The sequence below is a fragment of the Luedemannella helvata genome, from assembly GCF_039528415.1.
Lineage (GTDB): Bacteria > Actinomycetota > Actinomycetes > Mycobacteriales > Micromonosporaceae > Luedemannella > Luedemannella helvata.
In genome coordinates, this window is the sequence record NZ_BAAALS010000022.1 from 5,001 (window position 1) to 60,147 (window position 55,147).

Consider the following 55,147-nt stretch of genomic DNA (forward strand, 5'->3'; position numbering starts at 1 on the left):
CGCTATCCAGGGATGGACTCCACCCCGGCGATCGTCCGCCGGCCACGCCGCAGGACGAGGTAGCGCCCGTGCATCAACTGGGCCGGGTCGACCACGGCCTCGATGTCCGTGACGCGCTCATTGTTGACGTAGGCGCCACCCTCCGTGATGGTCCGGCGCGCCTCGTTCATGCTCGCCGCGAGGCCTGACTCCTTGAGCAGCGCCGCGACCGGCGGCAGCGGCCCGCGTACCTCGGTGAGACCAGCCTCGACCAGCGCGGAGCGCAAGGTGGCCGCGGACAGTTCCGTCAGCGCGCCACGGCCGAAGAGGGCCTGGCTCGCGGCGACCGCCTGGGCGGTCTCGGCTGCGCCGTGCACGATGGTCGTCACCTCGGCCGCCAGCCGGCGCTGGCCGGCCCGTGCCGCCGGCTTGTCGGCGGTCTCCTTCTCCAGCGCGGTGATCTCCTCCCGGTCGAGGAACGTCAGGGCACGCAGCAGCGTGCCGACGAGGGAGTCCTCGACGTTGATGAAGTACTGGTAGAAGGCGTACGGGCTGGTCATCTCCGGATCGAGCCAGACGCTGCCGCCGCCCGTGGACTTGCCGATCTTCTCGCCCGAGGCGTCCGTGATGAGCGGGGTGGCGAGCAGGTGCACGGACTCGCCGGTCACCTTGTGGATCAGGTCCGTGCCGGCGGTCAGGTTGCCCCACTGGTCGGACCCGCCGGTCTGCAGCCGGCAGCCGTACCGCTTGAACAGCTCCAGGTAGTCCATGCCCTGCAGGATCTGGTAGCTGAACTCGGTGTAGCTGATGCCGGCGTCGGAGTTCATCCGGGCCGAGACCGCATCCTTCTTGATCATGGTGTTGACCCGGAAGTGCTTGCCGATGTCGCGCAGGAAGTCCAGCGCGGACAGCTCCTGGGTCCAGTCCAGGTTGTTGACCATCCGGGCCGCGTACTCGCCGGAGAAGTCCAACAGCGGCGCGATCTGGACGCGGATGCGCTCCACCCACTCGGCCGTCTGTTCCTTGGTCTTGAGCACGCGCTCGGCCGTGGGGCGCGGGTCGCCGATGAGGCCCGTCGCGCCGCCGACGAGGGCGAGCGGCCTGTGACCGGCCAGCTGCAGGCGCCGCAGCGTGAGCACCTGGAGCAGGTTGCCGAAGTGCAGGCTGGGCGCCGTCGGGTCGAACCCGCAGTAGTACGTGAGCGGCTCACGGGCCATGGTCGCGCGCAGGGCGTCCAGGTCGGTGGAGAGCGCGATGAGCCCGCGCCACTGCAGTTCGTCGATGATGTCGGTCACGGTCGAGATTGTCCCTCATCCTGGCGGGGCCGAAAGGAGCGCACCCGGCAGCTCCATGTGGATCTCCTGGATGCTGGGGTCCGGCGGATAGGGGACGGTCGCACCGGTGGGCACGAAGCCGTACCGGCGGTAGAAGGCGGCCGCGCGCTCGTTGCCCTCCGTGACGTAGAGCTGGACGCGGCGGGTGCCGCCCTGCGCGCGGACCCAGCCGATCGCGGTGTCGAACAGGGCGGAGGTGACCCCGCGCTCCCGGCCGCGCCACGGCGGGCTGACATAGACGCCGACGAGATTGGCGACCCGGTCGTCATCGGCTTCGAGCATGGCGACCGTCATGCCGACGAACCGGCCGTCGACGACGGCCACGAAGGTCGCCAGGGCGGCGTCGGTGGCGCCGCGCGCGGCGCGCCCGATCCAGAAGTCATCCGGCTGGCGGACGGACTGGTCGTAGGCCTCGATGAACGCGGTCGGCGTGTCCTTGAGGGCCGCCAGGCGCAGCTCGCGCAGCTGGGGCCATTCGTCGGACCGGATGCGCCTGATCTCCGCGGTCGTGGTCATGGGCCCATCGTGGCAACCCCGGCGGCGGCCCGCCACCGCTTTCCGCGACGCCGGGGCGGGCGGCCCGGGCCGCGGCCCGGGCCACGGCCATAATGGCGCCTGACAGACCTTTTTCTCCGACGACAGATACGTGAGAGCCGATGAGTGAGACGCACGCGAGCGGCCAGCTCGCGCAGATCGGGGTCACCGGGCTGGCGGTCATGGGCCGCAACCTCGCCCGCAACCTGGCCCGCCACGGGTACGTCGTTGCCCTGCACAACCGTTCGGTCGAGCGCACCCGCAGCCTCGTGGCCGACCACGGTGACGAGGGCACGTTCATCCCGAGCGAATCGATGGCGGACTTCGTGGCCTCGCTGGAGCGGCCGCGCGCGGTGATCATCATGGTGAAGGCGGGCGGCCCGACCGACGCGGTCATCAACGAGCTCGTGCCGCTGCTCGAACCCGACGACATCATCATCGACGCCGGTAACGCGCACTTCGCCGACACCCGCCGGCGCGAGGCCGCGCTGCGCGAGCAGGGCCTGCACTTCGTCGGTACGGGTGTGTCCGGCGGCGAGGAGGGTGCCCTGCTCGGGCCGAGCATCATGCCGGGCGGCTCGGCGCAGTCGTACGAGAAGCTGGGGCCCATCTTCCGCTCGATCGCCGCGCAGGTGGACGGCGAGCCGTGCTGCGTGCACGTGGGCCCGGACGGCGCCGGTCACTTCGTCAAGATGGTGCACAACGGCATCGAGTACGCGGACATGCAGCTCATCGCCGAGGCGTACGACCTGCTGCGCGAGGGCCTGGGAGCCTCCCCGGCCGAGATCGCCGACATCTTCCGCACCTGGAACTCCGGCGACCTGGAGTCGTTCCTCATCGAGATCACCGCCGACGTGCTCGCGCACACGGACGCGAAGACCGGCAAGGCGTTCGTCGACGTGGTGCTCGACCAGGCCGAGCAGAAGGGCACCGGCCGCTGGACGGTGCAGAGCGCCCTGGACCTGGGCATCCCGATCACGGGCATCGCGGAGGCCACCTTCGCCCGGGCCCTGTCCGGCCACGCCGACCAGCGCGCCGCCGCGCGGCGGGCCTTCGCCGACGCGGGCGGGACCCCGCTCGCGGTGGCCGACCGGGACGCGTTCATCGAGGACGTGCGGGCGGCGCTGTACGCGTCGAAGGTGGTCGCGTACGCCCAGGGCTTCGACCACATCCAGGCCGGCTCGGAGGAGTTCGGCTGGAACATCGACCGGGGGGCGACCGCCATGATCTGGCGGGGCGGCTGCATCATCCGGGCCCGCTTCCTCAACCGCATCCGCGAGGCGTACGACAACGACCCGAAGCTGCCCTCGCTGCTGGTCGACCCGTACTTCGCCAAGGCCGTCGCCGACGGCGTGCCGAGCTGGCGGCGGGTGGTGGCCAGCGCGGCCGCGGCCGGTATCCCGACGCCGGCGTTCTCGTCGTCGCTGGCGTACTACGACGGGCTGCGCCGAGACCGCCTGCCCGCCGCGCTCATCCAGGGCCTGCGCGACAACTTCGGCGCCCACACGTACCGCCGCGTGGACGCCGAGGGCACGTTCCACACGCAGTGGGCCGGCGACAGGTCCGAGTCACCCGCCTAACTGGGCGACGCGATGGGGCCCGGGCACCGCCCGGGCCCCATCGCGATTCGCACAGGCCGCGGCGAGGGCGGGCAGGACGGTGCCGAGGGGGGCGTCGACGCGCACGTGGGCGCGGTCGTCGGAGCGCGTCGGCCCCTGGTTGACGATCGCGACCGGGATACCGCGGCGGGCCGCGTGGGTGACGAACCGCCGCCCGGAGTGCACCGCGAGCGAGGACCCCAGCACGAGCAGCGCCCGGGCCGCGTCCACACAGTCAAACGCGGCGAGTACGCGCTCGCGCGGCACCGTCTCGCCGAAGAACACGACGTCGGGCTTGAGGGTGCCGCCACAGCCGGCGCAGTCGACCATCCGGAACCGGTTGACGATCTCGTCGGCGAGTTCGACGTCACCGTCCGGGTTCACGGCCAGGGCCCGGGCGTGCAGGTCCGGGTTCGCGGCCCACAGCCGGCCGTCGAGGACCTCCCGGGAGGTCGTCGAGCGGCAGTCCAGGCAGACCACCCGGTCGAGGTTGCCGTGCAGCTCGTTGACGTCGTGCGCGCCGCCGGCCTGGTGCAGCCCGTCCACGTTCTGGGTGACGATGCCGGCCACCAGCCCGTACTCCTGAAGGCGCGCGACGGCGCGGTGTCCCGCGTTGGGCGCGGCCCGCGCGATCGTGCGCCAGCCGACGTGGCTGCGCGCCCAGTACCGCCGGCGCGCCGCCGCGTCGCCGGTGAAGACCTGGTACGTCATGGGCGTGTGTCGACGCGCGACGCCGCTGGGGCCGCGATAGTCCGGAATGCCCGATTCTGTGGAGATGCCCGCGCCGGTGAGCACCACGACACCACCGCCGCTGACGAGGTCGGCGAGCGCGGCGATCGACGTGTTCACCCCACCATGGTGCCTCGCGGTCAGCGCCACCCGTAGGTGTGGCGCAGCTGCGCGGCGATGGCGTCGAAACGCTTGCGGTCGAGGATCGCGCCCTCGCGGCGGATGCCGTCCTCGCGCATGCGCAGGACCCGGTCGAGGCGGACCCAGCTCGGGCGGTCGTCGGCGTCCCAGGCGCCCGCGCCCAGGGCGAACCAGCCGCGCTGCCCGTCGCGGGTGTCCTTGCTGGAGAGCATGAGGCCGAGCAGCGTCTTCGTGCCCTCCCGGCCGACGACGAGCACCGGGCGGTCCTTGCCCTGCCGGGGGTCGTCCTCGTAGGCCACCCAGGTCCACACGATCTCGCCCGGGTCGGCCTGCCCGTCGAGCTCCGGTGCGTAGGCGAGGTGCCGGCCGCGCGGGGGGCGCGGGTACGGCACCGGGGAGGCGGGCGGGCGGCGGACCAGGCCGGCCAGCGGCGTGCGGCTCAGGCGGGCGGCGATTCCTGTGGTCAAGCGAGTCACAGCGCTGGACAGTAGCGGATCACAGAACCACGTACCGCGACCGGGCGGCGGCCCGCCGGGTGGCGGGCATCCGGGAGTGGAACAGCCACGAGCCGGCGTTGCAGCGCCGGCACGCGCGCACGGCGCCGACGACGTTGCGTCCGACGCGCTCGTTGAGGCGTACGACCTGGTGTATCTCCAACCGCTCACCGCAGCGACGGCACCACGCCAGCTCGATGTGGACGGTGGTGTAGCTGATCTGGTATTCGGTGTAGCGGATGACCGCGTACGACTTGCCGGTGCGGCGCAGCTGCGGGTTGCGGGGCGCGCCCGCGAACGGCCCCAGCTCGGCGTGCGAGACGGCCTCGCCGAGCAGCCCGAAACGCGCCAGCCGGCGGCGCATCCGGCCGAAGGTGTCCGAGGAGTGCCGCGCGAGCCACGCGTCGTCGGCCTCGACGCGCCATACCTCGCGCTTGCCCGCCATACGTTGAGAGTGCCATGGCCCGCCTTCTCCGGCGAGGGTCACGACGAGCGTCGCGCCGGATTGGTAGTCATAGATACCGATCCGGCGCGACGCTTTCGCCTCAGGCGTAATAGGCGGCCTTCATGAGTTCCTGCATGTCGGCCAGCATCGGCATGCGGGGGTTGGCGGGAGCGCACTGGTCGGCGTACGCGTTGAGCGCCTGCTGGGGCAGCGCGGCGAGGAACGCCTTCTCATCCACGCCGAGTTGGGCGAAGCCGCGCTCGATGCCGACCGCGTCGCGCAGCTTCTCCACGGCCGTCGCGAGCGACTCGACGCCCTCGGCGGGGGTGCCGGCCGGCAGGCCCAGCGTCTGCGCGATCTGCTGGAAGCGCTGCGGGGCCTGGTAGTTCTCGTACTTGGGCCAGCCGGTCAGCTTCGTGGGCGGGGTGCCGTTGTACCGGATGACGTGCGGCAGCAGCAGCGCGTTCGTGCGGCCGTGGGCGACGTGGAACGTGGCGCCCAGGGTGTGCGACATCGCGTGCACGATGCCGAGGAACGCGTTGCCGAACGCCATGCCGGCGATCGTGCCGGCGTTGTGCATCTTCTCCCGCGCCACCGCGTCGTCGCCGTGCTTCACCGCCCGCTCCAGGTGGCCGAAGATCAGCCGGATGGCGTGCAGGGCGAGGCCGTCGGTGAAGTCGTTGGCGTAGACCGACACGTACGACTCGATGGCGTGGGTGAGCGCGTCGAAGCCGCTGTCGGCCGTCACCACGGGCGGCAGCTTCGCCGTCAGGGTCGGGTCGACGATCGCCACGCTCGGGGTGAGCGCGTAGTCGGCCAGCGGGTACTTGTGGCCGGTCGCCGTGTCGGTGATGACGGCGAACGGGGTGACCTCGGCGCCCGTGCCCGACGTGGTGGGCACGCAGACCAGCTGCGCCTTGTCCCCCAGCGTCGGGAAGGCGAACGCCCGCTTGCGGATGTCGAAGAACTTCTCGCGCATGTCGGCGAAGACGACCTCCGGGTGCTCGTAGCGCAGCCACATCACCTTCGCGGCGTCCATCGCGGACCCGCCGCCCAGCGCGATGATCGTGTCCGGCTGGAAGCCGCGCATCAGCTCGGCGCCCCGGTCGACCGTGGCGACGCTCGGCTCGGGTTCCACGTCGTCGATGATCTGCAGCGACACCCGCTCCGAGCGGGTCTGCAGCACCGTGATGAGCTGGTCGACGTAGCCGAGCCGGGTCATCGTCGGGTCGGTGACGACCGTGACGCGGTGCACGTCGGGCATGTCCGCGAGGTACCGGATGGCGTGCGGCTCGAAGTAGATCTTCGGCGGCACCTTGAACCACTGCAGGTTGTTGGTGCGGCGGGCGACGCGCTTGACGTTGATGAGATTCACCGCCGAGACGTTGTTGGACACCGAGTTGCGGCCATAGCTGCCGCAGCCCAGCGTGAGCGACGGGATGAGCGCGTTGTACATGTTGCCGATGGCGCCCTGCGAGGCGGGCGAGTTCCACAGCACCCGCACGGCCTTGACGCGCTTGCCGTACTCCTCGACCAGGTCGGCGTCCTCGGTGTGGATGACCGCGCTGTGGCCCAGGCCGTGGAACTCCACCATCCGGGCGGCGTAGTCCAGGCCCTGCGCGCGGCTCGACGCGCGCAGCACGGCCAGCACCGGGCAGAGCTTCTCGCGGGTCAGCGGCTCGATCGGGCCGACCTCGTCGACCTCGACCAGCAGCACCGACGTCTCCGGCGGCACCTCGAAGCCGGCCTGCGCGGCGATCCAGGGCGCGCCCCGGCCGACCACGTCGGCGTTGAGGGCGGCCTCGTCGCAACCGGCGCCGCGGGCCGTGACGCCGAAGATGAGCTTCTCCAGCTGCTTCTTCTCGGCGGCGTTGACCCGGTACGCGCGCAGGCCCGCGAACGCCTCCATCGCCACGTCGTAGATGTCGGCGTCGAGGATGACGGCCTGCTCGGAGGCGCAGATCATGCCGTTGTCGAACGACTTGGACAGCACCAGGTCGTTGATCGCGCGGGCGACGTTCGCGGTGCGCTCCACATAGGCCGGCACGTTGCCCGCACCGACGCCCAGCGCCGGCTTGCCCGCCGAGTACGCCGCCCGCACCATCGCGTTGCCGCCGGTCGCGAGGATGGTGGCCACCCCGGGGTGCTGCATGAGCGCGGTCGTGGCGGCCAGCGACGGCCGCTCGATCCACTGGATGCAGTGCGCCGGGGCGCCCGCGTCGATCGCGGCGTCGCGCACGATCCGCGCGGCCCGCGCCGAGCACCGCTGCGCGGCCGGGTGGAAGGCGAACACGATCGGGTTGCGGGTCTTCAGCGCGATCAGGGCCTTGAAGATGGTCGTGGAGGTCGGGTTGGTCACCGGCGTGACCCCGCAGACCACGCCCACCGGCTCGGCGATCTCGACGATGCCGTTGATGTCGTCGCGGGCGATGACCCCGACGGTCTTCATCCCGGCCATGTGGTGCGTGACGTGCTCGCACGCGAAGATGTTCTTGACGGCCTTGTCCTCGAACACCCCACGCCCGGTCTCCGCGACCGCCTCCTGGGCCAGCGACACGTGCTCGTGCAGGGCGGCCACGGAGGCCTTCTTCACGATGTGGTCGATCTGTTCCTGGGTGAGGCTCTCGAAGTCGGCCAGCGCCCGCAGCGCGTTCTCGACCAGGCCGTCCACCTCGGCGGCGGGTTCGCGATCGGCGTCCGGGGCCGTCCCGACCCGGTCTGGCTTCACGGCGGGCCGCTCCAGCACGGTCGCGGTCGCGGGCTTGGACATGGCGGTTCCTCCCGGTCGGTGCCACGCCGGCGACAGCCCGGTCGGGCTCCGCGCGGCGCTGGCGTTCTCACCGCCAATTCTTTTGCTTCGTGGGGCCGTGCGGTGGAGCGTTACGGCCCTACCTGGTGAGGGCCGAAGGTCCCGTTCGCGTGGTGTGGACCCGGGAGTCCGACTCGGGTACGCCCGGGCGTGGCGGGCTAGGCCTAGCGTCCCGGCCGGGCCGGGCCCTGGGGCGCTGCCCGCCGCTGCCGGTCACGTGGGGCGTGCGGGCGGTACGGGCTCACCGTCGGGTCGTCGACGAGCCAGAATCGCCAGGCGACGTCCGCGGCGGCCGACACTCCCACGCGCGGGCCGCGCGCGATGGCCGTGGGTGGCACCGGCCGCGCGGGCGGCGCGAGGCTCGCGACCGTCCCCGGACCCAGGAGGTACGTGCCGTAGGCCGAGCGGTCGAGGCCGAGCGCCTGCGCCAGGCGGGCCGGGCCGCGCGCCAGGTCGGCGTCGCGGCGTACGGTCGGTCGCCGCGTGCGTGCCGTGTCGACGCCCGCGACCACCTCGCCGGCGCGCAGCAGCACGGCGGCGGCGGTCCCGTCCGGCCCGCACACGACGTTGAGACACCAGTGCATGCCGTAGCTGAAGTACACGTACAGGTGCCCGGGCGGGCCGAACATGACCTCGTTGCGTGGGGTGCGGCCCCGGTAGGCGTGCGAGGCCGGGTCGACGGGGCCGGCGTACGCCTCGACCTCGGTGAGGCGGACGGTGACCGCGTCGGCGGTGCCCGCGCCGGTCGTGAGCCGGCACCCGAGCAGCGACCGGGCCGCCACCGTCACATCGTCGCCGGCCAGCGCCGCCCACTCGGATCCCATGACACCGCCGAGCCTACCGTCAGCAACCTAACACTCCTTATGCTTCCCTATCCTTCCTTAACTCAGAGGTGTTAAGGTCGTTTTATGGAACAACAGTTGTACTCCGTCGACCAGGTCGCCGACCTGCTCGGCCTGCACGTGCGCACCGTCCGCGGCTACGTGCGCGACGGCCGGATCAAGGCCGTCCGCATCGGCAAGCAGTACCGGATCGCGCGGGAGGACCTCGAGGCGTTCACCGGGCGCCCGGCGCCAGCGGAGCAGACCGTGCGCCGGCAGCGCCACGTCGAGGTGTCGAGCATCGTCGAGATCGACGCGGTCAGCCCGGACACGGCCGACCGGGTGGGCACCCTGCTGATGGGCGCCACCGCGACCCGCCGCGCCGGCGACGCGCCGCTGCGCGTGGAGACCGTCTACGACGCGGCGCGGGGCCGGCTGAAGGTCATCGTCCTGGGCGGGCTGCGCGACAGCGCCCGCCTGCTGGAGTTCATCGACACGGTGGTGACGCCATGACGACCATCTACCGGACCGAGGCCGGCGGACGGCGGGTCCGCGAGCGCTACGCCGAGACGCTGCGCGCCTGGCCGGTGCCCTACGAGCACCGGCGGGTGCCGACGCGCGAGGGTGAGACGTTCGTCGTCGTGTCCGGCCGCGAGCAGGCGCCGCCGCTGGTGCTGCTGCACGGCTCGGGCACCAACGCGGCCATGTGGATGGGCGACGTCGGCACCTGGGCGGAGCACTTCCGGGTGTACGCCGTCGACGTGATCGGCGAGCCCGGCCTGAGCGCGCCGGCCCGCCCGGCATTGGACACCCAGGCGCACGCCCTCTGGCTCGACGACGTGCTGGCCGGGCTCGGCGTCACCACGACCGCCGTGGTCGGCGCCTCCCTGGGCGGCTGGCTGGCCATCGACTACGCCACCCGCCGGCCGGGCCGCGTGACCAACCTGGCGCTGCTGTGCCCGGGCGGCATCGGCCGGCAGACGTGGGGATGGGTGCTCCCCGCGCTCCTGCTCAAGCCGTTCGGGCGCTGGGGGGTACGCCGGACGCTGCGGGCGGTCGCCGGGCTCGACCTGGCCGGCGCCGAAGAGTTCCTCGACGGCATGACCCTGACCCACCAGCATTTCCTGCCGCGCCGGGACCGCCTGCCGGTCTTCAGCGACGACGCGCTGCGGAGCCTGACGATGCCCATGCTGGTCATCGCCGGCGAGCGCGACGCCATGCTCGACTCGCGGGACACCGCCCGGCGGCTGGCCGGCACCGTCCCCCACGCGGACGTGCGCGTGCTGCCGGGCGTGGGGCACTCGATCGTGGGCCAGCGCGACGCCGTCCTGGCCCACCTGGGCGTCAGTCGCGCTGGACCACGTCCCTGAGTCGGTCGAGCATCGCCTGCCAGAACGCGCCCGTGTGCGCGACCTCGTCCGTACTCGCGTTGTTGTCCTGGGTGAGCACGACGCGCGTGCCACCGTCGACGGCGTCGAGCACGTACGTGAGGGTGTGGTAGCTCTCCGGCTCGTCGGGCTGCCCGGACAGCGGGCTGTAGTGGGAGACCTGCAGCAGCCGGCCGGGGTCGGCGACCAGGACCTCGCCCTTGTCGGCGTAGGGCCGGCCGTCGAACTCCCCCTCCCAGGTGATGGGGCTGCCCGGCGTCCAGTCCGAGGTGACCCGGGAGCCCATCAGGTACCTCTCGATGGTCGCGGGGTCGGTCAGCGCGTCCCAGACGCGCTCCGGAGGGGCATCGACGGTGACCATGGCGGTCGAGACCAGTCCAGTCATGTGCGCCCCTTACCCGTTTCGGGTGGCATTACCCGCTCGGCGGCCCACCCGCGTCGCCCGACTGCGACGTACTGCCCGTCAGCCGAGCCGGTCGAGGAGGTCTGTCACGGCCCCGGTGATCCGCGGTCCGTGGAACAGCTCCGCGTCGTTGTGGTCGGCCCCGTCGATGACGACGACGGTCACCGGGCCGGCGGCGCGGTCCGCCACGGCGCGGCTCTGGTCGGGCGGCACCGTGGCGTCGGCGCCGCCGTAGATCACCACCGTGGGGACGCGTACCCGCGCGATGGTCTCCGCGACCGCGAACCTGTCCCGCAGGAGCAGCCGTACCGGCAGGAACGGGTAGTGGACCTGGCCCGCCGCCGCCAGGTCCACGAACGGCGAGCGCAGCACCAGGCCGGCCGGCGGATGCTCGGCCGCCAGGCCGGTGGCGACCGCCGCGCCGAGGCTCTCACCGAAGTAGACGACCCGCCCGGGCGCGAACCCCGCGGCGGAAAGGTGGGCCAGGCCCGCCCGGGCGTCCAGGGCCAGGCCCTCCTCGGTGGGGCTGCCCGGATTGCCGCCGTAGCCGCGGTAGTCGACCACCAGGACGGTGAGCCCGGCGTCGGCCAACGAACGGGCCAGCACGATCCGCCCGGCCCGGTTTCCGGCGTTGCCCGGCGTCATGAGCACGGCGTACCCGCGGTCGGCGCCGGTCGGCGGCAGCAGCCAGGCGGACAGCCGCAGACCGTCGGCGGTCTCCAGCGCCACCTCGCGCACGTCCGGCGGCGCGGCCGGCGCGGCCGGGTCGGGAAAGTAGATCAGGCGCCGTTGGGCGAGCCACAGGACCGCGACCACGGCCACGACCGTGACCAGGACTACCAGGAGTACCCGCCAGGTGCGCACGAACGCATCCTAGAAACGCCACCCGGGGCGCGCCGGTGCCGGTCGGCGCCGCACGGCAGACTGGGCGGGTGACCGAGGCCCCGCTCCTGGACGCGTTGGGGGGCGTCGGCCGCCGCTACGCGGGGCCGGACGCCGACGTGGTGCCCCTGCCGCGGGCGGACCAGCGGCCTGCCGCCGGCGCGGTGCTGGTGCGGTGCGGCGCGGTGGTGGTCAAGGCGCACGCCCCCGGCACTGACCGGGCGGCCCTGCGGGTCCGGCTCGCGGCCGCGGCGGGAACGCCGCTCGCCGAGGTGCTGCTGGCGCCGTTGGAAACGGAGCCGATCGCGGTGGGCGGGCGCCTGGTGTCGGTGTGGCCCTACGGCCGGCCGGTCGCCGTCGACCCGGCCCGCGTGCCCTGGGTCGAGGCGGCGACGCTGCTCGCGCGGCTGCACACCCTGACCCCGCCCGCCGGCGGGTTGCCCGCCTGCGGCGCTGCGCGGCGGTCGGCCGACAACGTGGGCGCGCTGCGCGACGGTGGACGGGCTCAGGCCGTCGTGGCGGCTGCCTGGCGCACCGTGCCCGACTGGGCGCGCGGGGACGCGGCGCCGCCCGGCCCGCTCACCGTCGTCCACGGCGACTGGCACCTCGGCCAGCTCGTCGCCCGCGACGGCGGGTGGCGCCTGATCGACGTCGACGACCTCGGCGTCGGGCCGCCGGTGTGGGACTTCGCCCGGCTCGCGGCCCTGCGCGCGCTCGGCGTGGTCCTCGAGGACGAGTTCCGGGGCTTCCTTGACGCGTACTGGGCGGCCGGCGGGCCGGCGCTGCGACCCGGCGGCGGGACCGCCGAGGACCCGGCCGGGTGGACGGCACTCGACGCCGTGACCCGGGCCGCCGTCGTCTCGATGGCGGCGAAGCGGGCCGGCGCCCCGGCCGGCGGGTATCCCGACGCGTTGGAAGGTCACCTGTTGCGGGCGTGCGCGCAGATCGCGGCATGTCCGACGTGACCCGGGTTGCGTGGCCGACGGACAATGGCGCAATGACAGGACCAACCAATGTTCTGCGCTGTCCCAAGTGCCAGGCCAACATGCGCACGTACGAGCGCAACGGCGTGCACCTGGAGCAGTGCGAAAGCTGCCGCGGCATCTTCCTCGACTTCGGTGAGCTGGAGGCGCTGACCCGGCTGGAGGCGCAGCTCAGCGCGCCCCCGCCACCTCAGCAGCACGCCTATCCCCAGCAGCCGCCACCCGCGCCCTACCCGCCGCAGCCGGGCTACGGCTACGGCGGTTACGGGCACGGGCACCGCAAGCGCGGCTTCGGCGGCCTGTTCTTCTCCTCCTGAGCGCCCCCGCGCCGCCGGTCACCTGACGTGACCGGCGGCGCGGTCCGCATGGCCCTACCTCCGCGCCGGGTCGCCTTAGCGGGGCACGACACGCTCCGCGGCCCAGTCGCGCCAGTTCTCCAGCTGGTGGCCCACGGCGGCCAGCTGGTCGGCGACCGGGCCGGGACCAGTGGAGCCGAAGGTCGTCCGGGCCTGCAGGGCGCCGCGCACGTCGAGGACGGAGCGCACCTGCGGGGTCAGGTGCGGGCTGATGCCGGCCAGGTCGTCGTCGGAGACCTCGTCGAGGCCGCAGTCACGCGACACGCACAGGGCCACGAGCGAGCCGGTGATCTCGTGCGCCTCCCGGAACGGTACGCCCTGGCGGACCAGCCACTCGGCGACCTCGGTGGCCAGGGTGTAGCCGCGCGGGGCGGCCTCGACCAGGCGGTCCACCCGGACCGTCATGGTGGAGATCATGCCGGCGAGGGCGGGCAGGACCAGTTCGAGGGTGTCGACCGCGTCGAAGGCGGGCTCCTTGTCCTCCTGCATGTCCCGGTCGTACGTCAGGGGCAGGCCCTTGAGCATCGTCAGCACGGTCACCAGGCCGCCGATGAGCCGGCCCGACTTGCCGCGGGCCAGTTCGGCGATGTCGGCGTTCTTCTTCTGCGGCATGATCGACGACCCGGTGGCGAAGGCGTCGTCCAGCTCGACCCAGCCGAACTCCTGCGACGTCCACAGCACCACCTCCTCGCCCAGCCGCGACAGGTGCACGCCGACGAGCGCGGCGACGAACAGGAACTCGGCGACGAAGTCGCGGTCGGCGACGGCGTCCATCGAGTTGGGCGCGGCCGTGGCGAACCCCAGCTCCTTCGCGACCCGGGTCGGGTCCAGCGGCAGCGACGAGCCGGCCAGCGCGCCGGCGCCGAGCGGGCTCACGGCGGCGCGCTTGTCCCAGTCGCGCAGCCGGTCGAGGTCGCGCAGCAGCGGTTGGGCGTGCGCGAGCAGCTGGTGGGCGAAGCTGACCGGCTGGGCGTGCTGCAGGTGGGTCATGCCGGGCGCGGGCGTATCCAGGTGGCGGGAAGCCTGCTCCAGCAGCGCCTCGGCCAGCTCCACCACGCGGCCGGCCACGCCCCGGGCGTGGTCGCGCAGGTACAGGCGCAGGTCGGTGGCGACCTGGTCGTTGCGGGAGCGGCCGGCGCGCAGCTTGCCGCCCAGGGTGCCGAGGCGCTCGATGAGGCCCCGCTCCAGGGCGGTGTGCACGTCCTCGTCCTCGACCGTGGGCCGGAACTCCCCCGACGCGCAGGCGGCCTCCAGGTCGTCGAGGGCGGCCAGCATGCGGCCGAGTTCCTCGGCGTCGAGCAGGCCGGCGTCGGACAGCACGCGGGCGTGGGCGCGGGAGGCGGCCAGGTCGTAGGGGGCCAGGCGCCAGTCGAACTGCACGCTCACGGACAGCCGCGCCAGCGCCTCCGCGGGGCCGCCGGCAAACCGCCCGCCCCACAGCCGCAGGGCCGAAGTGTTGCTCGTCACGCCGTACATCCTCTCAGGGGACGGCGCCCCGGTCCTGCGGGGACCGGGGCGCCGTGGGGAACGGGAAGCTCAGCCCAGCCGCGCGTCGCGCGCCGAGGCCAGGCGGCTGGGCAGGCCCCACAGCTGCACGAAGCCCTTGGCCAGCGACTGGTCGAACATGTCGCCCGAGTCGTAGGTGGCCAGGCTGAAGTCGTACAGGGAGGCGGCCGAGCGCCGGCCGGTGACCACGGCGCGGCCGCCGTGCAGGGTCAGCCGGATGTCGCCGGAGACGTGCTTCTGGGTGTCGTCGATGAACGCGTCGAGGGCGTGCTTGAGCGGGCTGAACCACAGGCCGTCGTAGACGAGCTCGCCCCAGCGCTGGTCGACGCCCTTCTTGAAGCGGGCCAGGTCGCGCTCGACGGTGACGTTCTCCAGCTCCTGGTGGGCGGTGATGAGCGCGATCGCGCCCGGCGCCTCGTACACCTCGCGGCTCTTGATGCCGACGAGCCGGTCCTCGACCATGTCGAGGCGGCCCACGCCCTGGGCGCCCGCGCGCTTGTTCAGCTCGACGATCGCCTCGTACGGGGAGACCGACCTGCCGTCGATCGCGACCGGCACGCCCGCCTCGAAGGTGATCACGACCTCGTCGGGCTCGCGGGCCACGGCCGGGTCGGCGGTGTAGTCGTAGATGTCCTCGATGGGCCCGTTCCAGATGTCCTCGAGGAAGCCGGTCTCGACCGCGCGGCCCCACAGGTTCTGGTCGATCGAGTACGGCGACTTGCTGGACACCTCGATCGGCAGCTGCTTCTCCTCGGCGAACGCGATCGCCTTGTCGCGGGTCCACGCGTAGTCGCGGGCCGGCGCGATGACCTTCAGCTCGGGCGCGAGCGCGCCGATGCCGACCTCGAAGCGGACCTGGTCGTTGCCCTTGCCGGTGCAGCCGTGCGACACGATCGTGCCGCCGTACTTCTTGGCCGCGGCCACCAGGTGTTTGACGATCAGCGGCCGGGACAGGGCCGACACCAGCGGGTAGCGGTCCATGTAGAGGGCGTTGGCGCGCAACGCCGGCAGGCAGAAGTCCGTGGCGAACTCCTCGCGGGCGTCGACCACCTCGGACTCCACCGCGCCGCAGTCGAGCGCGCGCTGCCGGATGGCGTCCATGTTCTCGCCGCCCTGGCCCACGTCGACGGCCACGGCGATGACCTCGGCGCCGGTCTTGTCGGCGAGATACGGAATGGCGACGGACGTGTCCAGCCCGCCGGAGAAGGCGAGTACGACCCGCTCAGTCATCAGAGTGCTCCTTCTGTTCATTAGAGGCGGGCCTGCCGGCCCAGTTGAGAAGCTTGTCGGCGAGGGCGCGCCCGGCGGATGTCACGCCGGTGGGCTCCTCCCGGGCGACGACGAGGATGGTGTCGTCGCCGGCGATCGTGCCGACCACGTCGGGCAGGCCCGAGCGGTCGAAAGCGCTGGCCAGGAACTGCGCGGCACCCGGCGGGGTGCGCAGGACGACGAGGTTGCCGCTCGCGTCGGCGCCCGTGAGCAGCTCGCGCAGCAGCCGCTGCAACCGGGCGGGGGCCTGCTCGGCGGTGCGCAGCGGGCCGCGCCCCTCCTCCGGGATCACGTACACGGGGGCGCTGCCGTCCGTGCCGCGCACCTTCACGGCGCCCAGCTCTTCCAGGTCGCGCGACAGGGTGGCCTGGGTGACGTGCAGGCCGTCGGCGGCGAGCAGGTCGACCAGCTCGGTCTGCGACCGCACGCCCTGCGCGCGGATCAGCTCGACGATCCGCGCGTGCCGGGCGGGCTTGGAGGTCGGCACCACGGCGGTCATGCCGTCACCAGCCAGGTCAACAGCGCCTTCTGGGCGTGCAGGCGGTTCTCGGCCTCGTCGAACACCGCGCTCGCGGGCCCGTCCATCACCGCGTCGGTGATCTCCTCACCCCGATGGGCCGGCAGGCAGTGCAGCACGATCGCGTCGCCGGCGGCTCCGCGCATGAGATCTTCATTCACCTGGTACGGACGGAAGGGCGTGAGCCGGTCCTTGCCGTCGCCCTCCTGTCCCATGGAGGTCCACGCGTCGGCGGCCACCACGTCGGCGCCGGCGACCGCCTCGGCCGGGTCACGCAGCGTCGCCACGGACCCGCCGGTGGCCCTCGCGATCTCGGCCGCCCGGGCCACGACGGCCGGGTCCGGGTCGAATCCCTCGGGGCTGCCGATGCGTACGTGCATGCCGGCCGTCGCCCCGCCCACCAGGTACGAGTGGGCCATGTTGTTCGCGCCGTCGCCGACGAAGGTCAGCGTCCGGCCGGCCGTGCCGCCGAGGCGCTCGCGCACGGTGAGCAGGTCGGCCAGGATCTGGCACGGGTGGAACCCGTCGGTGAGCGCGTTGACCACGGGCACGCTGGAGGCGGCCGCCAGCTCGGCCACGCGCGCGTCGGCGTGCGAGCGGATCACGACCGCCCGCACGTACCGCGACAGCACCCGGGCGGCGTCGGCGATGGACTCGCCGCGGCCGAAGTGGGTGGTCTGCGCGTCGATGATGACCGGGTGCCCGCCCAGCTCGGCGATGCCGGCCTCGAACGAGATCCGGGTGCGCAGCGACGGCTTCTCGAAGATCACCGCGACCGACTGCGGGCCCTCGAACGGCCGCTTCGCGAACCGGTCCTTCTTGAGTTCGGCGGCGAGGTCGAGAACCTCGGACTGCTCGGTCGGGGTCAGGTCGTCGTCGCGGAGGAAGTGCCGGATCATGCCGTCTCCAGAGCTGCGGGCAGGGCGGCGATCAGGGCGTCGGCCTGCTCGGCCGTGATGATGAGCGGCGGGGCGAGCCGGATGACGTCCGGCTGGGCGGCGTTGGCGAGGAACCCGGCGTCGGCCAGGGCAGTCACGGCGGCTCCGGCGACCGGCTCGCGCAGCACGATGCCGAGCAGCAGCCCGGCGCCGCGCACGCCCTCGATCAACGGGTGGCCGAGCGCCTCAATATCGCGGCGCAGCCGCTCCCCGATCTGCTTGACGTGGTCGAGCAGATGCTCGGACTCGATCGTGTCGAGCACGGCGAGACCGGCGGCGCAGCAGACCGGGTTGCCGCCGAACGTCGTGCCGTGCATGCCCGGGCCGAGCAGCGCGGTGGCGTCGCCGAAGGCGGTGTCCGAGAACGCGATCATCGCGGACAGCGGCAGGCCGCCGCCGATGCCCTTGGCGAGGGTGATGACGTCCGGCGCGACCCCCTCGGCCTGGTGGGCGAACCAGTGCCCGGTGCGGCCGATGCCGGTCTGCACCTCGTCGAGGACGAGCAGGGCGCCGTGCCGCTCGGTGATCTCCCGCGCCGCCGTGAGGTAGCCGGGGGGCGGGACCACCACGCCGCCCTCGCCCATGATGGGTTCGAGGATGACCATGGCGGTCCCGTCGGTCACGGCCGCGGCCAGCTCGTCGACGTCGCCGTACGTCACGTGGGTCACCTGGCCCGGCAGCGGCCGGAACGGGTCGGCCTTCGCGGGCTGGCCGGTCAGCGCGAGCGCGCCCATCGTGCGCCCGTGGAACGCGCCGGCCGCCGCGACGACGTGCTCGCGGCCGGTGCGCCGCGACAGCTTGAACGCGGCCTCGTTGGCCTCGGCGCCCGAGTTGGCGAAGAAAACCTTGCCGGGCCGGCCGGCCAGCGACAGCAGCTTCTCGGCGAGCGTGACCGCGGGGGGCGAGGCGTAGAGGTTGGACACGTGCCCCAGCGTGGCCAGCTGCCGGGTCACCGCCTCGATGATCGCCGGGTGGGCGTGGCCGAGCACGTTGACGGCGATGCCGCCGAGGAAGTCCACGTAGGACGTGCCGTCCTCGCCGGTGAGCGTGGCACCGTCGCCGCGCACGAGGGCGACGTTGGGCACCCCGTAGTTCGGCATGACGGCGGCTTCCCACCGTTGGGTCAGGGAGGTCATGAGGGCACCACCATCGTTCCGAATCCTTCGTCGGTGAAAACTTCCAGCAGCGCCGAGTGGGGCACGCGGCCGTCGACCACGTGGGCGGCGGGCACCCCGCCGCGCACCGCGCGCAGGCAGGCCTCCATCTTCGGCACCATGCCCGACTCAAGCGTGGGCAGGAGCACCTCCAGGCCGTCCGCGTCGATCTGCGACAGCATCACGGACTTGTCGGGCCAGTGCGGGTAGAGACCCTCGACGTCGGTCAGGACGATCAGCTTGCGGGCGCCGAGCGCCACCGCCAGCGCGCCGGCCGCCGTGTCGGCGTTGAGGTTGTGCACGACCCCGTCGGCGTCGGGCGCGACCGTGGAGATGACCGGGATGCGCCCGGCGTCGATGAGGTCGGTGACCGCCTCTGCGTTGACCTCGGCGACGTCACCGACGAGGCCGACGTCCACGGGCTCACCGTCCACGAACGCGGGCCGGCGTACGGCCGTGAACAGCCCCGCGTCCTCCCCCGACATGCCCACCGCGATCGGCCCGTACCCGTTGAGCAGCCCGACGAGTTGGCGGCCGACCTGGCCGACGAGCACCATGCGCACCACGTCGATCGCCTCGGGCGTGGTGACCCGCAGGCCGCCCCGGAACTCGCTGTCGATGCCGAGCTTGCCGAGCATCGACGAGATCTGCGGGCCGCCGCCGTGCACCACGACGGGCTTGAGGCCCACGTACCGCAGGAACACCAGGTCGGCGGCGAACGCCTTCTGCACCTCGGCGTCGAGCATGGCGTGGCCGCCGTACTTGACGACGATGATGCTGCCGTGGAAGCGGATCAGCCAGGGCAGGGCCTCGATGAGGGTGCTGGCCTTGCCCAGGGCGATGCCGAGGTCGCGGGTGCGGGTCGCGGACCGGCTCATGTCGAGTACGCCGAGTTTTCGTGCACGTATCCGTGGGACAGGTCGTTCGTCCATATGGTGGCGGTCTCCTCGCCTGCGCCAAGGTCGATGAGCACGTGCACGTCGCGGCCGGACAGGTCCACCTTCGAGCGGTCGTCGGCGGCCTGGCCACCCTTGCAGATCCACACGTCGTTGACGGCCACGTCGACGTTGTCGGCGACGAAGTCGGCGTCGGCCGTGCCGGCGGCGGACAGGATGCGGCCCCAGTTGGGGTCGTTGCCGAACATCGCGGTCTTGAACAGGTTGGACCGGGCGACCGCGCGTCCCACGGTCACGGCGTCGGCCTCGCTGGCCGCCGCGCGCACCTCGATGCGGATCTCCTTCGTGGCGCCCTCGGCGTCGGAGATGAGCTGCCGGCCGAGGTCGTCGAGCGCGGCGTGCACCTGCTCGTAGAGTTCCTCGGGCGTCGGCTGGATGCCGCTCGCGCCGCTGGCCAGCAGCAGCACGGTGTCGTTGGTGGACATGCAGCCGTCGGAGTCGATGCGGTCGAGCGTCCTCGCGGTCGCCGCGCGCAGCGCGGTGTCCAGTGTCTCCTGGTCGGCCACCGCGTCCGTGGTGAGCACGCACAGCATCGTGGCCAGGCCCGGCGCCAGCATGCCCGCGCCCTTGATCATGCCTCCGACGCTCCACCCCACACCCTGCGCGACCGTGGTCTTGGCGCGGGAGTCCGTGGTCATGATGGCCTCGGCCGCGGCCGGGCCGCCGTCGCGCGCGAGGTTCCGGACGGCCGCGTTGATGCCGGTGAGCAGCTTGTCCATGGGCAGCCGCTCGCCGATCAGGCCGGTGGAGCAGACCGCCACGTCGGCCGCGCCGAGCACCGACCGGCCCTTGGTGAGCTTCGCCGCCACGTGCTCGGCGGTGCGGTGGGTGTCCTGGAAACCGCCGGAGCCGGTGCACGCGTTGGCGCCGCCGGAGTTGAGCACGACCGCGCGCACGATGCCGGCCCGCAGGACCTGCTGGCTCCACAGCACCGGGGCGGCCTTGACCTTGTTGGTGGTGAACACGCCCGCGGCGGTCGCGTCCGGGCCGTCGTTGACGACGAGCGCCACGTCGGGCCCGCCGCTGGACTTGATGCCGGCGGCGACGCCCGCCGCCCGGAATCCCTTGGGATGGGTAACGCTCACGGGGCAACTCCCAGGGCGCTCAGGCCGGCCGTCTCCGGCAGGCCGCACATCAGGTTGGCGCACTGCACGGCCTGGGCGGCGGCGCCCTTGCCGAGGTTGTCGATGGCGGACTGCACGATGATCCGGCCGCTGTCGATGTCGACCGTGGCCTGCAGGTGCGCGGCGTTGGAGCCGTAGGTGGCGGCCGTGTGCGGCCAGGCGCCCTCCGGCAGCACGGTCACGAAGGGCTCGCCGTCGTACGCGGCCGCGAGCACCGCCCGGACCCCGGCGGCGTCGATGTCGCCCGTGGGCCGCGCCGTCACGGTCGCCAGGATGCCGCGCGGCATCGGGGCGAGGATCGGGGTGAACGACAGGCCGCGCGCCCCGGTGGCCTGCTTGATCTCGGGTACGTGCTGGTGAGCGCCGACCTTGTAGCCCGACAGGTCGCCCATCACCTCGGTGGCGAGCAGGTGGGCCTTGAGGTTGCGCCCGGCGCCGGAGGTGCCGGACGAGGCGACGACCACGACGTCGTCGGGGTCGGCCACGCCGGCCGCGATCAGTGGGGCGAGCGCCAGGGTGGTGGCCACGGCGTAGCAGCCGGTGTTGGCGACCCGGTCGGCCTGCTTGATCAGCTCGCGCTGGCCGGGCAGTTCGGGCAGCCCGTACGTCCACGTGCCGGCGTGGGTGCCGCCGTAGTAGCGGGCCCACAGCGCGGCGTCGGAGAGCCGGAAGTCGGCGCCCAGGTCGACGATCCTGGTGGTGGCCGGGAGCTGCGCGGCCAGCGCGGCGGACTCGCCGTGCGGCAGCGCCAGGAACACCAGGTCGGCGCCGGCGAGCGCGGCCGGCTCGGTCGGCGCGAAGGTGAGGCCCAGGCTGACCAGGTGCGGGTGCACGGAGTGCACCGGGGCGCCGGCGTTGCGGTGCGCGGTGGCCGCCACGATGTCGAAGGTCGGGTGAGCGCCGAGCAGGCGCAGCAGCTCGCCTCCCGCGTACCCGCTGGCCCCGACGACCGCCACCGCGATGCCCATGCCGAGCGCTCCCTCCGTTGTCCCCGCTCACGACTGTATCACTATGCACGAGATCGCAACAACATGCAGCCGGTTGGGCATCGCTTCCGTCAGTCTCCTCCGGTCGATCAGCGCATCGGCAGAACATCTGTATTACCGTCGGACGCGTGAGCGCTCCTGAACGCGGCCGCCGGTACGAGCCGATGACACTGGCGGCGCTCGCCAATCTGCTGTCCACCGCCGACGACCATCTTCGCTGGCGCTTCGTCGCGGAATTCCTCGAGGAATACCGGTGGGAGCCGGCCGCCAAACGCGCGCAGCTCCTCTCGCCCGAGCCTTCGCCGACCGGCGACGACCGATGGGACGTCTTCCTGGCCGCGCTGGCAGAGCACCTTGCGGCGCAGGACGGACGAGCCGCTCCTGACTGGGCACAGTCACGGTCGCTGCGACGCTTCTGGTTCCCGTTCAACACGCGCGCCGCCCGCGTCGACGCGATCGTGCACGCGCCGGCCGCCTTCCGGCGCCGTGGCGTATTCATCGCCCCCCAGGAACTGGAGGTGGCGTGACGGACCCCGATCCGCTTCTGGTGGCGGAGATCCATCCGCGGCACGGGTCTTCGACCATCCGGGGCTGCGCGTGTCAGCGGCGTCGCCGGAGCACCTGCTTGCCATGAAGATCATGGCCGCGCGCCGCAGAGATGCTGACGACATCCGGTTTCTGGTGCAGCACCTCAACCTCGGCTCCGTCGAGGAAGCACTGTCGCTGTGCTCGGACGTGTTCCCCGACGAGGACGTCCCTCCGCGCGCTCGCCTCGTCCTTGAGGATGCGTTCGGCACCACGCCATAGTGCGCGAGTGAGCCGCGCGACGGTTGTGCCGGCCTGGTTCAATGCCGCCGAGGAGCACGGGAACGACCTGCGGAGGGACGATGGGGACCTGGGGTCACGGCAATTTCGACAGCGACACGGCCGCCGACCATCTGGCGATCCTGACCGGTCGCCTCATCGACGAGGTCACCGAGGCGATGGCCGGCGACCCCGTCGAGATCGAGCCCGACGAATACTGGGGCGTCGCCGTGCCCTGCAACCTCGAACTGCTGCACCTCATCGCGCGACAGAACTACGTCGGGGCCGTCCTGCCCGACCCGGACACCATCGCTGATTGGCGGACCAGGTTCCTGGCCGTCTGGGACGAGTCGATCGACGGGCTCCAGCCCGAACCCGCCGTGCGGGAACAGCGACGCGCCACCCTCGTGCGGACCTTCGACCAGCTCGCCGAGTTGGCCGCGAGCAGGCACGCCGGGTGACGTGCGGCGGGGCGGTGCCGCCCCGCCGCACGGGGAGCTACACGCCGCGCAGGACCGCGCCGTGGCGCTTCTTCGCCACCGCCACCGCCGCGTCGCGGGCGGCGACCGCCTCGTCCGCGGTGAGCGTCCGGTCCGGTGCCCGGAAGGTCAGCTTGTACGCCAGCGACTTGTTGCCGGCGCCGACCTGCTCGCCGGTGAACACGTCGAACAGGCGCACCGCCTCCAGCAGGTCACCGGCACCCTCGACGAGCGCTGTCTCGACGGAGGCGGCCGGCACGTCGGACAGCACCACGAGGGCGACGTCGATGAGCGCGGGCGGGTACGTCGAGAAGGCCGGGGCGGGCGTCACGCCCGAGGCCGGCAGCGCGTCGAGGTTGAGCTCCATCGCGCAGGTGCGCTTGGGCAGCTCCAGCGCCGCGCAGACGGCCGGGTGCAGCTCGCCCGCGTGCCCGACGATCTCGCCGTCGACCACGATCTCGGCGCACCGGCCCGGGTGCCACGGCGCCGTGTTGCCGGCCCGCACGGTGCCGCTCACCCGGGCCGCTGACAGCACGATCCGGGCGGCCTCGACCGCGTCGGCCCAGCCGGCCGGACGGCCGCCGCCCCACCAGCCGGCCGGGTCGGCCTCGCCGGCCAGGACGGCCGCGACGTGCCACGGCTGGCGCGGCACGACCGCGTCGGCGGCGGCGAACTCCTCGTCCGTCGGGCGCCGGTCGACGCCCATGGCGGGCGGCGCGCCGGCCCCGTCCACCGGGTGGAAGACCAGGCCCTGCTCGTAGAGGGCGAGGTCCCGGGCGCCCCGGCCGAGGTTGCGGCGCAGCGTCGCCAGCAGCGGCGGCAGCAGCGTGGTCCGCAGCAGCGGCTCCTCCGTGGAGATCGGATTGGCCAGGCGCACCGCCGGCCGGCGCGGGTCGTCGGCGGGCAGGCCGAGCGCGTCGGCGAACGCGGGCGACACGAACGGGTACGACAGGACCTCCACGTACCCGTTCTCGGCCAGCGCCCGGCCCACGGACCGGCGGCGGCGCTGGGTCGGGGTGAGCCCGTTGCCGGGCGGGGCCTGCGGCAGGACGCCGGGGATCTCGTCGTACCCGCCCAGCCGGGCGACCTCCTCGACCAGGTCGGCCGGCTCGGTCAGGTCCGGCCGCCACGGCGGCGGCGTGACCGTCAGGACGTCACCGGCCACGGCCACGTCGCAGCCGACCTGCGACAGGATCTCCACGACCCGGTCGACCGGGTACTCCACGCCGATGCGCCGGGTGGGCAGCGAGGCGTCCAGGGTGACCGGGGCCAGCGACCGCACGTGGTTGACGTCGAGGATCTCCGCGCCAGCCGTGCCGCCGCCGTGCTCGACGAGCAGCGCGACCGCGCGGTCGATGGCTACGAGCGCGACGGTCGGGTCGACGCCGCGCTCCCAGCGCTTGGCGGCCTCGCTCCACAGCCGGTGCCGGCGCGCGGTGCGGCTGACCATGACCGGGTCCCAGTGCGCGGCCTCGAACAGCACGTCCGTGGTGGTGTCGGCGACCTCGGACGTGGCCCCGCCCATGACGGCGGCCAGCGAGATCGGCGCGCCCTCCGCACCCGCGACCGGGGTCGGGATGCCCGTGTCGCAGATGACCATGTCCTCGGCGTCGAGCCTGCGCTCCACGCCATCCAATGTGGTCATCCGCTCCCCCGCCACCGCGCGGCGCACGACGAGCGGCCCCCGCAGCGCGTTCAGGTCGAACGCGTGCATGGGCTGGCCGAGTTCCAGCATCAGGTAGTTGGTGATATCGACCGGCAGCGAGATGACCCGGATGCCGGCGATCGTCAGCCGCTTGCGCATCCACTCGGGCGAGGCGGCGGACGGGTCGACACCGCGCACGGCCCGTGCCGCGAACCGGTCGCAGCCGCGGGTGTCGCGCACCTCGACCGGATAGGCCGGCGCGGCCGTGGCGCCGGGCGCCGGGGCGGCCGCCGGGTCGGTGAACGCGACGCCCAGGGCGTGCGACAGCTCGCGGGCGATGCCGCGTACCGACATGGCGTACCCGCGGTCCGGGGTGATCTCCAGGTCGAGCAGCACGTCGTCGAGGCCGACGACCGGCCGCGCGTCCTCGCCCGGCAGGGCGGTCGTGGTCGGGGGCAGCACGATGATGCCGGAGTGGTCGTCGGACAGGCCCAGCTCGCGGGCCGAGCAGATCATGCCGTTGGAGTTGCGGCCGTACGTCCTACGCGCGCCGATGCGGAACCCGCCCGGCAGCTCGCCGCCCGGCAGGATCACCACGACGAGGTCGCCCGCGACGAAGTTGGTGGCCCCGCAGACGATCTCCTGCGGCTCGTCGCGGCCGACGTCCACGCGGCAGAACCGGATCGGCTTCTTGAACCCGGTCAGCTCCTCGATCTCCAGGACGCGGCCCACGACGAGGTCGCCCTTGACGGTCTCGCGCTGGTCGGTGACGTCGTCGACCTCGATGCCTAGCCCGACGAGGGCCCGCTCCAGGTCGGCCGGGGACAGGTCGGCGGGCAGCGCGACGAACTCGCGCAGCCATGAGACCGGAATCCGCATGCTCACATCTCCATCCCGAACGCGCGGGTGAACCGCACATCGCCTTCGACCATGTCGTGCATGTCGCTCACCCCGTTACGGAACATGAGCGTGCGCTCGATGCCCATGCCGAACGCGAAGCCCGAGTACCGGTCGGGGTCGATGCCGCAGGCCCGCAGCACGCGCGGGTTGACCATGCCGCAGCCGCCCCACTCGACCCAGCGCGGGCCGTCGCGGTGCTGGGCGAACCACACGTCGAACTCCGCCGACGGCTCGGTGAACGGGAAGTAGTGCGGCCGCCAGCGGGTGCGCGCCTCGGGGCCGAACATCTGCCGGGCGAAGTGGTCCAGCGTGCCGCGCAGGTGCGCCATCGTGATGCCCTCGTCCACGACGAGGCCCTCCACCTGGTGGAAGACCGGCGTGTGCGTGGCGTCCAGCTCGTCGGTCCGGTAGGTGCGGCCCGGGCAGACCACGTAGATGGGCGGCCTGCGCGACAGCATCGTGCGCGCCTGCACGGGCGAGGTGTGCGTCCGCAGCACCAGGCCGGACCCCTCGGAACCCACGTGGAACGTGTCCATGAGGCCGCGCGCCGGGTGGTCGGCGCCGATGTTGAGCGCGTCGAAGTTCGCCCACTCCAGCTCGACCTCGGGCCCTTCGGCGATCTCGTACCCCATGCCGACGAACAGGTCGCCGATGTGCTCCATCAGCGTGGTGAGCGGGTGGCGCGCGCCGCGCGGACGCCGGCCGGTGGGCAGCGTGACGTCGACGGTCTCCTCGACGAGGACCCGGCGGGCCTGCTCCTCGGCCAGTTGCGCGTGGCGGGCCCGGAACGTGGCCTCGATCGCCGCGCGGGCGGCGTTCACGCGCGCACCCGCGTCGGCCTTGGCGTGCGGCGGCAGGGCGCCGATCTCGCGGCGGGCCAGCGACACGGGAGCCCGGTCGCCGAGGTGTTGATGGCGGATGCCGCCGAGCGCGTCGAGGTCGCCCGCCTCGGCGAACGCCTTCTCGGCCTGCGCGATCGCGTCGTCGAGGGCGCTCTGGTCGAGCAGCGCGACCTGTTTCGGGTCGTACGGGTCGTTTCGGTACGTCATGACTGTCCTCCGGGAGGCAACCGACACATAGTACGGACGCACGGCTCAGCCGTTGCCCGCCGGTGCGGGAAGGTCAGTCAGGGGAGGGAAAGACGCGTCAGCCCCGCTGCCCGCCACCGGCGGGCCGCATAAACGAGTGGATGCGCATCATGAGGATCACTCTCGACTCAGGGCTCTGGCAGAAGCATACAGGCACACGGCCGCCGCGGCGGCGAGGTTGAGGCTCTCCGCGCGGCCGTGGATGGGCACCTTGACGCGCGCGTCGGCGGCCCCGGCGACCGCCGGCGCGAGGCCGTGGGCCTCGGCGCCGAAAACCCAGGCGGTACGCGCCGACAGCGCGCCCGTGTCGGCGTACTCCTCGAGGTCGTGAGCGCCGTAGGCGTCCGCGGCCAGCACCCGCAGCCCAGCCTCGCGCAGCAGCCCGACGGTGGCCAGGGTGTCCCCGCCGCGCACCACGTCGACGTGGAAGAGGCTGCCGGCCGACGCCCGCACGCACTTGCCGTTGTACGGGTCGACGGTGTCGTCCGGGAAGACCACGGCGGCCGCGCCGGCCGCGTCTGCGGTGCGCAGGACGGTGCCGGCGTTGCCGGGGTCGGCGATGCCGGCGAGCACGACGACCAGGCGCGGCTCGCCGCGCAGCGCGTCATGCAGGGAGACGTCGAGGAAGTCGCAGACGGCGACGAGGCCCTGCGGGTGGACCGTCTCGGCCAGCGACGCCATGGCGGCGTCGGTGACGATGGAGACGGCCGGCGCCTCGGCGACGAGGTCGGCGTAGCGCTCGGCGGCGTCCGGGGTGGCGAACACCTCGACGACCCGGCCGCGTGGCGACCCGCCGCCGTGGGGCCGGGTCGCGCCGGCGGTCACCGGGGAGGCGGTGTCGGCGCGCAACGCCTCGCGTACCGCCTGGGGTCCCTCGGCGAGAAAACGCCGCGTCGCGTCGCGGTCCTTGCGCCGCTGAAGCTTGCGGGCAGCAACGACCCGGGGGGTCCGTTCGGTGAACAGACCGTCCCCGGGTCGTGGTTGTCGCATCCTGACGTCGGTCAGGCGGCCGCGTCGGCGGCCGGGATGGCGGCGCGGGCCGCCTCGACGAGGCCGGCGAAGGCGGCCGCGTCGTTAACGGCCAGCTCGGCCAGGATCTTGCGGTCGACCTCGATGCCCGCCAGGCGCAGGCCCTGGATGAGGCGGTTGTAGGTCATGCCGTTCGCGCGCGCGGCGGCGTTGATGCGCGTGATCCACAGCTGGCGGAAGTCGCCCTTGCGGTCGCGGCGGTCCCGGTACGCGTACTGCATGCTGTGGAGCATCTGCTCCTTGGCCTTGCGGTACAGGCGAGAGCGCTGGCCGCGGTAACCGGCGGCGCCCTCGAGGACGGTACGACGCTTCTTCTGGGCGTTGACTGCCCGCTTGACGCGTGCCACGTTGTCACTCCTCGTCAACGACCGGCCCGCTCGGGCCGGTCAACTTGTCATCGATGGGTCGGTCCCGGGGGCGGGACCGCCGTGCCGCGCGTCAGCGGCCCAACAGCTTCTTGATGCGCTTGGTGTCCACAGCGGACATCTCGACCGTGCCGGTGAGGCGGCGCGTGCGCCGGGAGGTCTTGCCCTCCAGCAGGTGGCGCTTGCCGGCCTGCTCACCCACGATCTTGCCGGAGCCGGTCACCTTGACCCGCTTGCCCATGCCGGTGTGGCTCTTCATCTTCGGCATCGAAAGGTTCTCCCCTATTCGCCCGTACCGTTGCTCGCCGCCACCTCGGCCGGCGCGACCTCGCCCTCGACGCCTTCGGCGCCCGGCTTGGCCCCACGCGCAGCCACCTTGAGAGAGCGGTGCGGAGCGATAACCATGATCATATTACGACCGTCCTGCTTCGGAGCGGCCTCGACAAACCCCAGGTCAGCGACCTCCTGCGACAGCCTGTCCAGAAGCCGGCGACCCAGCTCCGGGCGGCTCTGCTCGCGGCCGCGGAACATGATCGTCACCTTGACCTTGTCGCCCGCCTTCAGGAACCGTACGACGTGACCCTTCTTGGTCTCGTAGTCGTGCGAGTCGATCTTGGGGCGGAGCTTCATTTCCTTGATGACGGTCTGCTGCTGGTTGCGCCGGGCTTCTCGCGCCTTCAGTGCGCTCTCGTACTTGAACTTGCCAAAGTCCATGAGCTTGCACACCGGTGGGCGCGCCATGGGCGCAACCTCGACCAGATCCAGATCCACGTCCGCGGCCAACTGGAGCGCTCGCTCGATGGGCACGATGCCCACCTGCTCACCCTCGGGGCCGACCAGGCGGACCTCACGGGCACGGATCTGGTCATTGACGCGTGGCTCGACGCTGATGGGGCCTCCTAGGTCCGTCCTCACGGCGACACACCTCGCGCCGCCGCCTGCGCAGCCGCCCCGCCTCGCGGAGGATCCCCAGGTGAAATGCCCTGACACGAAGGGCCCCGGCGCATGCCAGGGCCCGCTCGACCGGTCGCGCGCACAATGACGCGCCAACCCTCGCCGGCATCACCGGCTCAGGTGACCGACCCGGCTGCCTCTGCGGCGGCTCGGGTGGGAGCGGGCGCTCCACTTGGAGAGCCGGGACACGTCCCGGCACGGTCTACACCAAAAGTGTATCAGGTGCCCCGCGCCTACTTCGAATCCGTCGCCGCGTCAAGTGACCGGCTCTGATTCAGCAGGGTGCGCAGCGTGCGGGCGGCGTGGATGGCGTACTCCTTGTCCACGGCCTGGACCGCCATGATCGCCACCACCTCGTCGTCGGCCAGCTCCAGGGTCACCCACGGGTTGCCCGTGGTGAACCGCACCCCGCGCACCACGGACCACGGCAGGTCGTACCCGCCCACGACGTTGCGGATGCGCACCCGCTCGGCGTCGGCGATCACGCGGGGCCGGGCGAACGCCAGCACCCCCAGGGCGCCGAGGACCCCCAGCGCCACCATGGCCACCTGGTCCGCCGTCGTGAAGACGCCGCGGCCGCCCTCCATCGGTCCGGTCAGCAGGATCCCGATGATCGTGAAGAAGACGACCACGACGGCCGCCAGCGCGTAACACACCTTGCGCACGCGCCGGGGGCGGAAGGTCACGGGAAGTGTCCCGACGTGCGGGGTCTCGACCTGGCTCACGCCTGCCGAGTCTGCCACCTCCGGCCCCGCCCCCCTGCGGCGGCCATCCACCGGCCGGCGATCATGGGGGCATGCCCGTCACCACCCCGCCCGACTCCCCCGCCGAATCCGGCCGATTCGACCCGCGTTCGCCCATCAGGGCGGGCGAGGAGCCGGACTACCGGTTCTCCCTCGCCAACGAGCGCACCTTCCTGGCCTGGATCCGCACCGCCATCGCGCTCCTCGCGGGCGGGGTGGCCGTCGTGCAGCTCGTCCCCGACCTGGCGCCCCGCCCGCAGCGTCTCGGCCTCGGCGTGGCCTTCGCGATGCTGGCGTTCATCGTCGCGGCGACCAGTTACCGCCGCTGGTGGCGCGTCCAGCGGGCGATGCGCACCGGCCAGCCGCTGCCCCACACCTGGCTGCCGGCCGCCATCGCGGCCGGGCTGAGCCTGATCATCGCGGTGACGGTCACCTATCTCTTCCTGGCCTGATCAACGGCCCCCGGCGGGGCGTCCGGTTGTGGCACAGTGTTACGTCGGTCGATCGCCGAGCGCCACCTCCCGGAGGAGTCCAGCCGAGTTGACTACGCCGCAGGACCCGAACCAGCAGCCCGGGTATCCACCCGCGGGCCACCCCCCGCCCGCTCCCCAAGGCTATCCACCGCCCCCGGGGTACTACCCCGGCCAGCCCCAGGGTTATCCGCCGCAGGGCCACCCGAACCCGGCCGCGGGCTACCCGCCGGGCTATCCCGTACCGAACGTCCCGCCACCGAAGCGGACCCCGTGGGGACTGATCATCACCATCATCGCGGTCTGCCTGGTGCTGCTCTGCGGCGGCGTGGTCGGCTGTGTCGCCCTCGTCGCGACCCGCGACGATTCCCTCGCCGGGTTCGGCGGCGACGACGACCGGCTCACCCCGGAGGAGCGCGACATCATCGTCCTCGCCTGCACCACGCTGCCCGGGCAGACCGTACCCACGGTCACGGTGACGTGGGAGGTGCGCAACTCCGAGTCGGCGCCGCGCGACTACTCGCCCACCTTCGTCGTCCAGGACGCCGAGGGCGACAAGCTCGGCGAGGGCGGCGACACCAGGACCGGCCTGCCGCCGGGCCAGGCCCGGGTCTTCATGACCCTGGTGCGGCTCGACAAGGGCACCGCCGGCGCGGTGACCTGCGGGATCAAAGACTGACCGGTCGGCCGGGCGTCGGGGATCCCGGCGCACGGCCGTGCTGTGGGACAGTGTTGCGGCTCGCCTCCGTACACCTCGCCGAGGAGCCCATCCCTTGACCAACCCCTACGACCCGCAGCAGCCGGGTTACGGCTACCCGCCGCCCGGCAGCCCCGCCCCGCAGCCCGGCTACCCCACCTCTCCGCAGGGCTACCCGCCACCCCCGCAGGCACCGCCGGGCTACCCGGCCGGCTATCCCGGGTACGCGGCGCCGGGTTACCCCGCCCCGCAGCCCGGCTACCCGGTCGCCCCGCCACCGAAGAAGACGCGGTGGGGCCTGATCATCGGGATCGTCGTCATCGTGCTGCTGCTCGTCTGCGGCGGCATCGCGGGCTGCGTCGCGTTCGTCGCGAAGAGCGCCAAGGACTCGCTCGACGCCGAACTGAACGCCGAGAAGACCGACATCACGATCGTCGACTGCGTGGTGGAGGACGACAGGTACCTGCCGTCCGTCAAGGTCACGTGGAAGGTGACCAACTCCGGCTCGATCTCGCGGACCTACGCGCCGACGTTCGTGGCCGAGTCCGCCGACGGCACCAGGCTCGGTGACGGCGTCGGCTTCGTCGGGGCGCTCCAGCCCGGCGACACGCGCACGGAGACGGCCACGATCCTGCTCGACGCGCCGGCCACCGGCTCGGTGACCTGCAAGCTGAGCGACTGACCACGGGTGGCCGCGCGCCGGGGCAGCCAGCCGGCACGCGGCCACCCGCGTCGCCCGGGTGTGGCACAGTGACCGGTATCCCTCCGGCGAGGAGCGCACCGGCGTGAGCTACCCCCATCCGCACGGCCAGCAGTCGGGCTATGTGGCGCCACCCGTCTATGTCGTCCTGCCCGCCGCACCACCGCCCCGGCGCGCACCGAGACGCGGCATGATCATCGGACTTGTCGCGGGCATCGTGTTCTGCGGCGGCGGCGCGGGCACGGCGGCCTACGTGATCACCCGGGCGGGCGCCGAGGCGGTCGAGGACATCAACGCCGAACTCAACGCGGTCAGGACCGACGTGAAGATCACCGGCTGCGTGCTCAAGCCCAGCGACTTCCTGGCCACGGTCGAGATCAGCTGGAAGGCCACGAACTCCGGCACCCGCAAGCGCACCTACGCGCCGCGGTTCGACGTCGAGACCGCCGGTGGCACCCGGGTGGGCCAGGGCATCGGCTTCGCCACGAGCGTCGACCCCGGGCAGACCGTACGGTCGTCGACCACGGTGCTCGTCGACAAGACCGTCAAGGGCAAGGTCACCTGCACGGTGAGCGAGTGACCGGCCGCCCCGACAGGTTCCGCTAAAGCCGGCAGGCCAGGATGTCGTTGACGAGGATGGCGCGCGCGCCCACCTCGTACAGATCGTCCATGATCTTGTGGACGTCGGCGCGGATCACCATCGCCTGCACGGCCACCCAGCCCTCCCGGTGCAGCGGCGAGATGGTCGGCGACTCGATGCCGGGGGTCAGCTTGGTCGCCTCCTCCAGCAGGTCCGCGCGCACGTCGTAGGCGAGCATCACGTACCTGCGGGCGACCAGTACGCCCTGCAGGCGGCGTACGAGCTGGGTGACCGGCCCGTTGGCCGGCGCCTCCAGCCGGCGGATGAGGATCGCCTCGGAGCGCAGCAGCGGCTCGCCGATCAGCTCCAGGCCCGCCCGCCGCAGCGTCGTCCCGGTGTCCACCACGTCGGCGATCGCGTCCGCCACGCCCAGCCCGACCGCGTTCTCGACCGCCCCGTCGAGGCGGACGACAGTGGCGTCGATCCCGTTCTCGGCGAAGAACTTCGAGACAACCCCGGGGTACGCCGTGGCGACGCGCGCCCCGGCCAGGTCGGCCACCGTCCGGGCGCGCCCGGGGGGCGCCGCGAAGCGGAATGTGGACGGGCCGAAGCCCAGCGCGAGGACCTCCTCGGCGGCGGCGCCGGAGTCGACCAGCAGGTCGCGGCCGGTGATCCCCAGGTCCAGGTCGCCGGAGCCCACGTAGGTGGCGATGTCACGGGGGCGCAGGTAGAAGAACTCGACCTCGTTGGCGGCGTCGAGGCAGGTCAGATCCTTCTCGTCGGCGCGCTGGCGGTAGCCCGCCTCGCGCAGCATGGCGGTGGCGGCCGGCGCCAGGCCGCCCTTGTTCGGAATGGCGACACGCAGCATCAGGTGCTCCTTGTTCAGGGTGATCGGGGAGGCGGACAGGGCGGACGACATCACAGATGTCGGTACACGTCCTTGATGTCCACCTTGCTGGCGATCATCAGCACCTGGGCGTGGTAGAGCAGCTGGGCGATCTCCTCAGCGGCGCGCTCCGGGCCCTCGTGTTCAGCGGCCATCCAGGCCTCGGCGGCCTCCTCGACCACCTTCTTGCCGACCCCGTGCACACCCTTGGCGAGCAGCGCCACGGTGCCCGAACCCGGCGTGCCCTCGGTCGCCTTGGCGGTCAGCTCGCCCCACAGGTCGTCGAAGGTCTTCACGGGTACGCATTCTGTCACCGGTTGCCGCGTGACGCCGACCACCCGCACGCAGTGGCACATGCTGGGATCACCCCATAGGGTCACGACGGAGCGGATACGCGGTGGGCGATCGCCCCGTCGAAGGCAAGGAGTTGTTGGTGTTCAAGGGTTTTCGCGACTTCATCATGCGGGGCAACGTCATCGACCTCGCGGTCGGTGTCGTCATCGGCGCCGCGTTCAGCACGCTGGTGACGAAGTTCACGGACGCGTTCGTCACGCCGCTCATCCGCGTGTTCGGCAAGGGGGACCCGATCAAGAAGGGTCGGTTCACGATCAACGATCAGGTCTTCGACTGGGCCCTGGCCTTGAACGCCCTGATCAGCTTCCTGATCACCGCTGCGGTGCTGTACTTCCTCGTCGTGCTGCCGATGAACAAGCTCGCCGAGCGGCGCAAGCGGGGCGAGGAGCCGCCGCCGGCGGCGCCGAGCGAGGAGATCCAGCTCCTCACGGAGATCCGCGACGCCCTCCTGGCCCAGGGCAGGGTCCCCCACCCCCGCACGGACGACGACACCCCGGTCCGCCCGACATCGTCATGATCCCTTGGTAGGCACAGACTCGCCCGCCAGGACGGGACGCCGATTACCACCCATATCCCACCTATAGGTGCTATATATCGCATGCCGGAATTAGGACATTCAGCTAATTCACGGAAAAAGTTCGGGAAAACAGGAGAACTCATGCGACGGAAACTTATTCTTCCCGCGTTGGGCGTGGCGCTGTTCCTGGGCGCGGCGGCCGCTCCCGCGCAGGCCTCCAGCCAGGCGTCGGCGCCGGCCCAGGTCGCCAGCGCGACCCAGGCCGTCAAGACCGGCGGCTGTGGCGGCTTCGGCGGGTACGGGGGCTTCGGCGGCTACGGAGGCTTCGGCGGCTGTGGCGGTTACGGCGGCTTCGGCGGGTACGGCGGCTGTGGCGGGTTCATCGGCTTCTACCCGGGGCCCATCCCGTGCCTGTACGGCGGCTACGGCGGGTTCGGCGGCTACGGCGGTTACGGCGGCTGGTGACGTCGCGCTTCGGGGATGGTGGTGAGCTCACCGCTGTCCCCGAAGCTCCCCTTGAGGACATCGGCCGCTGACGAACGTGCTCCTGCCGGACGCCTGCGGCCGATCAGGATCGCCGGCGGGAGCAGTCGCCGGCACCTCCCCGGTTATCGCTGGTGGGAGGCGATCCATCTGGTGGCGAAGTCCACGGCGACCCGCTGGGACATGAGGCGTGCGGTCGCCAGTCCGACCCGGCCGACCGTCACCGCGCCGGTCGCCTCAAGGTCGGCGCCCAGATCGGCGAAGACCTCCTCATTCTCGAGCACATCGACCCACGTCACCCACTCCGCGCTCCCGTCGGGCCGGCGCACGGCCGCCCCCCGGTGCCCGCGCGGCGGGTCGGGCTGGCGCCACTCGGCCAGGTGCAGTGACGTGTTCGAGTCGTGCCCGCAGCCCAGCAGCAGTACGGACCCGTCGAGCCGGTAGACCGCGCCGAGCGGAGAGGTCTCCCCCAGCGCGTCGTCGACCCGGTGCCCGGCCGTGATCTCCTCGGCGTGGCGGCCGAGCGCCGCGAAGGACACGCACGGATGGGCGCTGCGCACGGCACCCGGCCATGTCCGTACGGTCTCGGCGAGGACGCCCATCCACCGGCTCGGCGTCAGCGCCGGGTCGAACCCCGGCGCCGAGGACCGGATCGGCGCCCACCACGACTCGGGTACCGGCGGGTGCTGCCAGCCGGCGGGGTCGGTGTTGTCGGGAGTGTGCGTGGGCACGACGAGCGTGCCGTCCGGCCCGAGCGCGTCCAGCAGCGCGTGCACGACGGCCTGCGGCCCGCCCACGACAAAGCCGATGCCCTTGAGCGAGGAGTGCAACAGCAGGGTCGACCCGGCCCGCACGCCCAGCCCGCGCAGGTCGTCGACGAGGGACGCGACGGTGACGGGCACGGACGGGTACACGCGCCGAAGTCTAGGCGGTCGCGCCGGCCACCGGGGTTATGGATTCGTTGGCCGCGATAGCGGCCCTTTCCATCCACAACCCGCGAGGCGGTGACCGGTCAGGCGTCGATGAGCGCCATGACGTCGTCGGAGACATCGAAGTTGGCGAAGACGTTCTGGACGTCGTCGCTGTCCTCGAGGGCGTCGATGAGCTTGAAGATCTTGCGGGCGCCCTCCTCGTCGAGGGGGACGTTGACGCTCGGCACGAAGGAGGACTCGGCCGACTCGTACTCGATGCCGGCGTCCTGCAGGGCCGTGCGGATCGCGATGAGGTTGGTCGGCTCGGAGATCACCTCGAATGCCTCGCCGAGGTCGTTGACCTCCTCGGGCTCGGCGTCGAGGACCGCGCCGAGCACGTCGTCCTCGGTCAGCGAACCGGCCTTGGGCACGATCACGACGCCCTTGCGGGAGAACATGTAGGACACCGAGCCGGGGTCGGCCAGCGAGCCCCCGTTGCGGGTCAGCGCGACGCGGACGTCCGTGGCGGCCCTGTTGCGGTTGTCGGTGAGGCACTCGATCAGCAGGGCGACGCCGTTGGGGCCGTACCCCTCGTACATGATCGTCTGCCAGTCGGCCCCGCCGCCCTCAAGGCCGGAGCCCCGCTTGACCGCGCGGTCGATATTGTCGTTGGGGACGGAGTTCTTCTTGGCCTTCTGGATGGCGTCGAAGAGCGTCGGGTTGCCGGCCGGGTCACCGCCGCCGGTGCGGGCGGCCACCTCGATGTTCTTGATCAGGCGCGCGAACAGCTTGCCCCGCTTGGCGTCGACGACCGCCTTCTTGTGCTTGGTCGTCGCCCATTTGGAGTGGCCTGACATGAGTCCTCCGTCGTCGTCTAGTCCACGGCCCGCGCCGCTCGCGCCATCTCCACGAAGTGCCGGTGCACTCGGAGATCCCCGGTCAGCTCGGGGTGGAACGCGGTGGCGAGCAGGTGCCGCTGGCGTACGGCGACGATCCTACCCGCCGCCGGGCCCTCATCGACGCGGGCCAGCACCGTGGCGTCGTCGCCGACCCGCTCGACCCAGGGAGCGCGGATGAACACCGCATGGAACGGCGGGCCGTCGATGCCGTCGATGGACACCCCGGCCTCGAAGGAGTCGACCTGCCGACCGAACGCGTTGCGCCGCACGGTCATGTCGATGCCGCCGAAGGTGTGCTGGTCAGCTCGCCCGTCGAGCACCTCGGCCGCCAGCATGATCATGCCGGCGCAGGAACCGTAGACCGGCATGCCGCCGGCGATGCGCTTGCGGATCGGCTCCAGCAGCCCGAACTCGACGGCCAGCTTCGAGATCGTGGTCGATTCGCCGCCGGGGATGACGAGTGCGTCGACCGTGTCGAGTTCCTCCGGCCGGCGCACCGGGCGGGCCAGCGCGTCGGCCTCGGCGAGGGCGTGCAGGTGCTCGCGGACGTCACCCTGCAGGGCGAGCACCCCCACGACGAGGTCCCCGGTCACCACCCGCGCTCGGCGAGGCGGTGCGGCTGCGGGATCTCGTCGACGTTGATGCCGACCATGGCCTCGCCCAGGCCCCGGGAGACCTTGGCGAGCACGTCCGGGTCGTCGTAGAAGGTGGTGGCCTTCACGATCGCGGCGGCCCGCTGGGCGGGGTTGCCGGACTTGAAGATGCCGGAGCCCACGAAGACGCCCTCGGCGCCGAGCTGCATCATCATCGCGGCGTCGGCCGGGGTGGCGATGCCGCCCGCGGTGAACAGCACGACCGGCAGCTTGCCGGTGGCCGCGATCTCCTTGACCAGCTCGTACGGCGCCTGGAGGTCCTTGGCCGCGACGTAGAGCTCGTCCTCGGGCAGCGACCGCAGTTTGGCGATCTCGGCGCGGATCCTGCGCATGTGGGTGGTGGCGTTGGACACGTCGCCCGTGCCCGCCTCGCCCTTCGAGCGGATCATGGCGGCGCCCTCGTTGATGCGGCGCAGCGCCTCGCCGAGGTTGGTGGCGCCGCACACGAACGGCACCGTGAACGCCCACTTGTCGATGTGGTGCTCGAAGTCGGCCGGGGTGAGCACCTCGGACTCGTCGACGTAGTCGACGCCGAGCGCCTGCAGGACCTGGGCCTCGACGAAGTGGCCGATGCGGGCCTTGGCCATCACCGGGATCGACACGGCGTTGATGATGCCGTCGATCATGTCGGGGTCGGACATCCGCGAGACGCCGCCCTGGGCGCGGATGTCGGCGGGGACGCGCTCCAGCGCCATGACGGCGACCGCACCGGCGTCCTCAGCGATCTTGGCCTGCTCCGGCGTGACGACGTCCATGATGACGCCGCCCTTGAGCATCTCGGCCATGCCGCGCTTGACGCGGGCGCTCCCGATGACCGGGGCGGTCGAGGTGTCGGCGGTGTTCTGGGTCGGCGTGGTGTGCTCGGACACGGCGTCGCAGCTCCTCAGGGCGCGCTGGATGAACAAGCCTCATGGTACGCGCAGCCGGTCGGTCACCGAACGGGGCAGAGTGCCGCCCGGCCCGCCCGGAAGCCGACACGTCGTCACCTTTCGTCGGCGATCTCCAGGGTCGGATCATCGATGTCGAAGAAGCGCGGTTCGGGGTGCTTCCGGCACAGGCGCAGCACCCGGATCAGGGGGCGGCGGCGGATCGCGCGGGCGTCGCGTACCAGATCGCTGTGCACCTGGCGGGCGAGCGCGACGCGGCGGCTGGCCGCCGAAGCCGTGCGCAACGTCTCACTGATCTCCGGCGTGGCCGGCACCGCCCGCAGGGCCCGGGTGAGATCGTTCTCGGCCAGTTCGCGCTCGTCGGCCCGCGCCGTGATCGCCGCCTTGGCGGTGACCGGCAGGTCCGGCAGGCCGGCCCGCTCCCCCAGTTCGATGGCGGCCGCGGCCCGCCGCACGAGCGCGGCATCCAGGGCGGAGTGCGCGGCCGCGGCACGCGCGTGCAGGCGGTCCACCCGGCCCGCCGTCCACGTCACATAGGTGGCCACCAGGACCACCGCGGTCACCACCGCCACCACCCACCACATCGGGCGCATGGTAATCGTGGCGCCGCTCAGGCGTCCGACCCGCCCCAGATGTGGAGGTCCTCGGCGGGCGTGGCCTCGATGGCGCTGGCGTAGACCTCCAGCACCCGCTCGGCCACGACGGGCCAGTCGTAGGTCGCCACGACGGCCCGGGCGCGCGCCACCTGGGCGGCCCGGGCGGCCGGGTCGTCGAGCAGGTCGGCGATGGCGCGGGCCAGGTCGTCGGCGTCGCCGTTGTCGAACAGCCGCCCGGCGCGGCCGCCGTCGAGCACCCGGCGGAACGCGTCCAGGTCGCTGGCCACGACGGCCGCGCCGGCGGCCATCGCCTCCGTGAGGATCATGCCGAAGGACTCGCCGCCGGTGTTCGGCGCGACGTACACATCGACGCTGCGCAGCATGCGCGCCTTCTCCTCCTCGGAGACCTTGCCGAGGAAGGTGATGCGCGACAGGACGTCGGCCGGCACGTCCTCGGTGAGCTCCTCGGGGTCGCCTGGGCCGGCGACCAGCAGGCGCAGGCCGGGCCGGTCGTCGGTGAGCCGGCCGAACGCGTCCAGCAGCACCGGGAAACCCTTGCGGGGCTCCGTGAAGCGGCCGAGGAAGCCCAGGGCCCCACCCTCGCCGGGCCAGCCGGGCAGCGGAGGCGCGTCGACGTACTTGGCCACGGCCACGCCGTTGGGGATCTCCCACGCCCCGCCGCCGAGGTGTTCCACCTGGACCCTGCGGGCCAACGAGCTCACCGCGATCCGCGCGGTGATCTTCTCCAGTACGAGCTGGAGCACGCCGGAGGCGGCGCTCAACGCGCGCGAGCGCGTCATCGCGGTGTGGAAGGTCGCCACCACCGGCTGCTTGGCGGCCACGGCGGCGAGCATGGACAGGCTCGGGGTGAACGGCTCGTGCACGTGGATCACGTCGAAGTCGCCGGCCGCGAGCCAGCGCCGCACCCGGGCGGCCGAGATCGGGCCGAACGACAGCCGCGCCACCGACCCGTTGTACGGCACGGGTACCGCCCGGCCGGCCGGCACGACGTAGGCCGGGTGCGGGTCGTCCTCATCGGCCGGGGCGAGCACGCTCACCTCGTGGCCCATGGCGATGAGTGTCTCGGCGAGGTCGCGGACGTGGTTCTGGACCCCGCCGGGCACCTCGAACGAGTACGGGCAGACGATGCCCACGCGCATGTGCACCCCCTCAGGATGCGGGCTCGTCGAGCCAGAGCTTCTGCATCATGTGCCAATCGCTCGGGTGGCGCGCGATGGCGGTCGCGAACTCGTCCGCGATCCGTTGGGTCAGCGCCTTCACGCGGACGTCGAGCGGGCCGCTGGCCGGGTCGGGCACCTCCAGCGGGCCGATGACCTCGCCGCAGGGGGCGTCGGGCTCGTACCACAGCGGGACGACGAACAGCGGCGCGCCCGTGCGGATGGCGAGCAGGGCCGGCCCGGCCGGCATGCGCGTACGCCCGCCGAAGAACGTCACCTCCACGCCGCGCCGCGACAGGTCCCGGTCGGCGAGCAGCGCCACGATGTGGGCCTTGGCGAGGCGGTCGGCGAGCTCGTCGAGGACGGGCCGGTCGCCGCCGGTGAGCGGCAGGATCTCCATGCCGAGCGACTCGCGGAACGCCACGAACCGCCGGTAGACCGACTCGGGCTTGAGCCGCTCGGCCACCGTCGTCAGGGGCGTGCCGCCGCCGACCAGCCAGGCCCCGGCGGCGTCCCAGTTGCCGGAGTGCGACAGGGCCGCGATGGCGCCCGTGCCGGCCTCGTGCGCCTCGCGCAGCCGCTCGGCGCCGGCCAGCCGGAAGTTCATCCGCTGCGCGTGCGTGGTGGACGGCAGCCGGAACGCCTCCAGCCAGTACCGGGCGTAGGAGCGGACCGCGTCGCGGACCAGGAGGTCGAACTCGGCGGCGGGCATGTCCGGGCCGACGACGCGGCGCAGGTTGCCCGCGAGGCGCTGCACGCCCGGTCCGCGTTTGCGGGCGGCGCGGTCGGCGGCGGTCCGGAACACGGCCCGGGCGACCGGTAGCGGCAGGGCGCGCACGATCCGCCACCCGGCCGCGAACGCCATGTCCGTGACCCTGCCGTTCACGCCGTCACCTCCGCGGCCCGCCGGCGCGGGCCGGCACCGCGCCGCTGGTTGGCTCGTTGACGCCCGCTCACGGGGCCACCGCGGCCCGGTCCTGCCTTCGGACGTACAGGAGGCGCTGGGTGATGGTGACCGCGGTGAGGAGGGCGAGCAGCCACAGGGCGGCGCCCAGGCCCCAGCTGACCCCGGCGCCGTGCAGGATGCCGCCGATGCCGAGCAGGACGAGCCGCTCCAGGCGCTCGGCGATGCCGACGTCGCAGCGCAGCCCGGCCGCCTCGGCGCGGGCCTTGACGTAGGAGACCACCTGGCCGCCGGCCAGGCAGAAGATGGTGACCCCGGCCAGCACGCCCTGTCCGGTGTGGCCGAGCCACCAGGCGAGCGCGCCGAAGACCGCGCCGTCGGCGACCCGGTCCATGGTGGAGTCGAGGACGCCGCCGAATCTGGTGCTGTGGCCCCGGGCCCGGGCCATCGCCCCGTCGACCACGTCGAGCAGCGCGAACGCGGTGATGGCCAGGGTGGCGATGAGCAGCTGTCCACGCCCTGCGAAGATCACCGAGACGGCGACGACGCCGGCGGTACCGGCGACGGTCACCGCGTCCGGCGAGATGCCGGCCCGGACCAGTGCCCGCCCGATGGGATCGAACGCGGCGCGCGCGCCGCCCTTGAAGGTGCTGAGGATCTTCGCCATGGCGGTCTCACCTTATCGGCACCGGGCCAATCGGCCCGGTCCGGCCTTCCGGGTGGCCCAGGCGCGTCGGGGTTGTGTCTGAGAGGTTACGGGTGTGGGATTTATCCAGGGTCGTCGGTGACCTGAGTCACACCAGAGGAGGGGCTGCGATGGCGCAGAAGGCGGCGGAGAAAGGGGTCACCGGCCCGGCGCCGGTGGTGGATTCGCCCAGCAAGGTGCGAAACGTGGTGCTCGTGGGGCACTCCGGGGCGGGCAAGACGACGCTCGTGGAGGCCCTTCTCGCGGCCACCGGCACGATCAGCCGGGCCGGCTCGGTGGCCGAGGGCACCACGGTCTGCGACACGGACCCGGCGGCGGTCAAACAGCAGCGCTCGGTCAGCCTGGCCTGCGCGCCGCTGATGCACGACGGCATCAAGGTGAACCTGCTCGACACGCCGGGCTACGCCGACTTCGTCGGGGAGCTGCGCGCCGGCCTGCGCGCCGCCGACGCGGCCCTGTTCGTCGTCTGCGCCGCGGACGGCATGGACGCCGCCACCGGCGCGCTGTGGGAGGAGTGCGCGGCCGTGGGCATGCCGCGCGCGGTGGCGATCACCCGCCTCGACCACCCCCGCGCCGATGTGGACCGCGCGGTCGAGCAGTGCCAGGAGGTGTTCGGCGACAACGTCCTGCCGCTCTACCTGCCGATGCTCGGCGACGACGGCGAGTCCGTGGTGGGCCTGCTCGGCCTGATCAGCCAGCGCGTGCACGACTATTCGGACGGGCACCCGGCGGCCGTGCGCGACCCGGACCCCGAGCACCTGCCCGCCATCGTGGACGCCCGCAACGAACTGCTCGAGGGGATCATCGCGGAGAGCGAGGACGAGAGCCTCATGGACCGGTACCTGGCCGGCGAGGACATCGACACCGCCACCGTGGTCGAGGACCTGGAGAAGGCCGTGGCCCGGGGCCACTTCTACCCGGTCATCCCGGTCTGCGCCGAGACGGGCGTGGGCCTCGACGTGCTGCTGGAGCTGCTCACGAGCGCGTTCCCGACGCCCGGCGAGCACGAGCTGCCCGCCGTCGAGAGCCTCGACGGCAGCCCGCAGGAGCCGCTCACCTGCGACCCCGACGGCCCGCTCGTGGCCGAGGTCGTCAAGACCACCATCGACCCGTTCGTGGGCCGCATCTCGCTGGTGCGCGTCTTCTCGGGCACCCTGCGCCCCGACACCACCGTGCACGTGGCCGGCCACGGCATGCAGGAGCGCGGCCACCCCGACCACGACGCCGACGAGCGCGTCGCCCACCTGTACTCCCCCCTGGGCGCGCAGGTGCGCGAGGTGCCGCTCTGCGTGGCCGGCGACATCTGCGCCATCACGAAGTCGGGCACGGCGGAGACGGGCGACACGGTCTCGCGCAAGGACCGCCCGCTGCTGATCGCGCCCTGGGACATGCCCGAGCCGCTGCTGCCCGTGGCCGTGGTCGCCAAGACCCGCTCCGACGAGGACGCGCTCGCCAAGAACCTCAGCCGGCTCGTCGCCGGCGACCCGACCCTGCGCCTGGAACGCAACCCCGAGACCCATCAGCTCGTGCTCTGGTGCATGGGCGAGGCGCACGCCGACGTGCTGCTGGACCGGCTGCGCGCGGGCGGGGTCGACCTGGACACCGAGCCGGTGAAGGTCGCGTTGCGGGAGACGTTCGGCGGCCCGTCCAAGGGCCACGGGCGCCACGTCAAGCAGTCCGGCGGGCACGGCCAGTACGCGGTCTGTGACATCGAGGTCGAGCCGTTGCCGCGCGGCAGCGGGTTCGAGTTCGTCGACCGCGTCGTGGGCGGCGCGGTGCCCAACAACTACATCCCGTCCGTGGAGAAGGGCGTACGCGCGCAGATGGAGCGCGGCCTGGTCGCCGGCCACCAGGTGGTCGACATCCGGGTGACCCTCTTCGACGGCAAGGCCCACAGCGTGGACTCCTCGGACGCCGCGTTCCAGACCGCGGGCGCGCTCGCCCTGCGTGAGGCGGCCGAGAAGGCGTCCGTGCAGCTGCTCGAACCGGTCGACGAGGTGGAGATCCGGGTGCCCGACCAGTACGTCGGCGCGATCATGAGTGACCTGGCGGGGCGGCGCGGGCGGGTGCTCGGCACCGAGAACGACGCCGACCGCGCGGTCGTGCGGGCCGAGGTCCCGGCCACGGAGCTGGTCCGCTACGCCGTGGAGCTGCGCGCCATGACGTCCGGCGCGGGTACGTTCGGCCGCGCCTTCGCCCGGTACGAGCCCATGCCCGGCAACCTCGCCGAGCAGGTACGCAAGGAACACGCGGCGGCGCACGGGCACTGACGGACTTCTCCGGCACCCGCCGGCGTGTGGCGGGTGCCGGGGTCGGGCAGAGTGAGGGTCGGTCATGCCGCGAACCCGCTTCTACCGCGACGGCCAGCTGGTCGACGAGGGCTTCCCGATCCGGGAGGTCTCCGACCGGCTCGCGGTCGAGGGCGCGCTCGTCTGGTTCGACCTGTGCGCTCCCACCCAGGAGGAACTGGCCACGGTCCGCGAGGAGCTCGGCCTGCACTCGCTCGCCATCGAGGGGGCGCTGACCGAACAGCAGCGCCCCAAGCTCGTCCACTACGAGAATCACCGGTTGCTCGCGGCGTACGCGGTGACGTTCGATGTCGACAACGCCGAGATCGCCAGCCATCAGGTCGTCGCGTTCCTCACGTCCAACGCCCTGGTGACCGTGCGCCGCGACGACGCGTTCGACATCGACGAGGTGGTCCGGCGCTGGGACGACCAGCCCGACCTGGCCCGCTTCGGGGTGGCCTTCCTGCTGCACGGGCTGCTCGACTACGTGGTCGACACGCACATGGACGCGGCGCTCGCGCTGGATCAGGAGCTGGAGAAGCTCGAGGACCGGCTGTTCGACGAGGGCAACACCCAGCGCGCGGTGCAGCGACGGACCTTCGAGCTGCGCAAGAGCCTGCTCGTGCTGCGCCGGGTCGTCCTGCCCATGCGCGAGGTCGTCAACGCGGTGCTGCGCCACCACGACGAGGACGACCGCACCGGCCTGTACCCCTTCTACCAGGACGTGTACGACCACATGCTGCGTGCCGTGGAGTGGACCGACTCGCTGCGCGACTTCGTGGCGACCATCCTCGACACCCAGCTGACCCTGCGCGGCAACCGGCTCAACGTGGTCATGAAGCAGGTGACGAGCTGGGCGGCCATCATCGCGGTACCCACGGCGGTCACCGGCTTCTACGGCATGAACGTGCCGTACCCCGGCTACGGGGAGACCGTCGGGTTCTGGGCCTCGATGATCGTCGTCCTCGCCACCTCCGCCGCCCTGTACGCGATCTTCAAGCGCAAGGACTGGCTGTAGGCCGAGGCCTGCCTCAGGGGGCCAGGTCCGCCCACACCTTCGCCAGCAGGGTACGGGTGTCAGCCAGCAGCTGGGGCAGCACCTTGGTGCGCCCGACCACCGGCATGAAGTTCGTGTCGCCGCCCCACCTCGGCACCACATGCTGGTGCAGGTGGGCGGCGATGCCGGCGCCCGCCACCGAGCCCTGGTTCATGCCGAGGTTGAACCCGTGCGCGCCACTGGCGCCGCGGATCACCCGCATGGCGGTCTGCGTGAACCGGGCCAGCTCCACGGTCTCGCCCTCGTCGAGGTCCGGGTAGTCGGCCACGTGCCGGTACGGGCACACCATCAGGTGCCCCGGGTTGTACGGGTAGAGGTTGAGCACCGCGAACACGTGCTCGCCCCGGGCCACGACCAGGCCCTCGTCCTCGGGCCGGCCCGGGGCCAGGCAGAACGGGCACCCGGTCGGGCGCTCGTACCCCTCCGCGGGGCGGTCGGCGCCGGTGACGTACGCCATCCGGTGCGGCGTCCAGAGCCGGTCCAGTCCGTCCGATTCGCCCGGTGCTACGGGTTCGTCCTGCACGTCGTCGCTGCCCACGCCGCCGATCCTACGGGTCCGCCGGCGACCCTGCCGAGGCCCGCTGCCGTCCGCCGCCCGCCCGTCAGGAGCGGCCGAAGGCCGAACGGACCGCCGCGCGTACGGAGCGGGCCGTGCGGGCGGCCGGTTGGAAGACCGACTCGCGCGACCAGCGCCAGGATGCCGCCGCCGCGGCGGCCACGCCGCGGGCGACCGGGACGACCGTGTGCCGCCAGGCCCAGACGACGGCGCGCCACAGGGGTACGGCCGAGTGGCGCCACGCCCACGCGACGCCGAGCCCGACGGGTCGCAGCGCGTACCGGTAGACGAACCGGCCGAGCACCCCGACGAGCCACCACGCGCCGACGAACGCCCCGATGACGATTTTGCCGAGCAGCAGCAGGATCCGGCCGACGAACGCGACGACCGGGCGCAGCGCCGACCGCCACACCGCCGCGGCCAGCCAACCGAGCCCTCGGCCGAGGGCCGCGATGGCACGACCGACCGCCGCGAGGGCCCGACCCGTCCACCGCCAGCCGGCCGCGACGCCCCGACCGAAGGCGACCACCACGATCACGAGCACCCGGCCGAGGCCCTTGATGAGCCACCACAGGCCGACGAACAGCCACTTCACGGGCAGCAGGACCAGGTGGCGCACGAGCCAGCCGAGCGGGCGCAGCACGTACGCGACGAGGAGTCCCCCGACGAAGCGCGACGCGCGTCCCAGCAGAGCGAGCACCGGCCACACGCCGCGTCCGGTCCGGGTGAGCAGCCAGGAGACGAAACGGGCCACGGCGACGACCGCCGGCCGGACGACCCGGACCGCGATCCACACGAGCGGCCACAGGACGAGGTTGATGATCGTCCAGCGCAGCGGCCGCCAGACGAGATACCGGGCCGCCCAGGTCAACGGCCGCCAGATCAGGTGCACCGCCGCCCAGGTCAGTGGCTGCCACACCAGGTGCACCGCCGCCCAGCACAACGGCTGCCAGACCAGATGCACGGCCGCCCACGTCAGCGGCCGCCACACGACGTTGACCGCTACCCACACCAGCGGACGCCACACCACCTGGACGGCGACCCAGACGGCCGGCCGCCAGATCACGTTCACCGCGAACCAGACCAGTGGCCGCCAGATCACCCTGTCGAGGAACCAGCCGACCGGCGCGACGACGTACCGGTGCAGGAACCGTCCTGACAGGACGAGGAACTCCCACGCCACCCGCAGTGGCACCACGACGGCGAGCGCGATGATGCGCACCGGCCACTCGATCCAGGGCGCCGCCGACCGTTCCGGCCGTGGTTCGATCATGGCCGGAACGGTAGCGGCAATATCAACTCCTGCCCATCAAGCGTCAGGCAGCCGACGGACTCACATTCGTGCGGGACCGGACGATCTCGGCGACGTGCGCGACGGCCTCGTCGACCGGTACGCCGTTGCGCTGGGAGCCGTCGCGGTAGCGGAAGGACACCGTGCCGCCCGAGACGTCGTCGTCGCCCGCGATCGCCATGAACGGGATCTTCTGCTGCTGCGCGGTGCGGATCTTCTTCTGCATCCGGTCGTCGGAGTAGTCGACCTCGGCCCGGATGCCCTCGGCCCGCAGCTTCGCGACGAACTCCGCCAGATAGCCGGCGTGGTCGTCCCGGATCGGGATGCCGACGACCTGCACGGGCGCGAGCCACGCCGGGAAGGCGCCCGCGTAGTGCTCGGTGAGCACGCCGAAGAAGCGCTCGATCGAACCGAACTTCGCCGAGTGGATCATCACCGGCTGCTGGCGGGTGCCGTCGGCCGCCTGGTACTCCAGCCCGAAACCCTTGGGCTGGTTGAAGTCGTACTGGATGGTCGACATCTGCCACGTGCGGCCGATGGCGTCGCGGGCCTGCACGGAGATCTTCGGGCCGTAGAACGCGGCTCCGCCCGGGTCGGCGACCAGCTCTAGGCCGGACTCGCGCGCGACCTCCTCCAGGACGGCGGTGGCGGTCGCCCAGTCGGCGTCCGAGCCGACGAACTTATCCGGCTTGGAGTCGTCGCGGGTGGACAGTTCCAGGTAGTAGTCGTCCATGCCGAAGTCGCGCAGCAGGCTCAGCACGAAGTTGAGCAGGTGACGCACCTCGGCGCCGGCCTGCTCCGGGGTGCAGTACGAGTGGGAGTCGTCCTGGGTGAGCCCGCGCACCCGGGTCAGCCCGTGCACCACGCCGGACTTCTCGTACCGGTAGACCGACCCGAACTCGAACAGCCGCAGCGGCAGCTCCCGGTAGGACCGCCCCCGCGACCGGAAGATCAGGTTGTGCATGGGGCAGTTCATGGCCTTGAGGTAGTAGTTCGCGCCCTCGAACTCCATGGGCGGGAACATGGTGTCGGCGTAGTACGGCAGGTGACCCGAGGTGTGGAAGAGGCCTTCCTTGGAGATGTGCGGGGTCCCGACGTACTGGAAGCCCTCCTCGATGTGCCGGCGACGGACGTAGTCCTCCATCTCCCGCTTGATCACGCCACCCTTGGGGTGGAACACGGCCAGGCCGGAACCCAGCTCGTCGGGGAAGGAGAACAGGTCGAGGTCGCTGCCCAGCTTGCGGTGGTCGCGGCGGGCCGCCTCCTCCAACAGCTTCAGGTAGTCCTTGAGCTGGTCGCGGGTCGGCCACGCGGTGCCGTAGATGCGCTGCAGCTGCGGATTCTTCTCCGAACCCCGCCAGTAGGCCGCGGCGATCCGCATGAGCTTGAACGCGCCGATCAGGCGGGTGTTCGGCAGGTGCGGGCCCCGGCACAGGTCGCCCCAGCAGCGCTCGCCGTCCCTGGAGAGATTGTCGTAGATGGTCAGCTCGCCGCCGCCGACCTCCATCACCTCGGACGAGTCCACGTCACCCTTGATGTCGACCAGTTCGAGCTTGAACGGCTCGTCGGCCAGCTCGGCCTTGGCCTCCTCCAGCGAGCCGAAACGACGGCGCCGGAAGGTCTGACCCGACTTGATGATCTCCTGCATGCGCTTCTCGAGCTTGTCGAGGTCGTCCGGGTGGAACGGCTTGGGCACGCCGAAGTCGTAGTAGAAGCCGCTCTCGATGGGCGGGCCGATGCCGAGCTTGGCCTCGGGAAACACGTCCTGCACGGCCTGGGCGAGCACATGCGCGGTGGAGTGGCGCAGCACGTTCAGCCCGTCGGGCGAGTCGATGCTCACCGGCTCGACGGACTCCTCGAACTCAGGCACCCAGTCGAGGTCGCGCAGCCGCCCGGAGGAGTCGCGGACCACCACGACCGCCTTCGGTCCGTTGACGGGCAGGCCGGCCGCCGCGACCGCGTCCGCCGCCGTCGTACCGGCCGGGACGACGACGGGGTCGACCACGGGCACGGATGTACGAGGTGCGGACACGATGATCTCCTTAGTCGGGGAAACGCTGATGAGTTGATGCTATCGGCCGGCGCGACCCGTTTTGCCCGGGGGCGGCGACACCCACCTGACATTCAGCCGCCATTCACGGGACACGCGACTTGCTGGATCCCGGGCAACGTCATCGATACCGTGGAGCTATGGCTGATCTTTCTCCTCGGCTGGTACGCGCCGTGGAGGCGCGCTACCGCACCTACTTCGCCAGCCGGCCGGCGACGCCCTTCGCGCTCGCCGGCGCGGACGGGTCCACGCACGTGTTCGGCACGGGCGCGCCGGCCTTCACCATCACCGTCCTCGACACGGTCGGCGCCAAGGCACTGGCCTCCCTCGACCAGCTCCAGGTCGCGGTCGCGTACCTGCGCGGCCACCTCGACGTCGAGGGCGACGTCATGGCCGTGCTGGCCATGCGCAAGTTCTTCCCGGACTTCCACCCGATCGCGTGGCTGGCCCGCTTCGCCCCGATGGCGCTGCGGGGCAGGACCGAGCACGACCGCCGCTCGATCTCGGCGCACTACGACCGGGAATCCGACTTCTTCCTCACGTTCCTCGACACGCGCCACCGCTGCTACACCGAGGGCCTGTTCGTCCGCGACGACGAGCCGCTCGAGGACGCGATGACCCGCAAGATGGACAACGCGATCGAGGCGCTGCGCCTGCGGCCCGGCGACCACGTGCTCGAGGTGGGCGGCGGCTGGGGCGCCTTCATGGAGTACGCGGCCGGCAAGGGCATCAACGTCACCTCGCTGACGCTGGCGCGCGAGTCCGAGGAGTACCTCAACGACCTCATCGCCAAGCGCGAGCTGAGCACGGCGACGGTCGTCAGGCAACACCTTCTGGAGTACTCCTCGCAGCGCCGCTACGACGCGATCGTGAACATGGGGGTGACCGAGCACCTGCCCGACTACCGGGCGACCGTGCGCAAGTACGCCGAACTGCTGCGCCCCGGCGGGCGGGTCTACCTCGACGCCCTGGCCATGCGCGCCAAGCACCGGGTGTCGACGTTCATGAGCCGGTACGTGTACCCGGGCAAGTCCTCGCCGCTGGTGCTGCACGACTACCTGCGCGAGGTCGCGCGTTCCCCGTTTGAGCTGGTCAGCGTCGACGACGACCGGCACAACTACTTCCTGACGTGCCGGGAGTGGGCCCGCCGGCTCGACGCCGCCCGCGACGAGGTCGTGCAACGCTGGGGGGACCCCCTCTACCGGCGCTTCCGCATCTTCCTGTGGGGCTCGGCGGCCGGGTTCGACACCGGGCTCGTTCAGGCGTACCGCTGGGTTCTGCAGTTGCCGGCGCGGGCGGGCACCTAGAAGTCCGCGAAGACGCGGCGCTCGACGCCGTCGACCGTGACCGTCCCGCCGTGCGGGAGGATCCACTGCGGCCTGGTGTGGCCGAAGGGAATGCCCACGCAGACGACCGCGTCGGGGTTGTAGCGGCCGACGATGTCGACCACGACGTCGCGCTGCTCGGCGCGCAGCCGGGCGCGCTGCTCGGGGGACGGGCGGCGGGTGAAGTCGGACACCGGCGGGCGCGCCAGCAGGACCGCGTCCACCGCGGCGAGCAGCCCCCGCTCGCCCAGGGAACGGACGATCATGCCGACCTCGCGGGCGGGCAGGAGCTCCTCCGAGGTCTCCAGGAGCAGCACGCCGCCGTCGAGGACGTCCGCCGGGAAGCGGAACCGGCCGGCGGTCAGGATCCACTGGATCACCTCGACGCATCCGCCCCAGGTGCGGCCGGTGACCGACCGGGCGGGTCCGTGCCAGGTCCACGGCTCGGTCGCCTCCCGCTCGCCGTAGGAATCGAGCGCGCGGGGGTCCGCCCAGTCGACGCCGATGTCCTCCGACTCGCCCGGATCGGTGATCTCCAGTCGTTCGCCGGTGATCAGGGCCGCCCGCAGCGACCGGGCGTGGATGTCGTCGACCGCCGGACCGGGGCCCAGATGCACCTGCGACGAGCCGCCGTAGAAGCTGGCGATGCCGTTGGCCCACAGCCAATGGTGCAGGTTGGTGTTGTCGCTCGTGCCGAGGAACGGCTTGGGGTCGGCGCGCGCGAGGTCGGCGTCCAGGTGCGGGATGACGGTGATCTGGTCGTCACCGCCGACGACCGCCAGGATGCCGCGGATCCGGGGGTCGGCGAAGGCGGCGTTGATGTCGGCGGCGCGCGCCCGGGCCGACGCGCCGACCTCCCGGGTCGTCGGGTACTCGACGGGCACCAGGCCGGTCACCTCGGTGAGGCGGCGCATCGCCTGCTCGTGCAGCGCCGGGAAGGCGCCGGCCGCCGCGAATGAGGGCGACAGTACGGCGACGCGGTCCCCGGGGCGCGCCTTCGGCGGCTGCACGAGATCCATGCCGGCCATGCAACCACACCGGCCGCCCCCTCCACCTCACAAAAAACGGATCTTGGCACGGAAAGCCGGTTATCAGCGGCTTCCGTGCCAAGATCCGGTCGGTGCGGGTCAGCAGTGGCGCGGCCAGGCCGCGCCGGGGCGCCAGGCGCCACGGGTGCCGGCCCAGCGCAGCCATACGGCGTGCTTGATCAGGCCGATGGCGAGGATCGCCAACGGGATGACCGGCCAGAAGAAGTGCGCGCCGGTCACCGCCCAGATCGTGACGAGCACGGCCGACAGGATCAGCGCGAACATGACGTGCCGGACGAACCGGGCCCGCGCCCACCGCTTCACGGTGGCGGGGTCGGGCGCCCCCTCGTCGCCCGCCTCCGCCGCGCCCGGCGGTCCCCAGCCGCCGTGGCCCCCACCGCCGTGTCCCCAGCCGCCCGGTGCCCAGCCGCCGCTGCCCCCGTGCCGCCAGCCGGGTCCCCCGTGCGCCCAGCCGCCCCGGCCCCAGGCGCCGCGCCCGAACGCGCCGCCGGGCCCCATCCCGGCGTCGAGCGCGCGGCCCAGCACGCCGCGCCCCGGAAGGTCGGCCACCAGCGGCGGCAGTTCGTCGCGGAACTTCGCCCGGTACACGCTCACCTGGCGTTCCTCGCCCTCCTCCATGGTGAGCCGGCCGTCGCCGACCGCCTCGCGCACCACGGCGGCGTACTCCTCCCGCTCGCCGTCCGACGCCCGCACCCGCGGACGCTCCCCCGACTCCGTACTCATCTGAGGTGTTCTCCTCTCGCTGACCCTGGTGCCCAGACTCGCCCAGCGCGCGCCCGATCGCGTCGTCCGGCGGGACCGTTCCCGGCTACGTCGCCCGGCGCAGCGCGCGGCGCGCGTACTCCCTGGGGCGTAGGCGCGGGGTCGCCGCCACGCCGATGCCGGGACGGGCCGGGGGTGGCTACCGTTCGGATGTGCACTCACGCGAGCGCCGGCGCCGGCCGGGCGGCGACCGGCCGCAGCGCTGGCACCACTCTGGACACTGGTCGCACGGCGGTGGGGTCGACCACGACGGGACGGCGCCGGCCGGCGGGCCGCCCCCGGCGCGCGGCCACTGGCCGCCGTGGGCAACGGACGACGCCGGGCCGCAGTGGGCCGCGCGGCGACCGCCCGCGGTCGTGCTGCCCGCCCTTCTCGCCGCCGTCCAGATCATCGCGACCCCGATCGCCGGGCACGCCCAGCACGCCGCCCGCCCGCTCGACCTGCTGGGATACGTCCTGCTCGCGGCCGGCCCGGCGGCGCTGATCGCCCGGGCGCCCCGGCTGCGCCTACCGGTCTACGCCATCACCGTGCTGATCCTGCTGGCGTACGGGCTGGCCGGGTACCCGGCCGGTCCGGTCGTCCTCGCCGCGCTCGTGGCGCTCGTCCGTGCCGCCCGCGCCGGCTACCGGATCACCCTCTGGGTGGTCACCGGGCTGGCATACGCGGCCTATGTCGGGGTGGGTCAGCTGCTGCCGGGGATTCGGATCAACGGGGTGGAGCTCGTGACGCCGTCGCTGGCCCGGGCCGCGATCGTGGCGGCGTGGCTGGCGGTGGCGCTGGCCATCGCGGAGACCGTCCGCGCCCGCACGGCCCAGCTGTCGCAGCTCATGGCGGCCCGGGCGGAGGCGGCCCGGGCACGCACCGAGCAGTCGCGACGGCAGGCCAGCGAGGAGCGGCTCGCGATCGCCCGGGAGCTACACGACGTGCTGGGCCACCACCTGTCGCTGATCAACGTGCGGGCCGGCGTGGCGCTGCACCTCATCGAGAGCCGGCCGGAGGAGGCCCGCGCCGCGCTGGGCGCCATCAAGCAGGCCAGCGCCGAGGCACTGCGCGAGGTCCGCACGATGCTCACGTCGCTGCGCCCGGACGCGGAGACCGCGCCGCTGGCCCCCGCCCCCGACCTCGACCGGCTGGACGACCTCATCGCCGAGGCGAGCGCGGGCGGGCTGCCGGTGACGCTGCGCCGGACCGGGCCGGCCGCCGGGGTGCCCGCCGAGGTGGGCCGGGCGGCGTACCGGATCGTGCAGGAGGCGCTGACGAACGTACGCCGGCACGCTGGCCCGGACGCCCGTGCGACCGTGACGGTGCGCCATGACCCGGGCTCGCTGACCGTGCGGGTCGCCGACGACGGCGCCGGCCCCGGCGCGGCCCCCGCGGACGGCAACGGCCTGCCCGGCATGCGCGCCCGGGCGACCGCGCTGGGTGGCACGCTCACGGCCGATCCCACCGAGGGCGGCGGCTTCGCCGTCACCGCCGTCCTGCCCACCGACCAGGGAGACGACGCATGATCAAGGTGCTGCTCGCCGACGACCAGGCCCTCGTCCGGGCCGGGTTCCGCGCGCTGCTCGACGCCGAGCCGGACGTGGCCGTGGTCGGCGAGGCGGGCGACGGCGCCGCCGCGGTGCGCCTGGCCCGCGCGACGCGCCCGGACGTGGTGCTCATGGACATCCGCATGCCGGGCGTCGACGGGCTCGCCGCGACCCGCCAGATCACCGCGGACCCGGCGCTGGGCGCCACCCGCGTCGTCATCCTCACCACATTCGACCTGGACGAGTACGTGTTCGAGGCGCTGCGCTGCGGGGCGAGCGGCTTCCTCGTCAAGGACACCGAGCCGGCCGACCTGGTGCGCGGCGTACGGGTCGTGGCGGCCGGCGAGGCGCTGCTCTCCCCCGGTGTCACCCGCCGCCTCATCGCCGACTTCGCCGGCCGCGCACCCCTCGTCCCGCCGCCCGCCCTGGACGCGTTGACGGACCGGGAGCGGGAGGTGATGGCGCTCGTCGGGGCGGGACTGTCCAATGAGGAGATCGCCACCCGGCTCGTGGTGAGCCCGGCGACCGCGAAGACGCACGTCAGCCGCGCGATGGTGAAGCTGGGCGCGCGCGACCGCGCCCAGCTTGTCGTGCTCGCCTACGAGGCGGGCCTGGTCCGCCCGGGCTGGGCGACGTGACCCGCCCGAGCGTGTTGCAGAAAAAGTGCTACAGCGGTTCCACACCATGTCCACAAAAGTGCAGTCACGCCACGGACCACAGGTTAGGTTCCGCCGGCCGCGCGCCGGCGCAGATTAGGTTCCGCCGGCCGCGCGCCGGCGGCGGATGAGGTACACGGCAGCGCCGGCGGCGACAAGCAGCACGCCAGCGGCGGCGACGCCGATCGGCGCCCACGGCACCGGCTCGACGACGGTCACCACGACGTACCGGGACACCGGCGCGCCCTTGCCGTCCACCCCGGACGCGACGAGCGTGTGCGGGCCCGGCGGCAGGTCGGCCGGCAGGACGATCGACCCGGTGGCCTCCCCGGCGCCGGAGGCGACGATCGTGCCGGCCGCCCGGGGCGCCGAGAAGACCGTCAGCGTGACGACGCTGCCGGGCGCGAACCCGCTCGCCCCCACCGGGTACGCGGTGCCGGCGCGCACGTCCGGGCCGGTGCCCGTGGGGGTGTCGGACAGCGACAGTCGCGGGCCCGCCGCCCGGGTCGCCGCGGCGGGCGGCGCGTCGTCGCCGGCACCGACCTTACGGACCACGACCGCCCGGGCCTGCTCGGAGCGGTTGCTCCAGCGGCGCAGGGCGGCGGCGAGGTCGGCGTAGCCGTCCGCGTCCGGGTAGAGCGCCGCCGCGGCCGGCACGAGGCCGGCGGCCGACTGGGCGGGCCGGACGGCGTGCGGGTCGTTGTCGCACAGGGTGTGACGCGGGCGCAGCGCGTCGGCGGTGTCGCCGGCGAAGAACACCGGCAGGTCCGCCTCGCGGGCGCGCGCGACCGCGCCCGCGACCGCCTCGTTGAGGGCCACGGTCGTGTCGTCGATGAGGCGCAGCTCGGCGGGGCTGAGCACGCCCTTGCAGGTGCCCGGGTCCTCGCCCGCGGCGGGGACGAGCCGGGGGTACGCGGCGACGACGATCGGCGTGGCCGGCCCCTCGTCGGTGCCGTTGACGGCCGCGTCGATCGCCCGGTAGGTGGCCAGCAGGTCGCCGCCCACGGCGCCGGCCCGGTTGCGGGCCGCCCGCGCGCCCGTCACCGCGAACGGCGCGCAGCCCGGCAGGGTCGTCACCGCGCCGCCCCCACCGACGGCCGCGAACGCGCCCGCGTCGACATACCGGCCCAGGCAGTCGGCGCTCAGCGCGGCGTTGGGCCACGACGCCGCGTTCGCGCAGTCGCCGGCCAGGCAGGCGGCGATCAGGTCGCGCAGGCCCACGTCGGCGGCCCCGGCCGACACGAGGACGAGGTCCGCGCGCTGGGGCAGGGCGCGCAGCCGCGCGAGCTGGTCGCCGCGCGTGTCGCCGGTCAGCCCGCGCAGGCCGGCCGTGCCGGTCCCCGCGCAGGCGAGCACGACCGCGCCCGCGGCCCAGCCGGGCGGCGCCGCGGCCGGCCCGCCGCAGGCGCTGCCCGCCAGGTAGCCGTCGCCGAGCACGGCCACGGCCCGGGCCCGGCCCAGCAGCGGGCCGGCACCGGTGGCCGTGCCCGCGTCGGCGTACCGGATGGAACCGACCGCCTGGCTGACGGCCGTGTTGTCGGCGCTGCCGGTGACCGTGAACCACGACACCCGCCCGTCCGGCGAGGTGACCGCCGGGTACGTCCAGGTCACCGTGCGGGTCTGCCCGGGGGCCAGGTTGCCCAGCGCGCGGGCGGCGCCGGCGACGGCCGGCTCCGAGTTGCCCACGGCCGGCGGGAAACGCAGCAGGACCCGCACGTCGCGCACGGTCGTCGTCGAGGCGTTCGTGACGGTCGCCGTGATCACCACGTCGTCCGTGGGGCTGGCGACCGCGTCCAGCGGTGGGCTGGTC

Annotated in this window: 59 protein-coding genes (1 of these 59 running past the window's edge); 19 read left to right on the plus strand and 40 right to left on the minus strand. The window is 72.8% G+C overall.

Translation table 11 applies throughout. The features are described 5' to 3' along the window. Positions 1-2 precede the first annotated feature (2 nt). Complete coding sequence (gene tyrS, locus ABD191_RS20515; RefSeq protein ID WP_344084405.1) at positions 3-1,274, minus strand: tyrosine--tRNA ligase; 1,272 nt, start codon at positions 1,272-1,274, stop codon at positions 3-5. A 15-nt stretch (positions 1,275-1,289) separates the two neighbouring features. Continuing rightward, a complete protein-coding gene (locus tag ABD191_RS20520) occupies positions 1,290-1,829 on the minus strand; it encodes a GNAT family N-acetyltransferase (RefSeq protein WP_344084408.1) in 540 nt (179 codons plus the stop codon). 140 nt (positions 1,830-1,969) lie between these two features. Here ABD191_RS20520 and gndA point away from each other — a divergent pair, with 140 nt between their 5' ends. Then, positions 1,970-3,427, plus strand: coding sequence for an NADP-dependent phosphogluconate dehydrogenase (gene gndA / locus ABD191_RS20525; RefSeq protein WP_344084411.1), 1,458 nt, complete (start codon positions 1,970-1,972; stop codon positions 3,425-3,427). On the opposite strand, the gene ABD191_RS20530 is transcribed toward gndA, so the two are convergent. The 5 genes from ABD191_RS20530 to ABD191_RS20550 all read right to left on the minus strand — a co-directional run bounded on the left by ABD191_RS20530 (position 3,416) and on the right by ABD191_RS20550 (position 8,887). After that, the gene (locus ABD191_RS20530) at positions 3,416-4,294 is read right to left on the minus strand and encodes an NAD-dependent protein deacetylase (RefSeq protein ID WP_344084414.1); all 879 of its coding nucleotides are present in this window, start codon (positions 4,292-4,294) and stop codon (positions 3,416-3,418) included. The two genes, gndA and ABD191_RS20530, sit on opposite strands and share 12 nt — an antisense overlap. 20 nt (positions 4,295-4,314) lie before the next feature. Then, positions 4,315-4,734: a type II toxin-antitoxin system PemK/MazF family toxin gene (locus tag ABD191_RS20535; RefSeq protein ID WP_344084689.1), complete on the minus strand. Its 420-nt coding sequence runs from the start codon at positions 4,732-4,734 to the stop codon at positions 4,315-4,317. Positions 4,735-4,810: 76 nt separating this feature from the next. After that, complete coding sequence (locus ABD191_RS20540; RefSeq protein ID WP_344084417.1) at positions 4,811-5,254, minus strand: hypothetical protein; 444 nt, start codon at positions 5,252-5,254, stop codon at positions 4,811-4,813. Positions 5,255-5,354: 100 nt separating this feature from the next. Next, positions 5,355-8,024: a bifunctional acetaldehyde-CoA/alcohol dehydrogenase gene (gene adhE / locus ABD191_RS20545; RefSeq protein ID WP_344084420.1), complete on the minus strand. Its 2,670-nt coding sequence runs from the start codon at positions 8,022-8,024 to the stop codon at positions 5,355-5,357. A gap of 203 nt (positions 8,025-8,227) precedes the next feature. Beyond that, a complete protein-coding gene (locus tag ABD191_RS20550) occupies positions 8,228-8,887 on the minus strand; it encodes a DNA-3-methyladenine glycosylase (RefSeq protein ID WP_344084423.1) in 660 nt (219 codons plus the stop codon). Between the two features lie 84 nt (positions 8,888-8,971). On the opposite strand from ABD191_RS20550, the gene ABD191_RS20555 reads away from it, so the two are divergent. Further along, on the plus strand, positions 8,972-9,397 hold the full coding sequence (locus ABD191_RS20555; RefSeq protein WP_344084426.1) for a helix-turn-helix domain-containing protein: 426 nt from the start codon (positions 8,972-8,974) through the stop codon (positions 9,395-9,397). Then, positions 9,394-10,254 (plus strand): alpha/beta fold hydrolase, encoded by an 861-nt coding sequence (locus ABD191_RS20560; RefSeq protein WP_344084429.1) that lies wholly within the window; start codon positions 9,394-9,396, stop codon positions 10,252-10,254. The genes ABD191_RS20555 and ABD191_RS20560 overlap by 4 nt, the downstream gene beginning before the upstream one ends. Here the strand turns inward: ABD191_RS20560 and ABD191_RS20565 are convergent. Both ABD191_RS20565 and ABD191_RS20570 read right to left on the minus strand, forming a co-directional pair. Further along, positions 10,229-10,657: an SRPBCC domain-containing protein gene (locus tag ABD191_RS20565; RefSeq protein ID WP_344084432.1), complete on the minus strand. Its 429-nt coding sequence runs from the start codon at positions 10,655-10,657 to the stop codon at positions 10,229-10,231. The two genes, ABD191_RS20560 and ABD191_RS20565, sit on opposite strands and share 26 nt — an antisense overlap. Before the next feature lie 78 nt (positions 10,658-10,735). Next, positions 10,736-11,539: an alpha/beta hydrolase gene (locus ABD191_RS20570; RefSeq protein ID WP_344084435.1), complete on the minus strand. Its 804-nt coding sequence runs from the start codon at positions 11,537-11,539 to the stop codon at positions 10,736-10,738. 68 nt (positions 11,540-11,607) lie between these two features. Between ABD191_RS20570 and ABD191_RS20575 the strand changes: the two genes are divergently transcribed. Together ABD191_RS20575 and ABD191_RS20580 are read left to right on the plus strand one after the other, a co-directional pair. Further along, positions 11,608-12,522 carry a phosphotransferase family protein gene (locus ABD191_RS20575; RefSeq protein ID WP_344084438.1) on the plus strand — a complete coding sequence of 305 codons (915 nt, stop codon included), beginning with the start codon at positions 11,608-11,610 and terminating at the stop codon, positions 12,520-12,522. A 32-nt stretch (positions 12,523-12,554) separates the two neighbouring features. Further along, positions 12,555-12,857 (plus strand): TFIIB-type zinc ribbon-containing protein, encoded by a 303-nt coding sequence (locus ABD191_RS20580; RefSeq protein ID WP_344084441.1) that lies wholly within the window; start codon positions 12,555-12,557, stop codon positions 12,855-12,857. A 75-nt stretch (positions 12,858-12,932) separates the two neighbouring features. On the opposite strand, the gene argH is transcribed toward ABD191_RS20580, so the two are convergent. Genes argH through argC form a run of 8 tightly spaced genes read right to left on the minus strand, consistent with a single transcriptional unit; the run spans position 12,933 to position 21,328 of the window. Next, the gene (gene argH, locus ABD191_RS20585; protein WP_344084444.1) at positions 12,933-14,372 is read right to left on the minus strand and encodes an argininosuccinate lyase; all 1,440 of its coding nucleotides are present in this window, start codon (positions 14,370-14,372) and stop codon (positions 12,933-12,935) included. Between the two features lie 60 nt (positions 14,373-14,432). Continuing rightward, a complete protein-coding gene (locus ABD191_RS20590; RefSeq protein ID WP_344084447.1) occupies positions 14,433-15,632 on the minus strand; it encodes an argininosuccinate synthase in 1,200 nt (399 codons plus the stop codon). Further along, positions 15,625-16,170, minus strand: a complete 546-nt coding sequence (locus tag ABD191_RS20595) for an arginine repressor (protein ID WP_344084450.1) — start codon at positions 16,168-16,170, stop codon at positions 15,625-15,627. The genes ABD191_RS20590 and ABD191_RS20595 overlap by 8 nt, the downstream gene beginning before the upstream one ends. After that, positions 16,167-17,087: an ornithine carbamoyltransferase gene (gene argF / locus ABD191_RS20600; RefSeq protein WP_344084453.1), complete on the minus strand. Its 921-nt coding sequence runs from the start codon at positions 17,085-17,087 to the stop codon at positions 16,167-16,169. Before argF ends, ABD191_RS20595 begins: the two co-directional genes overlap by 4 nt. Continuing rightward, entirely contained in the window at positions 17,084-18,262 is a 1,179-nt protein-coding gene (locus ABD191_RS20605; RefSeq protein WP_344084456.1) for an acetylornithine transaminase, read from the minus strand. The genes argF and ABD191_RS20605 overlap by 4 nt, the downstream gene beginning before the upstream one ends. After that, a complete protein-coding gene (gene argB / locus ABD191_RS20610) occupies positions 18,259-19,158 on the minus strand; it encodes an acetylglutamate kinase (RefSeq protein WP_344084458.1) in 900 nt (299 codons plus the stop codon). The genes ABD191_RS20605 and argB overlap by 4 nt, the downstream gene beginning before the upstream one ends. Next, positions 19,155-20,321, minus strand: coding sequence for a bifunctional glutamate N-acetyltransferase/amino-acid acetyltransferase ArgJ (gene argJ / locus ABD191_RS20615; RefSeq protein WP_344084461.1), 1,167 nt, complete (start codon positions 20,319-20,321; stop codon positions 19,155-19,157). The genes argB and argJ overlap by 4 nt, the downstream gene beginning before the upstream one ends. Continuing rightward, positions 20,318-21,328: an N-acetyl-gamma-glutamyl-phosphate reductase gene (argC, locus tag ABD191_RS20620; RefSeq protein ID WP_344084464.1), complete on the minus strand. Its 1,011-nt coding sequence runs from the start codon at positions 21,326-21,328 to the stop codon at positions 20,318-20,320. Before argC ends, argJ begins: the two co-directional genes overlap by 4 nt. Before the next feature lie 146 nt (positions 21,329-21,474). On the opposite strand from argC, the gene ABD191_RS20625 reads away from it, so the two are divergent. From ABD191_RS20625 to ABD191_RS20635, 3 genes are all read left to right on the plus strand, one after another. Next, positions 21,475-21,873, plus strand: a complete 399-nt coding sequence (locus ABD191_RS20625) for a hypothetical protein (protein ID WP_344084467.1) — start codon at positions 21,475-21,477, stop codon at positions 21,871-21,873. Between the two features lie 103 nt (positions 21,874-21,976). After that, positions 21,977-22,153, plus strand: a complete 177-nt coding sequence (locus ABD191_RS20630; protein WP_344084470.1) for a hypothetical protein — start codon at positions 21,977-21,979, stop codon at positions 22,151-22,153. Positions 22,154-22,233: 80 nt separating this feature from the next. Further along, positions 22,234-22,611 carry a DUF4259 domain-containing protein gene (locus ABD191_RS20635; protein WP_344084473.1) on the plus strand — a complete coding sequence of 126 codons (378 nt, stop codon included), beginning with the start codon at positions 22,234-22,236 and terminating at the stop codon, positions 22,609-22,611. 37 nt (positions 22,612-22,648) lie between these two features. Here ABD191_RS20635 and pheT read toward each other — a convergent pair whose 3' ends face one another. From pheT to ABD191_RS20670, 7 genes are all read right to left on the minus strand, one after another. Next, entirely contained in the window at positions 22,649-25,153 is a 2,505-nt protein-coding gene (pheT, locus tag ABD191_RS20640) for a phenylalanine--tRNA ligase subunit beta (protein WP_344084476.1), read from the minus strand. Positions 25,154-25,155: 2 nt separating this feature from the next. Next, a complete protein-coding gene (gene pheS, locus ABD191_RS20645) occupies positions 25,156-26,223 on the minus strand; it encodes a phenylalanine--tRNA ligase subunit alpha (RefSeq protein ID WP_344084478.1) in 1,068 nt (355 codons plus the stop codon). Between the two features lie 156 nt (positions 26,224-26,379). Beyond that, a complete protein-coding gene (locus ABD191_RS20650; RefSeq protein WP_344084481.1) occupies positions 26,380-27,252 on the minus strand; it encodes a TrmH family RNA methyltransferase in 873 nt (290 codons plus the stop codon). An 11-nt stretch (positions 27,253-27,263) separates the two neighbouring features. Next, positions 27,264-27,638 (minus strand): 50S ribosomal protein L20, encoded by a 375-nt coding sequence (rplT, locus tag ABD191_RS20655; protein ID WP_344084484.1) that lies wholly within the window; start codon positions 27,636-27,638, stop codon positions 27,264-27,266. Positions 27,639-27,729: 91 nt separating this feature from the next. Continuing rightward, the gene (gene rpmI / locus ABD191_RS20660; RefSeq protein ID WP_344084487.1) at positions 27,730-27,924 is read right to left on the minus strand and encodes a 50S ribosomal protein L35; all 195 of its coding nucleotides are present in this window, start codon (positions 27,922-27,924) and stop codon (positions 27,730-27,732) included. A 14-nt stretch (positions 27,925-27,938) separates the two neighbouring features. Next, complete coding sequence (gene infC / locus ABD191_RS20665) at positions 27,939-28,571, minus strand: translation initiation factor IF-3 (RefSeq protein WP_425560789.1); 633 nt, start codon at positions 28,569-28,571, stop codon at positions 27,939-27,941. A 272-nt stretch (positions 28,572-28,843) separates the two neighbouring features. Further along, positions 28,844-29,335 carry a PH domain-containing protein gene (locus tag ABD191_RS20670; protein ID WP_344084490.1) on the minus strand — a complete coding sequence of 164 codons (492 nt, stop codon included), beginning with the start codon at positions 29,333-29,335 and terminating at the stop codon, positions 28,844-28,846. A gap of 71 nt (positions 29,336-29,406) precedes the next feature. Between ABD191_RS20670 and ABD191_RS20675 the strand changes: the two genes are divergently transcribed. From ABD191_RS20675 to ABD191_RS20690, 4 genes are all read left to right on the plus strand, one after another. Continuing rightward, positions 29,407-29,805 carry a YidH family protein gene (locus ABD191_RS20675; protein WP_344084493.1) on the plus strand — a complete coding sequence of 133 codons (399 nt, stop codon included), beginning with the start codon at positions 29,407-29,409 and terminating at the stop codon, positions 29,803-29,805. A gap of 88 nt (positions 29,806-29,893) precedes the next feature. Then, on the plus strand, positions 29,894-30,502 hold the full coding sequence (locus ABD191_RS20680; protein WP_344084496.1) for a hypothetical protein: 609 nt from the start codon (positions 29,894-29,896) through the stop codon (positions 30,500-30,502). Positions 30,503-30,596: 94 nt separating this feature from the next. Next, positions 30,597-31,202: a hypothetical protein gene (locus tag ABD191_RS20685; RefSeq protein WP_344084499.1), complete on the plus strand. Its 606-nt coding sequence runs from the start codon at positions 30,597-30,599 to the stop codon at positions 31,200-31,202. A 103-nt stretch (positions 31,203-31,305) separates the two neighbouring features. Beyond that, the gene (locus ABD191_RS20690) at positions 31,306-31,800 is read left to right on the plus strand and encodes a hypothetical protein (RefSeq protein WP_344084502.1); all 495 of its coding nucleotides are present in this window, start codon (positions 31,306-31,308) and stop codon (positions 31,798-31,800) included. 22 nt (positions 31,801-31,822) lie between these two features. Here ABD191_RS20690 and hisG read toward each other — a convergent pair whose 3' ends face one another. Together hisG and ABD191_RS20700 are read right to left on the minus strand one after the other, a co-directional pair. Then, a complete protein-coding gene (gene hisG, locus ABD191_RS20695; RefSeq protein WP_344084695.1) occupies positions 31,823-32,668 on the minus strand; it encodes an ATP phosphoribosyltransferase in 846 nt (281 codons plus the stop codon). A gap of 50 nt (positions 32,669-32,718) precedes the next feature. After that, positions 32,719-32,982 (minus strand): phosphoribosyl-ATP diphosphatase, encoded by a 264-nt coding sequence (locus tag ABD191_RS20700; RefSeq protein WP_425560485.1) that lies wholly within the window; start codon positions 32,980-32,982, stop codon positions 32,719-32,721. Positions 32,983-33,119: 137 nt separating this feature from the next. On the opposite strand from ABD191_RS20700, the gene mscL reads away from it, so the two are divergent. Then, on the plus strand, positions 33,120-33,557 hold the full coding sequence (gene mscL / locus ABD191_RS20705) for a large conductance mechanosensitive channel protein MscL (RefSeq protein ID WP_344084701.1): 438 nt from the start codon (positions 33,120-33,122) through the stop codon (positions 33,555-33,557). Between the two features lie 141 nt (positions 33,558-33,698). Continuing rightward, the gene (locus ABD191_RS20710; RefSeq protein WP_344084504.1) at positions 33,699-34,022 is read left to right on the plus strand and encodes a hypothetical protein; all 324 of its coding nucleotides are present in this window, start codon (positions 33,699-33,701) and stop codon (positions 34,020-34,022) included. A 143-nt stretch (positions 34,023-34,165) separates the two neighbouring features. Here the strand turns inward: ABD191_RS20710 and ABD191_RS20715 are convergent, their stop codons facing one another. The 8 genes from ABD191_RS20715 to pgsA all read right to left on the minus strand — a co-directional run bounded on the left by ABD191_RS20715 (position 34,166) and on the right by pgsA (position 40,735). Continuing rightward, entirely contained in the window at positions 34,166-34,954 is a 789-nt protein-coding gene (locus tag ABD191_RS20715; RefSeq protein ID WP_344084507.1) for an AAC(3) family N-acetyltransferase, read from the minus strand. Between the two features lie 98 nt (positions 34,955-35,052). Beyond that, positions 35,053-35,808, minus strand: a complete 756-nt coding sequence (locus tag ABD191_RS20720; RefSeq protein WP_344084510.1) for a YebC/PmpR family DNA-binding transcriptional regulator — start codon at positions 35,806-35,808, stop codon at positions 35,053-35,055. A gap of 17 nt (positions 35,809-35,825) precedes the next feature. Then, positions 35,826-36,443 (minus strand): pyridoxal 5'-phosphate synthase glutaminase subunit PdxT, encoded by a 618-nt coding sequence (gene pdxT / locus ABD191_RS20725; protein ID WP_344084704.1) that lies wholly within the window; start codon positions 36,441-36,443, stop codon positions 35,826-35,828. After that, positions 36,440-37,372 (minus strand): pyridoxal 5'-phosphate synthase lyase subunit PdxS, encoded by a 933-nt coding sequence (gene pdxS / locus ABD191_RS20730; protein ID WP_344084513.1) that lies wholly within the window; start codon positions 37,370-37,372, stop codon positions 36,440-36,442. Before pdxS ends, pdxT begins: the two co-directional genes overlap by 4 nt. 113 nt (positions 37,373-37,485) lie before the next feature. Next, on the minus strand, positions 37,486-37,974 hold the full coding sequence (locus ABD191_RS20735; protein WP_344084516.1) for a hypothetical protein: 489 nt from the start codon (positions 37,972-37,974) through the stop codon (positions 37,486-37,488). Between the two features lie 26 nt (positions 37,975-38,000). Next, positions 38,001-39,146, minus strand: coding sequence for a glycosyltransferase family 4 protein (locus tag ABD191_RS20740; RefSeq protein WP_344084707.1), 1,146 nt, complete (start codon positions 39,144-39,146; stop codon positions 38,001-38,003). 10 nt (positions 39,147-39,156) lie between these two features. After that, complete coding sequence (locus ABD191_RS20745; protein WP_486341496.1) at positions 39,157-40,029, minus strand: phosphatidylinositol mannoside acyltransferase; 873 nt, start codon at positions 40,027-40,029, stop codon at positions 39,157-39,159. An 88-nt stretch (positions 40,030-40,117) separates the two neighbouring features. Further along, complete coding sequence (gene pgsA / locus ABD191_RS20750; RefSeq protein WP_344084522.1) at positions 40,118-40,735, minus strand: phosphatidylinositol phosphate synthase; 618 nt, start codon at positions 40,733-40,735, stop codon at positions 40,118-40,120. 149 nt (positions 40,736-40,884) lie between these two features. On the opposite strand from pgsA, the gene ABD191_RS20755 reads away from it, so the two are divergent. After that, positions 40,885-43,044 (plus strand): elongation factor G-like protein EF-G2, encoded by a 2,160-nt coding sequence (locus tag ABD191_RS20755; protein WP_344084525.1) that lies wholly within the window; start codon positions 40,885-40,887, stop codon positions 43,042-43,044. Between the two features lie 64 nt (positions 43,045-43,108). Further along, a complete protein-coding gene (locus ABD191_RS20760; protein WP_344084528.1) occupies positions 43,109-44,080 on the plus strand; it encodes a magnesium transporter CorA family protein in 972 nt (323 codons plus the stop codon). A 13-nt stretch (positions 44,081-44,093) separates the two neighbouring features. Here ABD191_RS20760 and ABD191_RS20765 read toward each other — a convergent pair whose 3' ends face one another. The 3 genes from ABD191_RS20765 to thrS form a co-directional block, all read right to left on the minus strand. Beyond that, positions 44,094-44,576: an HIT family protein gene (locus ABD191_RS20765; protein WP_344084710.1), complete on the minus strand. Its 483-nt coding sequence runs from the start codon at positions 44,574-44,576 to the stop codon at positions 44,094-44,096. 145 nt (positions 44,577-44,721) lie between these two features. Beyond that, a complete protein-coding gene (locus ABD191_RS20770) occupies positions 44,722-45,948 on the minus strand; it encodes a hypothetical protein (protein ID WP_344084531.1) in 1,227 nt (408 codons plus the stop codon). A gap of 43 nt (positions 45,949-45,991) precedes the next feature. Next, on the minus strand, positions 45,992-47,998 hold the full coding sequence (gene thrS / locus ABD191_RS20775; protein WP_344084534.1) for a threonine--tRNA ligase: 2,007 nt from the start codon (positions 47,996-47,998) through the stop codon (positions 45,992-45,994). A 158-nt stretch (positions 47,999-48,156) separates the two neighbouring features. Between thrS and ABD191_RS20780 the strand changes: the two genes are divergently transcribed. Continuing rightward, complete coding sequence (locus ABD191_RS20780; RefSeq protein ID WP_344084537.1) at positions 48,157-49,323, plus strand: class I SAM-dependent methyltransferase; 1,167 nt, start codon at positions 48,157-48,159, stop codon at positions 49,321-49,323. On the opposite strand, the gene ABD191_RS20785 is transcribed toward ABD191_RS20780, so the two are convergent. Further along, positions 49,320-50,360 (minus strand): LD-carboxypeptidase, encoded by a 1,041-nt coding sequence (locus ABD191_RS20785; RefSeq protein ID WP_344084540.1) that lies wholly within the window; start codon positions 50,358-50,360, stop codon positions 49,320-49,322. The genes ABD191_RS20780 and ABD191_RS20785 overlap by 4 nt on opposite strands. A gap of 108 nt (positions 50,361-50,468) precedes the next feature. After that, a complete protein-coding gene (locus ABD191_RS20790) occupies positions 50,469-51,113 on the minus strand; it encodes a DUF1707 domain-containing protein (RefSeq protein ID WP_344084543.1) in 645 nt (214 codons plus the stop codon). 191 nt (positions 51,114-51,304) lie between these two features. Here ABD191_RS20790 and ABD191_RS20795 point away from each other — a divergent pair, with 191 nt between their 5' ends. Beyond that, a complete protein-coding gene (locus tag ABD191_RS20795) occupies positions 51,305-52,660 on the plus strand; it encodes a sensor histidine kinase (RefSeq protein WP_344084546.1) in 1,356 nt (451 codons plus the stop codon). Next, positions 52,657-53,319: a response regulator gene (locus ABD191_RS20800; RefSeq protein WP_344084549.1), complete on the plus strand. Its 663-nt coding sequence runs from the start codon at positions 52,657-52,659 to the stop codon at positions 53,317-53,319. Before ABD191_RS20795 ends, ABD191_RS20800 begins: the two co-directional genes overlap by 4 nt. Positions 53,320-53,433: 114 nt before the next feature. On the opposite strand, the gene ABD191_RS20805 is transcribed toward ABD191_RS20800, so the two are convergent. Further along, positions 53,434-55,147, minus strand: the end of a protein-coding gene (locus tag ABD191_RS20805; protein ID WP_344084552.1) for a hypothetical protein. It continues 2,069 nt past the right edge of the window; the window shows 1,714 of its 3,783 coding nt (coding positions 2,070-3,783); its start codon lies beyond the right edge, outside the window; the stop codon is at positions 53,434-53,436.

Excerpts from the sequence above, each read along its gene's own strand:
- ABD191_RS20520 (WP_344084408.1), bottom strand. The coding sequence starts at position 1,829 with ATGACCACGACCGCGGAGATCAGGCGCATCCGGTCCGACGAATGGCCC.
- gndA (WP_344084411.1), top strand. The coding sequence starts at position 1,970 with ATGAGTGAGACGCACGCGAGCGGCCAGCTCGCGCAGATCGGGGTCACC.
- ABD191_RS20540 (WP_344084417.1), bottom strand. The coding sequence starts at position 5,254 with ATGGCGGGCAAGCGCGAGGTATGGCGCGTCGAGGCCGACGACGCGTGG.
- adhE (WP_344084420.1), bottom strand. The coding sequence starts at position 8,024 with ATGTCCAAGCCCGCGACCGCGACCGTGCTGGAGCGGCCCGCCGTGAAG.
- ABD191_RS20550 (WP_344084423.1), bottom strand. The coding sequence starts at position 8,887 with ATGGGATCCGAGTGGGCGGCGCTGGCCGGCGACGATGTGACGGTGGCG.
- ABD191_RS20555 (WP_344084426.1), top strand. The coding sequence starts at position 8,972 with ATGGAACAACAGTTGTACTCCGTCGACCAGGTCGCCGACCTGCTCGGC.
- ABD191_RS20560 (WP_344084429.1), top strand. The coding sequence starts at position 9,394 with ATGACGACCATCTACCGGACCGAGGCCGGCGGACGGCGGGTCCGCGAG.
- ABD191_RS20565 (WP_344084432.1), bottom strand. The coding sequence starts at position 10,657 with ATGACTGGACTGGTCTCGACCGCCATGGTCACCGTCGATGCCCCTCCG.
- ABD191_RS20580 (WP_344084441.1), top strand. The coding sequence starts at position 12,555 with ATGACAGGACCAACCAATGTTCTGCGCTGTCCCAAGTGCCAGGCCAAC.
- argH (WP_344084444.1), bottom strand. The coding sequence starts at position 14,372 with ATGTACGGCGTGACGAGCAACACTTCGGCCCTGCGGCTGTGGGGCGGG.
- ABD191_RS20590 (WP_344084447.1), bottom strand. The coding sequence starts at position 15,632 with ATGACTGAGCGGGTCGTACTCGCCTTCTCCGGCGGGCTGGACACGTCC.
- ABD191_RS20595 (WP_344084450.1), bottom strand. The coding sequence starts at position 16,170 with ATGACCGCCGTGGTGCCGACCTCCAAGCCCGCCCGGCACGCGCGGATC.
- argF (WP_344084453.1), bottom strand. The coding sequence starts at position 17,087 with ATGATCCGGCACTTCCTCCGCGACGACGACCTGACCCCGACCGAGCAG.
- ABD191_RS20605 (WP_344084456.1), bottom strand. The coding sequence starts at position 18,262 with ATGACCTCCCTGACCCAACGGTGGGAAGCCGCCGTCATGCCGAACTAC.
- argB (WP_344084458.1), bottom strand. The coding sequence starts at position 19,158 with ATGAGCCGGTCCGCGACCCGCACCCGCGACCTCGGCATCGCCCTGGGC.
- argC (WP_344084464.1), bottom strand. The coding sequence starts at position 21,328 with ATGGGCATCGCGGTGGCGGTCGTCGGGGCCAGCGGGTACGCGGGAGGC.
- ABD191_RS20630 (WP_344084470.1), top strand. The coding sequence starts at position 21,977 with ATGAAGATCATGGCCGCGCGCCGCAGAGATGCTGACGACATCCGGTTT.
- ABD191_RS20635 (WP_344084473.1), top strand. The coding sequence starts at position 22,234 with ATGGGGACCTGGGGTCACGGCAATTTCGACAGCGACACGGCCGCCGAC.
- pheT (WP_344084476.1), bottom strand. The coding sequence starts at position 25,153 with ATGCGGATTCCGGTCTCATGGCTGCGCGAGTTCGTCGCGCTGCCCGCC.
- pheS (WP_344084478.1), bottom strand. The coding sequence starts at position 26,223 with ATGACGTACCGAAACGACCCGTACGACCCGAAACAGGTCGCGCTGCTC.
- ABD191_RS20650 (WP_344084481.1), bottom strand. The coding sequence starts at position 27,252 with ATGCGACAACCACGACCCGGGGACGGTCTGTTCACCGAACGGACCCCC.
- rpmI (WP_344084487.1), bottom strand. The coding sequence starts at position 27,924 with ATGCCGAAGATGAAGAGCCACACCGGCATGGGCAAGCGGGTCAAGGTG.
- ABD191_RS20675 (WP_344084493.1), top strand. The coding sequence starts at position 29,407 with ATGCCCGTCACCACCCCGCCCGACTCCCCCGCCGAATCCGGCCGATTC.
- hisG (WP_344084695.1), bottom strand. The coding sequence starts at position 32,668 with ATGCTGCGTGTCGCCATTCCGAACAAGGGCGGCCTGGCGCCGGCCGCC.
- ABD191_RS20710 (WP_344084504.1), top strand. The coding sequence starts at position 33,699 with ATGCGACGGAAACTTATTCTTCCCGCGTTGGGCGTGGCGCTGTTCCTG.
- ABD191_RS20720 (WP_344084510.1), bottom strand. The coding sequence starts at position 35,808 with ATGTCAGGCCACTCCAAATGGGCGACGACCAAGCACAAGAAGGCGGTC.
- ABD191_RS20735 (WP_344084516.1), bottom strand. The coding sequence starts at position 37,974 with ATGTGGTGGGTGGTGGCGGTGGTGACCGCGGTGGTCCTGGTGGCCACC.
- ABD191_RS20740 (WP_344084707.1), bottom strand. The coding sequence starts at position 39,146 with ATGCGCGTGGGCATCGTCTGCCCGTACTCGTTCGAGGTGCCCGGCGGG.
- ABD191_RS20745 (WP_486341496.1), bottom strand. The coding sequence starts at position 40,029 with ATGGCGTTCGCGGCCGGGTGGCGGATCGTGCGCGCCCTGCCGCTACCG.
- pgsA (WP_344084522.1), bottom strand. The coding sequence starts at position 40,735 with ATGGCGAAGATCCTCAGCACCTTCAAGGGCGGCGCGCGCGCCGCGTTC.
- ABD191_RS20755 (WP_344084525.1), top strand. The coding sequence starts at position 40,885 with ATGGCGCAGAAGGCGGCGGAGAAAGGGGTCACCGGCCCGGCGCCGGTG.
- ABD191_RS20760 (WP_344084528.1), top strand. The coding sequence starts at position 43,109 with ATGCCGCGAACCCGCTTCTACCGCGACGGCCAGCTGGTCGACGAGGGC.
- ABD191_RS20765 (WP_344084710.1), bottom strand. The coding sequence starts at position 44,576 with ATGGCGTACGTCACCGGCGCCGACCGCCCCGCGGAGGGGTACGAGCGC.
- ABD191_RS20770 (WP_344084531.1), bottom strand. The coding sequence starts at position 45,948 with ATGATCGAACCACGGCCGGAACGGTCGGCGGCGCCCTGGATCGAGTGG.
- ABD191_RS20780 (WP_344084537.1), top strand. The coding sequence starts at position 48,157 with ATGGCTGATCTTTCTCCTCGGCTGGTACGCGCCGTGGAGGCGCGCTAC.
- ABD191_RS20785 (WP_344084540.1), bottom strand. The coding sequence starts at position 50,360 with ATGGATCTCGTGCAGCCGCCGAAGGCGCGCCCCGGGGACCGCGTCGCC.
- ABD191_RS20790 (WP_344084543.1), bottom strand. The coding sequence starts at position 51,113 with ATGAGTACGGAGTCGGGGGAGCGTCCGCGGGTGCGGGCGTCGGACGGC.
- ABD191_RS20800 (WP_344084549.1), top strand. The coding sequence starts at position 52,657 with ATGATCAAGGTGCTGCTCGCCGACGACCAGGCCCTCGTCCGGGCCGGG.